Below are 57,671 nucleotides of genomic sequence, written 5' to 3'. Positions count from 1 at the left end.
TGGGCAAAGAACATGGCGACCAAACCATAATAGATGGCGTTGCCGCTCATATTGATGGTGGCACCCAACGGCAATACGAAAGAAGCCGTGGCTTTTGAGACTTTCAACTCCTGCTCACAAGTTTCCATATTCACCGGCAAGGTTGCCATGGAGGAAGCTGTGGACAGCGCCATGACCTGTGGCTTTTTCATTGCACTGATAAAGCGTGCCGCCGACACCTTGGAAAACAGTTGCACCACCAAGGGGAAGAAGATGAAACCATAAATCAAAATTGCCCCAACGAAGACGATGAACAGTTTAAATACCACCTCCAGGGCTTCAAAACCAAAGGTGCCGACTGAGTCAGCCATCAGACCGAATACGCCTATGGGGGCCACCAGCATCACACAGTTGATCATCCATACCATGGCCTCTGTGATGGCGTTGAGCGCGCCGAGGATCGGCTTGGCACCATCGCCCTTGACCTTGGTCAGTGCTATGCCGAAGAAGATACTGAACACCAGGATCTGCAGAATATTGCCGCCTGTCAGCGACTCAAACACATTGGTTGGTATCATGCCGATGAAGGTATCCATCACCCCGGGGAGATCGCCCTGCTCCTTGGTGACTTCCATCAGATCCGTCATACTGTGAGCGGTAAAATCAACACCCTTGCCCGGTTCAAACAGGTTTCCCAGCGCCAATGCCATCGCCACGGCAATGCCCGAAGTCACAATAAAGAAGCCGAATGTTCCGAGACCGATTTTCCCAGCCGATGGCGTATCCCCCAGGCTGGCGGCACCGGAGATGATGGCCACCAATACCAGAGGAATGACCAACATCTTGATTAGGTGGATAAAAATAGTCCCCAATGGGGCAAACATGCTGGCATCTTTGCCCAACCACCAGCCGACAGCCGCCCCCAAAAACATGGCAATCACGACTTGCACGCCGATGTTGCCAATCCAGTGTTTGTTATTCATTGTTATGTCCCCGCCGCACAAGGGCGTCATCTTGTCAAAATCAAAGCGGGCAAAGGTACCACATTCAAGCCAATCGCTTCCGTGAGTTTTCTCGACTCAGGCTCAACAATTAGTCAAAAATGGCAAAAGATGCAAAGAGAATTGGAAAAATTCAATTCTCTTTACCTAGAAATGAGGAAAGTTTAAAAAAACTTGGATTTTAGCAGCCAGAAGTAGAGATATTTCAAAACCTACAACTGAGTAGAAACTGCCAAGGCTGCAGCTGCGGCCAATGCCACCAGCACTATCCAGACCATTGCATTGCCGCTCCCCGGCTCTTGGTCGGCCAATTCCAGTTCCGGATGCCCCTGCAAATAGTCTTCCACCTTCCTCTTTGCCTCTTTTAGGCTCAAGTTCTCACGTTCACGCAGGTGTTTAATTGCAAGAATCTTTTGCTTGTCTTCCAGTAAACTGATCACTTCCAAATCCAAGGAGCTTTCTTTGGTAGGGTTCATAGTATCTTCCTGATTGAGGGTGGACATCATTGTCACGACTTTCCTAATACAGATAACTTTAGCCATAAAAAGGTGTTGAGCCAAGTAGTAACTTGTTCTCTTTTTTAGCTATTAATGTTTTCCTACGGGATAAAAGCCTGGCTCCTACAAGGCAAAAAACATCAAAGCGCATTGATTGCGCTGCAACCGCATGTTTGTGCCTCAATTGCGGCCAATATGGGAGATTTATTCCCATAACCGCTTCAGAAAAAAACCACTACAGCACGGGGATTTTCACAGTAACCCGCTATTTATTAACGGCAACACCCGATTATTAACAAAGTTTAATTCCCTCCTCATCTTGGCCTCATCTGCAGTTGTTTATTCTGCCGCCGTTGTTGAAATCCATGACCCTAAGGAGAACAGAATGCAAAGAAGCATATGGCTGGTTCCTCTCGTTGCCGGACTGAGCGCCTGTGGCGGTTCAGACTCCAATGAGCCGAACAATCCCGATCCCCAACCGCCGGTTTCCACTTTGGCCAAGACTATCCAAGGTACCCTGCAAAAGGTCGATACGGATAAGCTCTGGGTCAATGGTGTAGCAATCCCGGCGGCCCGGGCCAGTGTTGAAATCAATGAAACCAAGGCCAGTGTCGCCGAGCTGAAACCCGGTATGCAGCTCAACATCAAGACAGATGGCAGCAGTGCCACCAGCGTGGATTATGACCCTGTGCTGGTTTCCCCGGTGAGCGCTATTGATGGCGAGCAAGCTGTTGTGGCCGGCTACCGGGTGACTGGGCTGGACATAAGTAAAATCAAGGCCGGTGACATAGTTGAGATCAGTGGTTATAACCTGAGTGATAACCAGTTCAAGGCCACCTACTTTGCTATCGACAATGACAGGCAAGAGATGGAAGTTGAAGGCCGGGTAAGCAAGCTGGACACCCATCTGAAGCAGTTCTATATCGGTAGCATGCAGGTGGACTATGGTGCCAATGCCGTGCAGGTAGAAGGCACGCTGGCCAATGGTTCCTGGGTAGAAGTTGAAGGTCAATATCAGGGTGAAGTATTACTGGCTTCTGAAGTGGAAGTCGAACGCGCCCCGGATTTGGACAACGGCACTGAGGTGGAACTTGAAGGTCAGGTTACCTGGGTCAACGAGTTGCAAACCCGCTTTACCCTGAACCAAAAATGGCAAGTGACACTGGATGGCAAGACTCTCTTTGAAGATGGCACTGTTGCCGATCTCAAACCCGGTGCCTTGGTCGATGTGGAAGGCCTGTGGCAAGACGATACTCAAGAGCTGAAGGCCACCGAAATTGAATTTGAGAAACAGAGTCAGCCTCCTGTAATTGCAGGCCACGGCTTCGAGGTTGAAGGCAAGGCAGTGTATGAGGCCAGTGTATTCAGCATCAACGGCATAGTGCTGACACTGACGCCTCAGACCCGCTTTGAAGATGGTTTGAACCAAGCCAGCCTCAACGGCACCTGGGTACAGGTTGAAGGATCAGAGCAAAATGGCCAATTCCTGGTAATGGAAATCGAACCTGAGGTGCAGGAAGCGGACATAGAGCTCAAGGGCTTGGTCAATGATGACGGTCAAGGCGCCAGCCTCTGGGGTTATAAGGCCAGCGACGACAGCCTCAAGCCTCATATCGGCAAGAGGGTCGACCTGGAATGCCGCTTCAGTGGCGAACTGCTGAGCCAGTGCCGCCTGGATGATTGATAGCGCAAGACTTTGCTAACCCAAGGTTTTGGGCAAAAGAGTGCCGGCTTTCTGCCGGCACTCTTGTATCTATTTCTGTAGACGGCTTTATCGCAAAGGCCTGAAGCCTGCGTAACTCAACTTGCCTTGCTGGTTTAACGGGTCACCAAGAGGTTTTAGCTTGGCGTCGGAGCGGCTCTTACAGCCACAGCCGCCACAACCGCCTTTCGCTTCCGCTTCATGGCCATGATCATCACCATGACAAGCTGCGCCGGTTTCATTATGACCATGGCAACCACAGCCACCACAACCTCCTTTGGCTTGATGTTTGAGTGATGGACGTCCAGCCGCGGCATTGGTCAGCCGCAACTGAATATCGCTGGCCGCAACCAGCAAAGCGGCTATATCGCTGCTCTCTTTGCCTGGCCGACAAACGCTGATGCCGCCATCGAGCAGCTTACCCAACATTCGCTCGCCGATTTGATCCACCAACACAATGCGGCCACCTTTGTCCTTGATAAGTTGCAGCATCGCCTTTTTGGCGGCGCAGTTACCGCCTGCGGCTGCCGGATTATCCAGGGTAAAACAGTGGTTATGGTGGTTATCATAAAAGGCCAGTTCTTTGGCCTTGGTAAAATGCCTGGCCAAGCGGCCCCGGCTCAAGGGTATCACTATCATCTCTGTTCCTCAGTGTGGGGCAACTCCAGCATCTGTCCCTCTATCAGGGCCTTGGCCAGCTTATGGCGTGCCTGCTTAATCAAGTTACCAAAGGTCTGTCTGGATATCCCCATCTGCTCGGCGGCCTCTTGTTGCGCCAGACCGCGAAAGTCGGCTAGCGCCAGGGCCTCAAACTCATCGGCCGCCAAGGCGACCGCCTCCAGGGCTGAGGCTGGAATGCCGTTGGGTTTATAGAAGCGGCAGGGCGTGCCATGCTGCAGGCGGCGGCATTTTCTGGGTCTGGGCATGGGAGTATCCTTATTGGTTATTGGCATATGCCAATAACTCTATTCTGACTTTGAACCCGTATGGGATCTGTGATCCAGGCGAGAATTTAGCGCTTTTAAAGCAAAAAGGGATGCCGATGCATCCCTTTGAATAAGCTAACTTGAGCCTCTTCTCGAGTCTCTTTTTGAACCTCTGCGGCTCAGTGTAACCTCTGATACAGGGCGCTGTAGGCAGTTGACTCCTGCAGCAACTGCTCATGGCTGCCGCTGGCCACTAGCTTGCCTTCATCCAACAGGTGAATGGCATCCATCTGCGCCATACCGGTTAAGCGATGGCTTATCATCACCAGCGTCTTATCTTTGGCAAACTGCAGCAGCAACTTGAGGATCTCCTGCTCGGTACGCCGATCCAGCCCCTCTGTGGGCTCATCAAGCAGCAGCAGCGGCGCATCCCGCAGCAATGCACGAGCCACGCCGATCCGGCGCTGCTCGCCACCGGATAGCTGACGCCCGCCCTCACCTATCCAGGCTTTGAGCCCCTCACCCTCAAGCAGCCCCTCCAGCCCAACCTGGCGCAGCACCTCGGCTAGCGTGTCATCGGTAACTTTTTCCGGCAAGGCCAGCTGCAGGTTATCTCTGAGACTGGCGCTGAGCAGTTGCACCCGTTGACTGACCACTGTCATGGAAGCCCGCAAGGTCTTTTCATCCAAGGAGGCCACAGGCACGCCGCCCAGCAATATGTCACCCTGCTGCGGCTGCCACTGACGGGTTATCAAGGTCAGCAGGCTGGACTTACCCGAGCCGGTTTTCCCAAGGAGCGCCACCTTGCTGCCCGCCGAGACCTGCAACGACAAGCCCTGCAGCACTGGCTGGGTATCTGTGTAACCGAAATGCACATCTTTGATGCTAAGGGCGCCGCTCTCGGGCATGGCTGCCGAGACGGTAGGGAATTCAATGTCGGAGCGCTGCTCTGTCAGCTCAGATACCCGCTTGGCGGCCAAGAGCACAGAAGACAGATGTTGAAAGGCGCCGGCCAGCGGCATCATCATCTCGATACAGGCCAGAGTGGCAAACAAAACCATGGCCAGCAAAGGCCCGGGAGGCACGGCCGGCCCAACTCCTGCGGCGGCAAACCAGAGCAACAGCAACACCAACAAGCCGTGACAGAGGATCAACATGGCCTGGCTCAGGCCGGTGATCGCCGCCATTGCCTTCTGACTGGCAAACCAGCTCTGCTCGGCGCGGTCGAGTTCCGCCCGAAAGCTTTCAGCAGCGCCGCCTTTGGCATCGGAGAACAAACTCAGCTCCGCCTGGCCGGACAACCACTCCAGCAGCCGTACCCGGTAGCTGCGCCGCGCTTCAATCAACTCGCGCCCGGGCTGCCTGCCAAGCAGATAGAACACACTCGGCAACAACAACCAACTGAGCAAGAGGCCAGTACAAAGCAGGAGAGCCAAGTTGAGATCAAACCAACCGATAAAGGTGGTCAATGCCAGCAACATCAGCAAGAAGGCCGTCAGCGGCGTCAACAACCTCAGATACAGGTGATCCAGCGTGTCGATATCGGCCACCAAACGGTTGAGCAGATCGCCGCGGCGCATCCCGGATAGATTGCGTTCACTCAAAGGCAGCAAAGAGCGCCAGGCCCATAACCTGAGATCGGTCAGGATCCTGAAAGTGGCCTCATGGGTAGCCAGCCTTTCACCGTAGCGGCTTGCCGTGCGGGCAATGGAGAGGAAACGCACCCCGCCCGCCGGAGTAAAGTAGTTGAAGGTTTCCGCCGTCGCCAGAGCCAGACCGGCCACTGCCGTAGCAGATAAGAACCAGCCGGAGAGCGACAACAGGCCAATACCGGCCATTAGGGTCGTTACTGTCAGCAGCAGGCCGACAAACATCATCAAAGACTGGCGGCGGAACAGACGGATAAAGGGCAGTAACAGCTTCATCTCAGCGCTCCTCCCCTGACTCTGGATTTGACTCTGACTTTGACTCAGACGCGGGTTTTGAGTCTGACCCGGCTTCCGGCTCAGCGGCCGCAGCAATCGGCGGCGGCGATGCCTTTGACGTATCATCGAGGGAGACCGCCAGCGGCAGCTCATCCAACATCTGCGCCAGCAAGCCCGGCTGCGCTTTGAGCTCGGCAAAGATGCCCTGCTGCACCAGTTTTCCCTGATCCAGCACCAGGACTCTGTCCATCCGATCCAGTTGATCCAATCTGTGGGTCACCATCAGGCAGCTCTTACCGGCCATCGCCTGCCACAGCGCACTAAGCACCAGTTGTTCACTCTGGCTATCGAGGCTGGCGCTGGGCTCATCGAGCATAAACAGCTGCGCCTGACGCCCAAGGGCACGGGCCAAAGCCAACCGCTGCGCTTGCCCCACAGACAGGCCTCCGCTGTATTCATCCAATTGATGCGCCAGCCCATCCGGCAAGGCGCGAACATAGTCGGCCACCTTGGCCTGTTGCAGATAATCCCACAATTGCGCCTCGGTCAGCTCGGGCTGGCCGAGGCGCAGATTATCGGCGATGGTGCCGTGGAACAGCTGAGGATTCTGGCCAAGCCAAGCGATACGGCTACGCCAGGCGGCAGGATCCAGCTCGGCCAGTTCAATACCATTGAGCTTTAAGCTGCCCTCATAGGGCAGAAACCCCAGCAGAGCGTTGAGCAGGCTGGTTTTACCAGCGCCACTCGGGCCCACCAAGGCCAACTTCTCGCCCGCCGCTAAGCTAAAACTCAGCGGCCCGAGTAAAGGCACGCCGTCTATGCTCAACACCTTGAGATCCCTGGCCTGCAGTTCAATACTCTCACCGGAGAGGGGCTGTTCGCCACGCTTGAGTGGCTCAGGCAATTCCAGCAGTGCCATCAAGGATTCGGCGGCGCCCACCGCCTGGGCCTTGGCATGGTAGTGAGTGCCCATGTCGCGCAGCGGCTGATAAAACTCTGGTGCCAAAATCAGTACAAACATCCCGGTAAACAGGCTGATACCCATGCCGTAATGGCCAAAGTCCAGGTGCCCCAGATAACTGAAGCCGAAATACACCGCCAAAATGGCGATGGATACCGCGGCGAAAAACTCCAGCACGGCGGAGCTGAGAAACGCCATTCTGAGCACCGCCATGGTACGCTCACGAAAGTCTTCCGAAGCCTTGCCTATGGCGCGCTGCTCCGCTTCGGCGCGATAGAAAAGCTTGAGTGTCGGCAAAGCCTTGAGGCGATCCATAAAGTGGCCGCTCAATTGCTGCAGCGCACTGAAATGCTTGCGGTTGGCATCGGCGGCGCCCATGCCGACCAAGACCATAAACAGTGGAATAAGGGGAGCTGTGCCGAGCAATATCAGGCCACCGGCCCAGTTGATGGGGAAAACACATACCAAGATGATCAGCGGAATAAAAGCCGCCAGGCTCATCTGCGGCAGGTAACGGCCGTAGAAATCCTGCAAGTCTTCTATCTGTTCCAGCACTATACTGGCCCAGCTGCCGACAGGCTTGCCATTGACAAAGGCCGGCCCCAGGCGCTCAAGCTTATTGAGCACGGCGGCGCGCATCTGCTCTCTAAGGCGTCTGCCGGCCTCGAAGCTGACTCGCTCTCTGAGCCAAGCGATCACCGCTCGCAGCAACACCAGAGTGGCAAAGGCCAACATATGCGGAATAAACGCCTGCCTCTCTAGCTCGTCGATGATCAGCCCCTGCAACACAGTGGCCAGCACCCAGGCCTGGCCCACCAGCGCCAGGCCGTTGAGCACGCCCAACAACACAGAGAGTTTAAGGAAGGGGCCACAGGCAGATTGCTGCGCTTTGAGCCAGCGACCGAGTTGTTTCTCTAAGGATTTGTCCATGGGATCCTACTGCAAAATCAGCTAATGACTCTATTGCTGCCAAAGCCGCAAGGCAATAGCTTGACCTAAGGCGAATCGTTCGGTAGGCAAGCAGTATCGCAGGCATTGCCAAGGGAAGAAACCCGCCGCCAAGGAACTGTTACCGGACTCACAAAATTTGCGCCAGATCAAATAATCGTATCTTAAGCCGAACGGATTAAGCCCAGGTTAACGCCATCCCCACAATCTACTTAACGCTAGTTCTACTTAACGCTAGTGGTTCGCTTCGATGGCACAGCTACCGCCGTGAGCACACGGTGCATACTCACGGGGTAATACCAGCTCAATCGAGACAACCGACCAGAGATGGAGTGCCCTCAACGGCTGTGACCAAAACGCACCAGCACATGCCACAGCAACTTGAGCTGCTGCTTGAGCTCGGTTTCATTGCCATGCATGCGCCACTGCTGCGGATCTTTATGCAGTGCCAGTGCCGCCTCCCCTATCAGACGGGCATCGAGCAGGCCATCCGGTGCCACCAAGGCGGCGAGCTTGGGCATGGCGGCACCGCGAAAATCTGGCGGCACTTGGTCAACCGGCATTTGATAGCCCTGATGCCAACACAGCTGCAGTCGGTACTTGTCACACAAGCGCTGCATCAGAATCTCCATCTCTGTGCCTTTGAATGCCGGATCGGCCACCAAGTGAGTCAAGTCTTCACCTATCACCAGCTCACCATGGCATTGAGCCTCAATGTAATGATCCAGGTCACCGCTCATGGGGCGCTCAAACCTGGCTGCCACCCCCGAAGGCAAGGCATTAACTAGATAATCGACCAAGGCCGCCGGGCGCAACTGACTTACACCCAATGCCGAACTACGCTCAAAGCACTCGTTGAACAGTGCGGCAAAAATATCTTCAAAGCAGGCCGCAGTGCCTTTTTCCCTGGGCTCTCGGCAGGAGTCCAGATAGCTGAACGTGCAGCGGTGCAGCAACGCAGGTGATGACAACAGATAACAACTGCCGAAACGGGCCGAGGGGCCGTTTTGGTGCATGCCCAGATCCAGGGCGCCGTATTTTGGGCGCCCTCTGGCGCCACGATAACAGTCGCCAAACAGCTGGTTTTCCCAATGATCTCGCGGACCACCAACCTGAGGCGAGAGTTTGCCGTTGGATACCCGGGTTTCAAACTGGGTCTTGTAAATACCGTCGGCCAGCATACCGGCCAACACGGGCCAACCGCGGGAGTCGATTCTGTCCGGGTGGAAATGAAAGGCGATACGGCCATGTTGAGCCAGCATATTCAACCCGAGCGCAAGCCGTGCCGTGTCGATGGCGGACATCAACTGCACATTCTTGATCACGCTCAGGGCATACTCCCTGCGATGCAGGGCCTGTGCCTGTATATGCTCTATTGCCCCCATACACCTCACCGAGTCGAGGCCTGAATTTGGCTCTTGCTTTTCCAAGATAGGTTAAGCGGCTGCTTTGCAACAGTAAAAATTAAGACAAGCATAAAATAAAAGGGTTCAAGTTGGCTGCAATTAGCACTTTAGCCGCAAATGCTGTAAGCTTGCCGCCTTCGCCGCAACGCTGTGCACTGCGGCTCCCATATCTCAGCTCCGCGCTGTCAATTGAGAAGATTGCATGAGTTTTGCCTCCCTGGGCCTGTCGGCCCCGATTTTGAACGCTGTCGCCGAACAAGGTTACTCCACTCCATCCCCCATTCAAGCCCAGGCCATTCCCGCAGTATTGCAGGGCCGGGATGTGATGGCTGCCGCCCAGACAGGGACAGGCAAAACCGCCGGCTTCACCTTGCCTTTGCTGGAGCGTCTCAATGGTGGCATTCGTCCGCGGGGCAACCATATCCGCGCTTTGGTGCTGACACCCACCCGTGAGCTGGCCGCTCAGGTGGCCGAAAGCGTCAGTCTCTATGGCAAGCATCTGGATCTGCGTAGCTCAGTGGTCTTTGGCGGTGTTTCCATTAACCCACAGATGCAGACCTTGAGAAAAGGGGTCGATATCCTGGTGGCCACACCTGGACGCCTGTTGGATCTGTACCAACAAAATGCCGTCAAATTCGGCCAGTTGGAAGTGCTGGTGCTGGACGAGGCCGACCGCATGCTGGATATGGGCTTTATTCACGACATCAAAAAAATTCTGGCTTTGCTGCCGGCCAAGCGACAAAACCTGATGTTCAGTGCCACCTTCTCTGACGACATTCGCCGCCTGGCAAAGGGCTTGGTGCACGATCCCGCCGAGATCTCAGTGGCTCCGGCCAATAGCACCGCCGAGCGGGTGAGCCAGAAGTTGCACCCGGTAGACAAGTCAAAGAAATCGGCGCTGCTGACCTCGCTTATCAAAGAGTACAAGTGGCAACAGGTACTGGTGTTTACCCGCACCAAACACGGTGCCAACCGTCTGGCCAAGCACCTGGATAGCAAAGGGATTGGCGCGGCCGCCATCCACGGCAACAAGAGCCAGGGTGCCAGGACCAAGGCACTGGCCGATTTCAAGAGTGGCAAGGTTAAGGTGTTGGTTGCCACAGATATTGCCGCCCGCGGCCTGGATATAGATCAGTTGCCGCAAGTGGTTAACTTCGATCTGCCCAATGTGGCCGAAGACTATGTACACCGCATCGGCCGTACCGGCCGCGCCGGTGCCAGTGGTCAGGCAGTGTCTCTGGTAAGTGCGGAAGAATTCAAGCAGCTCAAAGACATAGAGCAGCTTATCGGCAAGACTATCGAGCGTGAAATCGTCAATGGCTTTGAACCTCAGGAAGCCTTGCCGGAATCGCGACTCAACCCGAACAAGATAGGCCCGAAAAAGCCCAAGAAGCCGAAAAAGCCCAAAGAGGGACATCAGGATGGCCAGCGTAGCGGCAACCTGGACAAAGGTAATGGCAACAAGCCGGCCAATGCTGAAAACCGCCATCGTCGTCCGGCCCAGGGCGCCAAGACCGAGGGTTCAAGTGCCAGACGTAAGCCCGCAAACGCCAAGCCTCAGGGCGGTCGGTCCCAGGAGAGTAAGCCGCAAGGCGCCGGTAAGGGCAATAGCGGCTCAGGTCAGCAGCGCAATAACCAGGGCCGAACATCACAGCAACGCGACTCACAAGCGCGCGGCTCCCGGCAAAGAAATGAGCGCTAAGCTCAATCAAGCCTGAGATTGAAAGCCCACCCGAGTGGGCTTTTTCAATGCTGCTAGATTAGTCTGCCTAAAAACCATCCCCGCCTGTTACAATACCCCTTTACCATTTTTGCTCCATTTGCGAGCCCATAGGACACAGCTTGAGTGATTTACCCTTTTCCAGCCTGCCGTTGAAACCCGCCCTGCTGGCCACCCTGAACGATCTTGGTTTCATCGCCATGACCCAGGTTCAAGCCGCCAGCCTGCCAGCCATTATTGAAGGCCGCGACGTGTTGGCTCAGGCGAAAACCGGCTCGGGCAAAACGGCGGCCTTCGGTCTTGGGCTGTTGAATCGACTCAATGTGAAACGTTTTCGGGTGCAGTCCCTGGTGCTCTGCCCTACCCGGGAGCTGGCCGATCAGGTGGCCAAGGAGCTGCGCCGTTTTGCCCGCGGCATTCACAACATCAAGATCCTGACCCTGTGTGGCGGTGTGCCTGTGGGGCCACAGATAGGCTCGCTGGAACATGGCGCGCACATCATAGTTGGCACCCCCGGGCGGGTACTGGACCACCTGCAGAAGGGGCGTCTGGATCTGGGCGAATTGCAGCAACTTGTGTTGGATGAAGCCGACCGTATGCTGGAGATGGGCTTTGCCGATGCGCTGGAGCAGATAAGCGCCTATATGCCGGACAAGCGCCAGAGTTTGCTGTTCAGCGCCACCTTCCCGGAGCCGATTGCCGAATTGGCCCGCGCCATGATGGATAAGCCGCTCAGCATCAAGTTGGAGCAGCAACATGATCAACTCAGCATAGCGCAGCAGTTTATCGAAGTGACAGACACCGCCTCCAGACTGCAAGCGGTGGAAGCATTGCTACTGGCCCACAGACCTGAGAGTGCAGTTATATTTTGCAATACCAAAAGAGAAACCCAGGAGCTGGCCGACAGCCTGGAGCGGCAGGGCTTCAGCGTGCGTGCACTCCATGGCGATCTGGATCAGCGCGAGCGCGATCAGGCTCTGGTGCAGTTTGCCCTCAAGAGCGTGGTGGTGTTGGTGGCCACAGATGTCGCCGCCCGGGGGCTGGATATCGAAGCCCTGGATCTGGTGATCAATTATCAACTGGCGTTCGATCCCGAAGTGCATGTGCACAGGGTCGGTCGTACCGGCCGCGCCGGTGCCTCGGGCCAGGCCGTCAGCCTGGTAGGCCCCAAGGATGGCATGCGAATGGCGCTGCTGGAGGATATCTTCGGCCCGCAAACCATGAGTGAACTGCCACAGCCCGGCAGTTTTTCCTCTGCGCCGATAAGAGCGGCCATGCGCTGCATCCGCATTGAAGGCGGCAAGAAGCATAAGCTGCGCCCAGGAGATATTCTCGGCGCCATCACAGCCGACAACCGCCTGACCGGCGCCGATGTGGGCAAGATACAAATTCAGGATATCTGGTCTTATGTGGCGGTACGCAGTGAGTGCGCCAGTACCGCGGTCAAATTACTGAGTGAGCGCAAGCTCAAAGGCAAGTCGTTCCGCGCCTGGGCGATGAAACCTTAAACCGAAACCATCAATACCGCCAGAGGCAGTGGTTTAAGGATGATAAAAAGCCTGCATCAATTGCCAACGTAGATCAGATAAGGATCGGTTGACCGATCCTCCTGATGAGAGACAATCGGAAACCTGTTTATAGGTTTCCGATTTTTTATGTCTATTCAAAACTATTTTGCCGACTTTCTTGAAGAGAGTCCTGTTGATGTCGCTCAGCTAACCACCTTCTCCGAGCATATTCCTGACGAGTGGATTGCTAAAGCGGCAACACTTTCCGATAAAGCGACGATTCGTCGACGTCGTTTACCGAGTGATATGGTTCTTTGGCTTATTGTTGGAATGGCGTTTTTCCGCAACGAACCGATTGCCGAAGTCGCACGGCGAATGAATGTCTGTGCCGAGGGGTTGGCTAATGAGGAGCTGTTAGCAAAAAGTGCTTTAACGCAAGCAAGGCAACGCCTTGGCAAAGCAGCTCCAGAATGGTTGTTTAGGCAATGCAGCCATAGGTGGGGGGGGGTAGAGCGTTATCCTGAGGATACTTGGCAAGGTTTGCAGGTCTTTGCTGTGGATGGCGCGCTTTTTCGAACCGCTGACACACCGGAACTAAGAGACCATTTTGGGTCAGGGAATACATCCAGTGACAGACAGACGCCTCATCCAGTATTAAGGGTGGTGACCATGATGAATGTTCGCTCTCATGTCATTGTCGATGCCGCTATAAGCCCTTATCGTCGAGGCGAAATTCCTCTTGCTATGCCCTTTATTGACTCCTTACCGGATAACTCCGTGACCTTATTGGATAAGGGTTTTTATGGAGCAGGCTTACTTCTTTCTCTCCAAAATAGTGGTGCTAACAGACATTGGTTGTTACCGGCGAAGAAAGGGGTGAAATACACCCTTCTGGACGATGAAGAGAGTGACGACATGCGAGTCGAAATGAAAGTCTCTCCACAAGCACGCAAGAAAAATCCTAACCTACCTGAAACATGGCAAGTGAGAGCCGTGACTTATCAGGTACAAGGTAAGCCAAAAACCGTATTTACGTCTCTTCCCAGAGAGCAGTACGATGCGGGAGCAGTCGCGGCGCTTTACCACGAGCGATGGGAAATTGAATTAGGGTATCGAGACATAAAAAGTTCGATGCAACACAATGCGTTAGTGCTGAGGAGTAAGACTGTCGAACTTGTCTATCAAGAGTTATGGGGGCTGCTGCTTGGTTATAACTTGGTGAGACGAGAAGCGAGTCAGGCGGCAGTAGAGCATGGTCGAATGCCCAATGAAATCAGCTTTAAGTACGCTTGTCAGTTCATCGCAAGTCAGCTCAAAGTCATGAGCAAAGCGGTGTCACCAGGTAATACGCCGAAGCGTCTAAACAGTCTGCGAGGAGACTTGTCCATCCTGTTTATAGACAAACGCCCTAAGCCAAATCGGCCTAGGGCGGTAAAAATATCAAAGACCCGATATCCTGTTAATCACAAGGCAACTCCGCTTTAGTGAACTACGTTGCAGCCTTGGCCGGGGTCTTATATATGAATCAATAACACAGCACACAAGTTGGCCTTCTCTGACTTATGTCTTGGTTATCTATTCCGTGCCAGCCAGACTCAAGGCAGCAGCTGTTCCTGCTTGAGCACCTGTTTCACCAGTTGTTGGCGTAACGGTAACTGGCCGGCCGAGGCCAGATCCAGGTTAATGGCGAAATAGACAGTGTTGTCGTCCAACTCCAACCAACCGACCCACCAACCTATGGCCGGCGTACGCCGCACACCATAGCCTGTCTTGGCGCGAATAATATAGTCAGTACTCGCTTCGGTCAGCATCATCTGTTTGACAATTCGCTGGCTGCGCTCGGACACAGGTAACTTGTTGTCATGCAGTTGCCTTAGAAAATCCACTTGTTGAAATGCTGTAATTCTCAGTTGGCCGTCGAGCCAGAAGCTGTCCGCTTGGCCACCGATATCCTGATTGCCATATTCCAGCTGCCGCACCATAGCCGCCATCACTTTGGGGCCTATCTCCCTGGCCAACTGCTGATACACAGGCACCACAGAGTACTTCATTGCGGTGCGAAAACTCTGGTCCCTGTTCCAGGCGGCAATTTCACGAACCTTTCCGTCCCAGCTAAAACGACTGGTTTCATCGCGCACCGCCCCGGTTTCCAACGCAATAAGGCTGGAGGGGATCTTGAAGGTGGAAGCCGGAATAAAGCCTTCGGCGGCGCGACTTAGATTGTTGGAGAGCCCCAAAGAACGCTTTTGATCCCAAAGCAGTAAACTGCCTTTAACACCTGCGGACTCGAACAGCTTGTCCCAGCGGCGTACCTCTTGCCAACCCTCGGCCGTGACCTCAGAGCCGACGTCACTGACCTTGGTCTGCTCAGCTGCCACAGCCTGCGTTTGTTGAGCCAATAAACACAGCAACATGGGCAGCAGCAAACGCTTACTCAGGCGCTTTCTGTGCAAACCTTTATTCATCTCATTCCCCTATTATTCCCGGCGGTCAAAGCAACAAGCATACAGCCCTGGGGTGAATAATGGTCTGGCAAAGCCCTGCTCAATTGTGGCAACAATCTGGCAAGGTAACAGATAGCTTTCCAGTTGCTGACGAGTGTTGCATACTTGAGGAAGGTGCAAACAAGTCCCATGTGTGCTCTGCGTCGGCTTACAGGCCTGGATGCAAGGCGTGGTTCGCAGCAAATGGCCTTAGTCCTTTGCAAGAAGCACAACACAGCAGGCAGACCTGTAAACCACGCCCTTCGGGGCTTTCACAGCAACCGGCTCTCTGCGTTATCTGACTTCGACAGGCCCCGGCATGCCTTCCGTCAGATGCCTTGAACGCCAATTGCTGTGCAAGCCAGAGTGCCACGAGGACTTATTCGCACCTTCCCTAACTTTACAACTCTATAAGCGAAAGGAACTGCCATGTTTAAGCCCAGCCTGGCCATAGCCCTGCTGTCGGGTACTCTGGTTTCTCTGTCGGCTCAGGCCGGTGTCGAAGAGGATCGCCTGCCTGCCGCCAACGAAAAAATGCCTCAAGTCGTCCAGCGCTATCATGCATTGACAGATGATCTGGTAACGAAATACCGCCAACATACCGATGAGCTCAAGGTTACCCAGATGGTGGCGCACCAGGGGCAACGCCTGTGGCAACAGGCGGTCAGAGATGTGCAGTCAGGTCACAGCGACGACCGCTCCCTTTACTGGAGCCGGTTGCAGATGCGAGCAGAGCTGGGCAAACAGTCGCCCAAGTTCAATATCGCCTCCTGGCAAAGAGAAATACTGACCAAGGCGGTGGAAAAGTCATCCCGAGGCTTCAGCGATATTGACTTTAAGGATGATGCCAGCATCAAGATACTGCTGACCGGATTCGACCCCTTCTTTCTCGATCGCAATATAGAGCAGAGCAACCCTTCAGGTCTGGTTGCCCTGGCATTGGATGGTTACCGCTTCTCGGTTAACGGCCGCCAGGCACAGATAGAGACAGTGATGATCCCGGTACGTTTCGCCGACTTTGATGAGGGCATCATAGAGTCGCTGTTAACCCCGGTTTATCGCGACAAGAGTGTCGACATGGTGGTCACTGTCAGCATGGGTCGCAGCGACTTCGATCTGGAGCGTTTTCCGGGCCGCAACCGCAGCGCCGAAGCCCCGGACAACCGCAATGTTTTCACCGGCGCCAATAAACAGCGACCTCTGCCACCCAAGCTGGAAAACGACACCCTCAATGGCCCTGAGTTTGTCGAGTTCTCCCTGCCGGTAGCCGCCATGCAGAGCGTAAACGGCCGCTGGAAAGCCAACGACAACCATACTGTCAGCACTCTTTCCCGGGGCGAGTTTCAGGCAAGCAGCCTGAGCGAACTGCAAAACAGTATTTCGGTGGAAGGCTCTGGCGGCGGTTACCTGTCCAACGAGATCTCCTACCGGGCTATCCTGTTGCAGAACCAACTCGGTAGCCGTATTCCCACCGGGCATATTCATACCCCGAGAATTGCCGGTTTCGAGCCCGCTACCGAAGAAGCGATAGTCGAGCAAGTCAAAGCCATGCTGACAGCGGCGGCCAAAAGTTTATAATCCCTGATTCAACAGAGGCGCAGTTGCGCCTCTGCTTATTTGCCACCAATTAATGCCAATTTGAGTTTCTCATGCTGAGTCAGTTGTTCAGATCCCTTAAAAACGCCGGCACCTCTGAATACAACCAAGCACCTGAGCCACAGCCTCAAGCTGCCGCTAGTGAGGCGCAGCAGGCCGTGCTCGATGCAATAGAGCTTTGCTATCTCAAGGCTGAGGCCGCCCTGGGCCGAGCGCTAAAGCGCCCTTCGGTCAGCTTTGCCCTGCGAGGCCGCAGCGCCGGTACCGCTCATCCAACCGAGAACCGCTTGCGCTTCAATCCAGTACTACTGGAGCAAAACCTGCACACCTTCACCCATGAGGTGGTTCCGCACGAAATCTGTCACCTGCTCTGTTTCCAACTACATGGCAAGACCCGACCTCATGGCAAGGAATGGCAGAGCCTGATGCGGCGGATTTATGGCCTGGCGCCGCGTACCACTCACTCGATGGATATCAGCTCGGTCAAACCCAGAACCCTGCCCTATCAATGTGGCTGCGGTGTAGTAGAGCTGAGCATTCGCCGTCATAACAAGGTCGTGCGGGGCCAGGCTAAATATCAATGCCGCCGCTGCGGCCAACTGCTTAGCCCTCAGCCATCCTGAGCCAAGTTGCCAAGCCTGGCGGCTTCTTTTACTATCTGCTGCAACAATTCCAAGTCTGGCACCTGAGGTATCGGCTGTCGGCACCCGAAGTTATGATTTTAGGGAATAGCGTGATTTCATTGCACCTGCGGCCACTTGTGGCCCTGCCGCTGCTTTTGGCAGCCTCTTCTGTGCTGGCATCGCCCAGCCATCCAAGCAGTTTTTCCGAAGCCAAGAAACGCGCCAAGGTGATTTACAGTCAAACGCTGCCGGCAGTCAGTTTCTACTGTGGCTGTGCCATCAAAATGGAAGGCAAGAAATGGCAGCCGGATTTGGCAAGTTGCGGTTATCAGATTCGCAAACAAGAGACCCGTGCCAACCGCATCGAATGGGAGCATATAGTACCTGCCTGGGAGTTTGGCCATCAGTTGCAGTGCTGGCAAAACGGCGGCCGTAAGAACTGCAGCAGCAAAGATAAGACCTTTAAGCGCATGGAGGCCGACCTGCACAATCTGGTGCCGGCCGTGGGAGAGGTCAATGGCGACAGATCCAACTTCAGGTTCAGTCAGTGGAACGCCAAGCCAAGCCAATATGGCCAGTGTCAGATGACAGTCGACTTCAAGGGCCGTAAGGCAGAACCGCCAGCGCAGGCAAGAGGAAGCATCGCCCGTACCTACCTTTATATGCAGCAGACCTATGGGCTCAAGATAGCCTCCAGCCAATTAAAGTTGTTCAAGGCGTGGGACAAAAGCTATCCAGTTGATACTATTGAGTGCCGGCGAGATCAGGTAATAGCCGCCTCTCAGGGCAATCACAACCCATTGGTGCAGAAAGCCTGCAACCAAAGCGGCCTCAGCGGCAGCGCAGAATAAGCCTAAGGAATACAGAGCATGAGAGTGCCGAGAATTTATCACACAGGCCCGATAACCCCAGGCCAAGTTCTGTCATTGGATGATGACGCCAGCGCCCATGTCGGCCGAGTGCTGCGCATGAGCAGCGGCGAGCAGATAAGCCTGTTCAATGGTGACGGCAAAGACTATCCGGCCACTATCGTCAGCGCCGGAAAGAAAGCCGTGGATGTACACGTGCTGTCTGCCATGGACAATCCCTCTGAGTCCCCCCTGGATCTGCACCTTGGGCAAGTGATCTCCCGCGGCGATCGCATGGACTTCACCTTACAAAAATCGGTAGAGTTGGGGGTTAACACCATCACGCCACTGTTTTCAGAGCGTTGCGGCGTTAAACTCAGCGGCGACAGGTTGGAAAAGAAACTGCAGCAGTGGCAAAAAATTGTTATCAGCGCCTGTGAGCAATCCGGCCGTAGCCGGGTCCCTGAAGTGAGACCGGTAATGGAGCTGGCAGCCTGGTGCGCCGAGCCCACGACGGCACTGAAGCTCAATCTGCATCCCAGAGCCGCTCACGGCATCAATGGCCTTGAACTGCCAAACAACAAGGTGCGGCTCTTGATAGGTCCGGAAGGCGGCCTGTCGGAGCAGGAAATTGCCATGACAGAAACCCAGGCATTTACCGAAGTTCTGCTCGGCCCCAGAGTACTGCGCACCGAAACCGCGGCGCTAACCGCCATTACCGCATTGCAGCTCAGATTCGGCGATCTGGGCTAACCATTTTCTGCCCTGTGGGCGCAACGAATAAAGGAAAGGCATCATGATCAAGCTCGGCATAGTGATGGACCCCATCAAGGATATCAACATCAAGAAAGACTCCAGCTTCGCCATGTTGTTGGCGGCGCAGTCCCGCGGCTATGAGCTCTTCTATATGGAGATGCAGGATCTGGCACTGCTGCAGGGTGAAGCCTGGGCCAAGATGCGGCCGCTCAAGGTTCAGGAAGATCCCACTGATTGGTACCAGTTGGGTGAAGCGACCGACACGCCGCTCAAGGAGCTGGATGTGATTCTGATGCGTAAGGACCCACCGTTCGATACCGAATATATCTACGCCACTTACATGCTGGAGCGCGCCGAAGAGGCCGGGGTATTAATAGTCAATAAGCCACAGAGCCTGCGTGATGCCAATGAAAAGCTGTTTACCGCCTGGTTCAGCCAGTTTACCCCCACGACACTCGTCAGCCGCGATCCGCAGCGGTTACGCGCTTTCCATGCCCAGCATGGCGATGTGATCCTCAAGCCATTGGACGGCATGGGCGGCACATCCATATTCAGGGTCAAGCAGGACGACCCCAACCTGGGGGTTATCATAGAAACCCTGACAGATTACGGCCAAAACTATGCCATGGCGCAGGTGTTTATTCCCGAGATCACCAAGGGTGACAAGCGTATTCTGGTCATCGACGGCGAGCCTGTACCCTACTGTTTGGCGCGTATCCCCAAGAAGGGTGAAACCCGCGGTAACCTGGCGGCCGGTGGCAGCGGTGTTGCCCAGCCTCTGTCTGAAAGTGACTGGGCCATTGCCAGAGCCCTGGGCCCTGAGCTTAAAAAGCGCGGCCTGATCTTCGTCGGTCTGGATGTGATTGGGGATAAGCTCACCGAAATCAATGTCACCAGCCCAACTTGCATCAAAGAGATTGAAGCGGCTTTCGATGTCAATATCACCGGCATGCTGATGAATGCCATTGAGCAAAGACTGCAACAAAAACAACAAGGATGAGACTCTGATGAAACTGAGCCAACTCACGGGCGCATTGCTGGGACTGTCATTGCTGCTGCCACTGACAGCCGATGCCAATCAGTTGCCCAATCCCGCCCCTTCCAGACCCCAAAATATCGTGATCATGGTCGGTGATGGCATGGGGCCGGCTTATACCAGCGCCTACCGGTATTTCAATGACAACCCGGATACCGAAGAGATAGAACAGACGGTATTCGATCGCCTGTTGGTCGGTATGGCCAGTACCTACCCCGCCAGAGTCAGTGGCTATGTCACCGACTCCGCCGCCGCGGCAACTGCGCTGGCAACCGGAGTAAAAAGCTATAACGGCGCCATCTCGGTCGACACCCAGAAGCAGCCGATCCCGACCATAATGGAAAAGGCCAAGCAGCGGGGCATGAGCACGGGAGTGGCAGTCACTTCCCAGATAAATCACGCCACGCCGGCGGCCTTTCTGTCTCACAGTGAAAGTCGCAAAAACTATGTCGAGCTGGCCAACAAGTATCTGGAGACGGATGCCGATGTGATGCTGGGGGGCGGCCAGAAATACTTCGATCAGGAGCTGCTGGCCAAGTTTGATGCCAAGGGCTATCAAATTTTGCAGGAGTTCAGCGCGCTTGAAAGCATCAAACAGCCCAAGGTAATGGGCCTGTTTGCAGAAGTGCAACTGCCTTGGGTGCTGGACGACAAGGATGGCCATCGCCTCAGCACCATGACAGGCAAGGCACTGGAGCTCTTGTCACAAAACCCCAACGGCTTTGTGTTGCTGGTTGAAGGCAGCCTGATCGACTGGGCTGGTCACAACAACGACATCGCCGCCGCCATGGCGGAGATGGATGAATTTGCCCATACCATGGAAGTGGTCGAACAGTTCGTGCGCCAAAACCCCAATACCCTGATGGTGGCCACCGCAGATCACAATACCGGTGGTCTCTCCATCGGCAGCAAGGGCAAATATGCCTGGAACCCAGAGGTGCTCAAGGGGCTGTCTGCCAGTATTGATACCCTGGCCGCCGCTGCGTTGACCGCAGAAGACTGGCAAGCGCCGCTGGCTCAAGGCCTGGGTTTTGAGCTGGAACCCGCGTTGCTTGAACAATTGACCAAGGCCAGAATGCAAGGCAAAGAGACGCTGGCCAGCGCTATCAAACAGGAAGTGGATCGCCGCTCCAACACCGGCTGGACCACCGGCGGCCATACGGGTACAGATGTGCAGGTGTTTGCCACAGGCCCGGGCGCCGAGCTATTTATCGGCAACCAGGACAACACGGATATCGCCTCCAAACTGATAAGCTTACTACCCAAAGGGCAAAGGGCTGCTCAGTAATGCTTAACCTTGCCAAAAGCGGCCTTGGCCGCTTTTTTTATGTTTGCCGGCCATAACTCTTGCCCGCTGCCGCCACTGATTGGCTATAATGCGCGGCAGATTTTATCCTTGGAAGTCCCCAATGTTGCTGACACCGCCATCGCAATTACTGCTGCGCAACAGTGCGCTATTTGAAGGCCAAAGCCTGCTGCTGCTCAACCATGAGAGCGACAGCTGCGCCAGAGAGCTTTTGAACCTGTGCCCGAGAGTCGATGCCCTGGCGCTGGATTTCAATCACTTCCAACAGCTTAAGTCGCAAGCCAAGGCCGAGCTTCATTGTTACTTTGGCCACCAGTTGCCCCATACTGACAGGTTCGAGACGGTTGTGGTCTACTACCCCAAGGCCAAGCCGCTGCTCGCTTATCTGCTGGAACTGGCGGCGCTGCACCTGCAACCGGGAGGTCAACTACTGGTCATAGGGGAAAACAAAGGCGGGATAAAGTCGTTTGCCAAACAGCAAAGCCGCTGGTTCAGCAATGCGGCCAAACTGGACAACGCCCGTCACTGCCTGCTGTTTGCCGCCGAGGCCATCGCCAGCCCAACTGCGCTGGATAATGAAGCCTTTGTCAGCCATTACAGCTTGCCCACTCCCCAAGGGGACATACAAATCTGCAATATGGCCGGGGTATTCAGTGAAAAACGCCTGGATCTGGGCACTGAGCTGTTGCTGTCTCATCTGCCCAAGCTCGAGGGACGGGTACTGGACTTTGGCTGCGGCGCCGGAGTGATTGCCGCCGCCCTGCTCAAGGTCCAGCCGGAGCTTAATCTGGATTGTGTCGACATCAACGCCATGGCACTGCTGTCCTGTGAGCTGACACTGAAGGCCAACGGCCTGAGCGCCAAAGTCTATCCATCCGATGGATTGAGCGCCACTCAGGGCGAGTTCGACGCCATCATCTCCAACCCGCCGTTTCACGATGGCTTGGCAGCCACCACCCATATTGCCGAAAGCTTTATCGCCGACAGCGCCAACAGGCTAAGGGACAGAGGAGTATGGCAGATAGTGGCCAATCGTCACCTGCCCTACAGCGACACAATCGCGGCCCATTTCGGTAACGTGAACGTGATTGCCGAAAACAACAAATACAAGCTTTACCGGAATATCAGTAACAAAAAGTAACGCCGGGCAATTTTGGTAACTTTTCGCTAAGAGATCAAAGATTTTTATAAGTATTCAGGGCTATTATCTTTTGAGCAACTGCTAATAATATGTTAACAACAGGCTTCGTTTTGGCGAGCTTATGTTGCTATACTCAACAGCAGTCGGGAAAATAATAATAGTACCATTCCGTACAGGAGTTGATTCAGTCGATACGCGCCTGTTGTCTCGCCATAGCATAGTTATGGCGTCAACAAACAGCTTGGTACTCGATGTTTAAACTTCGAAAAGGAAGGGTATAACTAACCTGGATAACTTTAATATGCTGGCGCCGGATCTCGTTGAACTCAGCAGCAATAAGCAATTTGCCGAGCTGAGGCTCATCCCCAAAACCCATGGCCCCGTGACCGAGGAAGCCATACGTCATCTGTTGGCCCTACCAGACTTCGCCAATCTCTGTCCGCTGGACAGTCAAATCGCCAAAGCCGTCAAGGACGTCAATAAGCTTTACGCCGAAGAAGATGGTCAGTTCGAGCAGTTCTTTCAGATAGCCGAGCGCCGTGACGGCCAGATATCACTCCAGCCCAGTAAAGATAAGATGCAAGCCGGTATGACTCTCACTGCCGCCTGGGGCGGTAAAGAGATCACCTTGCCGGACATTCTTCGCCGCCTGAAAGAAGAGAAGATCTGCATGGGACTGTCGAAAATCAAGATAGAAACCATGCTCAAACGCCTGAAGCAGAGTAAACCGGGCGAAACCATAGAAGGCACTATTGCCTGTGGCAAGGCGGCGGTGAACGGCAACCATGCCAGATTGGATCGCAAAGTGCCCCTGGCCCGTGAGCGCCTGCTGCACCCACAGGAGCGGGAGGATGGCACAGTGGACATGCGTAACCTGGGCGCAGTCATCATGGTTAATGCCGGCGATCTCTTGATGGAAAGGATCCCCGCCACTCAGGGCACCCCAGGATACAATGTTTTCGGCGAAGTATTGCCGGCCAAGCCGGGGAAAGATCTGGAGATGGTAGCCGGCAAAGGTACAGAGTTCAGCGCCAAAGACAGCAATAAGCTTATCGCCACGGTTGCCGGTCAGCCGGTGGAAGTCCGCAACGGCATGCAGGTAGATGATGTATTGCAGATAAAAGATGTGGACGTGGGCTACGGCAATGTCGACTTCAAGGGCAGTATCCTTATCAGTGGCGATGTCCACGAGGGGATGCAGGTCAAGAGCAGTGGCGATATCACTGTCATGGGTTTTGTCGACTCGGCATCCTTGATGGCCGAAGGAGATGTAACCGTCAGCAAGGGCATCATAGGCAGGCAGATCCGCGCCAATGAGTTGTCGACCCAAATCAGAGCCAAGGGGCAGATATCGGCCCAGTTTGTGCAATATTCCGATCTCCAATGCCAGGGCGATATCCTGGTGACCAAGCAGCTGCTGCACAGCAATAGCCGTACCGACAGTAAACTCACAGTCAGCGACGCCAACGGCCGCCGCGGAGATCTGGTGGGAGGAATTGCCAAGGCGGAAAAAGGCATCAAGGCCGTCGCCATAGGCGCTACAGCGGATACCAAGACAGATCTCTTCTGCGCCATGCGTTTGGGGGAGTACCGCCAAAACCTCAAAGATCTGGAAGAAAGTGTCCGGGTTTTGGTGGTAGCCGGTTTGGATATGGAAGCCAGACTGAGAAAACTGCCACCCAAGAGCGAATGGCAGGCAGATCCAGCCATGGTCGAGCAGGTCAAAATGATGCTGGAAGAGAAACACCGTGTCGATGATGAGCGAGTGCGGGAAGAAACCGAACTCGAGCTGCTGAAGGCGGAAACCGAAGGCTACTATCGCCATTACTTTGTCGAAGCCCTGAAGCATATCTACTCCAATGTGGAAATTCACATAGGCCCGGCGCAACAGCGCACCCAGAGGGAACATGGCCCCTGTGTGGTTCAAAACCAAAACGGAGAAGTCCATTTCGACTACAGCAGTCGCGGCTGATATTAAACCGGGCCTCGGTTCGGCGCGGGATAATTAATCGCAACGCCAGGCCGTTGTGATAAGGTGTTGGAGACAACTTATTCCTGGAGCCCCTATGACACAGCCAGCCTGGCCAGCCATTCTGAAACCGGCAGATTCGGACGAACTGGTGTATCTCGAGAATGAAAGAGACTGGCTGGAATATATCTGCCTGAATCAACACCTGAGTTGCCAGGGTGATCAACTGATAGATTCCGGCGGCTTATGTTATCCCATACTTCCGGCCATTCGCTGTGACGAACCTGTACTGGCCTCATTGCCACAAATAGGCCCGAGCCATGCACAGCTCGAACTCACAGATCTCAAGCTGTTGGTGCAAAAGCACGCCGCCGCGCTCGGCAGTTGCTGCGTTGCCAAGTTAGCCTTTATCACTTTTCCCCAAGGACTGGAGATGGTGCGTTATCTCGACAGTCTCTAAGGCGTTCTGGCAAAGGACTGGGGCCATTTACTGCGAACTGCGCCTTGTATCCAAACCTGTAAGCCGATGCAAAGCCCCCACGGACATGTTCGCACCTTCCCTGACAAAGCCCGGTGCCCATGGGTATAATCGGCGCGTTTTCTCTCACCGGAGTCATAGATTTGCAACTTCTGAAAATAGATTGCTTAGGGAAGCCCCTGAGGCTGGAAGGTTCCATGGCGGGTTGGCAGCAACTTTTTTGGGATAACCAATTAGTCTCACAACAAGCCGCCAGCGCCGATGACCAAGGCATTGGCAGCCATGAGTTCAGCCTCAGTCGCGCCGATGGCAGCAGCATCAAGGTACGCCTGGAAACCCAGCTCAACTGGCAACCCTTTGAGCTGAGCTATCGCTTGCTCATCGATGAGCAAGTCACGATTGAAGGCAGCCGCAATAGCAAAGATATTGAGCGGCAAACACCGGACATAGCGCCGGTAAAACAGCAGAAACTGAGTCTGGTGGGGCTGGTGTCTCTGGGCTTCAAACTGCTCAAGAGCGCCAAGGTGATCAAGGTCGTTCTGGCAGGAGCCAGTATTGCCGCCTACTCCTGGCTGTTTTCCCTGCAGTTTGCCCTGGCTCTGATAGCCTGCCTGGTGTTTCACGAGTACGGCCATATCCGGGCGATGAAATATTTTGGCATGAAGACCAAGGGTATCTACCTCATCCCCTTCATGGGCGGCCTGGCCTTGTCCGATGAGAAGATCAACACCCGCTGGCAAGACGTGGTGATCTCCATCATGGGGCCAACCTTTGGCCTGTTGATGTCCCTGGCGGCACTCGTGGCCTACTGGATCACAGGCAATCCCTTCTTTGCCGGTCTGGCGGCCTTTAACGCCTTGCTCAACCTGTTCAACCTGCTGCCTATTTTGCCGCTAGATGGCGGGCATATTCTCAAGAGCATCAGCTTTTCGATGAACAGCGCCATCGGCCTTATCGTCTGTATTCTGGGTGCTGCCATAGGGGTATTTATCAGCTACAGTCTGGGGCTGGCACTGCTGGGGTTCCTGTTGTTGATAGGCAGCGCCGAGATTCTGTTTGAGTGGAAACAGCGTCATCACAGTCATCTGCTGCCGCTGGACAGGTATGGGCAAGTGTTTTCCATTGTCTGGTATCTACTGACAGTGGCGGCCCTGGTGGCTGTTATCTGGCACCTGGCCGGCAGCGGTGATGACATGCTGGGACTGCCACTCAAGATATTGCAAAGCTGATTTAACACTCAGATTGCAAGGCTGCCACAGCCGCGCGTCCTGGGTGCTACATTCAGGCAAATTAGTGCTTGAAAATCTCTATTGGGATCAAAAATCACAAAGATAGATCACCAATGCCTTAAATTGTCGGAATGCCCTGGATCCTGATTAAGGTAAACTGAATTGCTTACCGCTTAATCCATGATACAGGGCGTTTATGAAAACACTTTCAGGCTCCAGTCTTTGGTTACTGATCTTTTGTCTGCCAATTTCCCTATCACTCTCGGCGCAGGAGGTTCAACCCCCTCCGGTAACCGTAGAAGCGGTGAAACAGGCATCCTTTAGAGATGTCGCCAACGAAGTCGGTAAAATTCGGGCTATCGACTCTGTGGCCCTCAGTTTCAACGCCAGCGCCAAACTCACGGCGATCCACTTCAAAAACGGAGACATGGTCAAACAGGGTGACTTGATTGCCGAACTCGACAGTGTCAAGGCGCAAGCCGATGTCGACAAGGCCCGCAGCACGCTGGCTCTGGCGAAAACCAAACTGGAGCGAGTCAGAGGCCTGCTGGCCAAAGAGCCGGATTCACTGTCAAAACAAGATGTGGATGAGCTGGAAGAAAATGTGCAACTGGCCGCCGCCGATTTCAAACAGAAACAGGCCACCCTCGCCGATTACAGCCTCATCGCCCCCTTCGATGGCCAATTAACTTCCTTTACCCCCTCTATCGGTGCCCAAATAACCGCAGAAACACCTCTGGTAACCCTGTACCGCTTGGATCCGGTTGAAGTGCATTTTGCCATCAGCCAAGTCGAGTTCGGCAAGGCGCAGCGAGGTCAGGAGGTGCATCTCACAGTGGAGGCCTACAAGGGACGCGAGTTCAAAGGACTGGTCAGCTATGTAGCGCCGGCTGTCGATGAGAGTTCGGGCAGGGTGGAGGTTCATGCGCAACTGAAGAACCCGGATCATGCCTTGGCTCCCGGAATGTTTGCCAACGTCAAACAGATATTCAGCAAGGGGATCAAGCACTTGTTGGTGCCACAAAATTCCGTCATTGCCAATAATGAAGAACGCTTTGTCTGGGTACTGCAAGGCGACAAAGTCAGCAAGCGCCCTGTGTCACTTGGGCGCAACACCAATGACGGTTATGTCATCATCAAGTCGGGGCTGCAAAACTCAGATACTGTGGTGCGAACAGGCATGCAGAATCTGCAAGAGGGAGGTGAAGTCAGAGTCCTGACCAATGCCTTATTGGCCACCGAAGAGGACCAACTCTGATGCGCCTGCCGGAAATCTGTATTCGCCACCCAATTTTCGCCTCGGTGATTAGCATAATGATAGTGCTGATCGGCCTGGTGTCTTTCGGCAAACTGCCGATTCAATACTTCCCTGACTACAACACTCACTCGGCTTCGGTCAGCGCATCCATCAATGGCGCCAGCGCCGAATTCATGTCCGAGAATGTCGCCGATAAGCTTATCGACGCCGCCTCCGGGCTGGATAAGGTCGATACCATGACCACCGACTGTCAGGAAGGCAGCTGCACTCTGTCCATCAACTTCAGCAAAGAGATAGATGACATCGAATACACCAATTTGATGAACAAGCTGCGCTCCAGCGTTGAAGCCATCAACGACTTTCCCCAAAGCATGATAGACAAGCCCAGAGTGACAGATGACGTGTCGGCGACCCATTCCGCCAGCAATATCATCAGCTTTGTCAACGAGGGCGGTATGACCAAGCAGCAGATGTATGATTACATCAGCCAGCAGCTTGTACCTCAATTCAAACATCTGTCCGGTGTGGGCGCTGTATGGGGCCCCTATGGCGGCTCACAGCGCGCCGCCAGGGTTTGGCTGAACCCGGATCAGATGAAGGCGCTCAATATCAAGGCCGCCGATGTGGTGGCCACCCTGAGCACCTATAACGCCACTTTTACCTCGGGCACCATAGTGGGCAAGTCCCGCGACTTCTCCATCAACCCGCTCAGCCAGGTTGAAAACATAGAAGATATTCGCGATCTGGTAATCCGGGTCGATAACGGCAAAATAATCCGGGTGAAGGATATCGCCAATGTCGTGATGGGCGAGGAGAGCCTGCGGCCCAGCCTTTTGAGCATTGGCGGACATCAGGCGATGTCGCTGCAAATTCTGCCGCTGGCCAACGCCAACCCTGTGACAGTGGCGCAAACCATACGTGCCGAAATCGACAGGATGCAACACCATTTGCCGGCCGGTCTCAAGATGCAGTTGGTCTATAACCAAGCCGACTTTATTCAAGCCTCTATCGAAGAGGGATTCTCTACCTTACTGGAAGCCATAGTGCTGGTGTCCCTGATTGTGGTGCTGTTTCTCGGCTCACTCAGAGCCGCTTCGATTCCGATTATCACCATTCCCGTCTGTGTCATAGGGGTATTTGCCGTTATGGCCTGGCTGGGGTTCACTATCAATGTACTGACCATATTGGCAATCATCCTCGCCATAGGTCTGGTGGTGGACGACGCCATAGTGGTGGTGGAAAACTGCTACCGCCATATAGAAAAAGGTGAAACGCCTTTTAACGCTGCAATCAAGGGCAGCCAGGAGATCATCTTTCTCATCATAGCCATGACATTGACACTGGCTGCCGTTTATCTGCCGATAGGTTTGATGTCCGGACTGACGGCCGATCTGTTCCGCCAGTTTTCCTTCACTCTGGCGGCGGCAGTGATCATCTCAGGGGTGGTGGCCTTGACCCTCTCGCCCATGATGAGTGCCTATTTGATTCAGCAAAGCCACAAACACCCGGCCTGGTTTCAGCGGGTCGAGTTGGGGCTGGAGCGTTTGATTGAGCGCTACAGCCAGGAACTGGATCTCTGGTTCAACCGTAAGCGTCTGTTGGCCGGAATCGCCTTGCTGCTGGTCGTTTCGGGTGGCGTACTCTATTGGTACATGCCCAAGGTACTGCTGCCCACAGAAGACAGCGGCTTTATTGACGCCAGCGCCAAGGGCCCCACCGGCGTTGGCCGCCAATATCATCTGAATCACAACGCCGAGCTCAACAGCGTTATGGATGACAACCCCAATGTAGCCGCCAATCTGGCTTATATCGAAGGCGGCCCGGTCAACCATGTGCTGCTGAAACCTTGGGGAGAACGCAGTGACACCGCCGCCGAAGTGATAGATCAACTGATAGCCAAGGCCAAACAGCAGGTGTCGGCCTACAACATGTCGTTCAGTGTTCGCTCCGCCGACGGCTTGAATATCCCCACCAATCTGCAACTGCAGTTGATGACGCTGGATAGAGACAAAGATGCCTTGGCCCACACCGCCGAGAAGGTGGTTAAACTGCTGGAGGACTATCCCGGGCTGACCAATATCAACAACTCGACCCTCAGAGACTTGCCACGCTTCGATCTCAGCATAGATCGCAATGCGGTGATCCTTTCCGGCGCCAGCTACAGCGATGTAACCAATGCGCTGTCGACCTTTTTAGGCTCGGTCAAAGCCGCCGATCTGCACTCGGACGACGGCTTCACCTACCCTATCCAGGTTCAGGTTAACCTGGAGATGCTGGGCGACTTCAATGTGCTCAGTAAGCTGTATGTCACCTCTGAATCGGGTGAGGCGCTGCCGCTGTCGCAATTTGTCACCATAAAGCAGGCAACCGCTGAGTCGAATATCAAGACCTTTATGGGTCGCGACGCCGCCCTAATCAGCGCCGATCTTATGCCGGGTTACTCCCCGGGAGAGATCAAACTCTGGCTGGATGAGCAACTGCCGTCGCTGCTGGCTCCATCACAGGGCTATGCCTACAACGGCATAATCAAAGAACTGATGGACTCCCAGGCAGGCACTCAGTCACTGTTTTTGCTGGCTTTGGTGTTTATCTATCTGATCCTGGCGGCGCAGTTTGAGAGCTTTGTCGATCCCTTGATCATTCTCCTCACTGTGCCCCTGTGTCTGGTGGGAGCCTTGCTGACTCTCAACCTCTTTGGCCAGAGTATGAATATCTATTCCCAGATAGGTTTGTTGACTCTGGTAGGTCTGGTAACCAAACACGGGATCTTGCTGGTCGAGTTCGCCAATAAGCAGCGCCAGGCCGGCAAAAGTGCCCTCGATGCCGCCATGGCCAGCGCCCGCTCAAGGCTGCGTCCTATTTTGATGACCTCGCTGGCGATGATCCTCAGCGCCATCCCATTGGCCATAGCCTCTGGCCCCGGCTCTCTTGGACGGATAAACATAGGCCTGGTACTGGTGGGTGGCTTGTTGATGGGCACCTTCTTCTCGCTGTTTGTGGTGCCTGTGGCCTACTTAGCCATGAGCCAGTTAAAACAAAAAGATGTGCTGGCCAAGCTCAGAGGCAAGATCTAAGTTTTCGCCAACGCTCTATCACTTCTTACTCACCCACTTTCCAACTCTCAAAAAAAGCGCCACCCCGGGGGTGGCGCTTTTTTGCCTGAGTTTTACTCGCTTGCCGGTAGCATCACGGCCTCAAAGACCCGGCTTTGCCGGATAAACTGCTTAAGCAGGTTATTCAGCTCGGCGGCTGTGACCTCATCATTGAAGCGAATGTTTTGCCCTATCTGCTGCGGCCCGCCCACTGTCATATAGCTTTGGCTGACCGCCTCCAGCCAACCGAGATTGGATTTAAGCTCCCGCTGCAGCCTGTCCTGACGTTGACGGCGCTTATTTTCCAGCGAATGGGGCGATACGCCCTCATCAGCCATTCGCTTGAGCACCAGATGCAGTTGCTGGATCAGTTCATCGACCCGCTCCGGATCGCTGCTGAAGCTGATACGGCCCGAGCTGAAATCTTCCCCCGGCTCCTGCCAGAACCAAGCGGTTACCCCATAAACGCCGCTGGCCTCCTCCCTGAGTTTGAGCCTCAGCTGCTCCTGAATAAGCTCCCCCATGAACGACAACTGATAAGCTTGCTTTGCTGACCAAGGCTGCGGATAGGAGGTTAGATAGACTTCTGTTTCGGCTCTGGGCTCACCTGAGACAGGCATCTGCAGACGTTCCTTTGGGGTCGCCGGCCGAATTTGGTATTGCTTGCGCGCCTCCCTTTTTACCTCAATCCCCGCCAGATACTGCTCGGCTAAGTGAATGAGGCGTGCCTCGTCGATATCGCCGACAAAGAACAGAATAAAGTCGGTATTACCCAGCATGTGACGGCGATAATCGGCCAGCAGCTCATCCTCGGTCAGGGTAGTCAGCAACTCGGGATCCGGGTTGTAAACCGTCGGCACTCCGGGATAGCGCTTGGCATCTATGGTGCGGGCAAACTGCTCCCCAGGGTCATTGGCATATTGTGCCCGGGTCGCCTGATACTCTTCGCGCCAGTGCTTCAAGGCATTCGATGCAAACTGTACCTGTTGCAACTTGAAGCGAAACAGCTGCAGCAGCGCCGCCAGATCATCCCTGTGGGCCCAGCCGGAAAAGCCTTGCGTCTGGCCGTCCAGCAAACTGGAAAGCACCAGAGGATAGTCGCTGTCATAGTTGATGATCGCCTGCTGCGGCACCTCGCCGGCGCCGAACTCATCTGCCAGGTTCACAGCCAGACGCAGCTTTTGCGCCTCCGAAGGCGCCAGACTGCCCATCCCCCCGACAGTCAAGGCCTTGAAATGCACTTCACCTGGGTTGAGATCAGATTGGCTGAATACCAGACGCAACCCGTTGCTGAGTCGATACTCCTTCAGGCGTCCATCGGCGGCTTCACCGATAAAGCGACTGCTGCCGGCCTCGGCCTTGAACTCGGGCATCTCAGCGGTCTGTTGCCCGGCTTCAAAGTCGCTGTGCTGCCTGCTCATACTCTGCTGCCATAATGCATTGGCTTCAGCACTCGTCAGTGCCGATATCTCCCCGGCCCCAAGAGTCTGCAGCAATAAGCGGGAACTTGGCGCCGTTAAACGCGCCAGCGCCTGATTGATATCCTCGGTCGTCAGCGAGCCAATCAGCTCCAGGTTGAGCCGGGCTCTGTCTTTATAGCTCAACCAGGGGTCGAGATTGGCAGCGGTAGTGACCAGGTCGCCGGCAATATCTATGCTGTAAACCGCCTTATCGGCGCGGCGCTGTTCCAATTTCAGTTGGCGTTTCAGCTGGGAAGCCACGGCCTTATCGCTGAAACCATGCTGCTTGAGGGTGGCCAGAAGATAAAACAGTGCACTGGCGGCGCTATGGTACTCACCCTTCTTGAGCTGCAAGGTGAAAATGCTCTGCCTGGTCTCGCGGCCAATGGCCTAGGAGAAGAAAGCGCCCGACAGCAGCCAGTCTTGATGTTGCTTCTCCCACTGCTGCAAACGCAGATTCAGCATACGCCCGGCTATCTGCTCGGCCAGCTCGCGGCGATAACCGGCCCGCGAATAATCCGGCTCAAGCGGCGAGAAAAAGCTCAGCTCCAGCGCCGGCTCTTCGGCGCCTACTTCATGCACCTTGGCGGCCCTCAGGCCATCTTGCAGCGATATGCCAAAGTCCACGGTTTCCAGTGGTGTAGTGGCCGTGGGCATGGCTCCCAGATATTGCTCGACCATGGCCTTGAACTTGGCGACATCTATATCACCGCTCGCCACCAGCGCCATATTATCCGGCCGATACCAGCGGCGATAAAAGTCGGCCACCCGCTTACCGGACACCTGGCGTATGGTTTCGGGATCGCCTATGGGATCGCGCGTCGCATAACGGGAACCAGCCATTTCGATGGCAGACTTTTTGTCCCCCAAACGCAGCATAGGCCCAAGCCTTGCCCGCCACTCCTCCAGCACTATGCCACGCTCGGCATCGAGATCGTCGCGGGCAATGCTCACCTCTGCCGCCCAGTCGGCAATAATTCTAAGCGCCAGCTCCAGAGTCTGCGGCCGGTTATCCGGCAGATTGAGCAGATAGACGGTATTTTCAAAGTCAGTGAAGGCATTGACATCTATGCCAAACTTCAGCCCGGCATCCTCCAGCGCGCTGATGACGCTGTTGCCCTTAAAGTGCTTGCTGCCGTTAAAGGCCATATGCTCGACCATATGGGCCACGCCCCTTTGGTCGTCATCTTCATGCATGGAACCGGCGTTGACTACCAGACGCAGATACACGCGTTTGGCCGGGGCATCGTTGGGGGCCAGATAATAGCGAAAGCCATTGTCCAGCCGGCCCTGAACCAAGTCAGGATCGCTGTTCAGAGGCAGCATCTCGCTGGTTTGACAGGCCGCCAGCAGGCAAGCCATCGCCGCCATCATCAGGCGGCCGAATCGTGTTTTAACAATCATCTCAGGATTTCCAGAACTCAACAAAAAAGCAGCTTCCGGTGAAGCTGCCCATCACCACCACTCAGGGTTTAGAAGCGATAACCCACTTCCAGCCAGAACTGACGCCCTGGGGTATAGAGGCCGTATTCGCCGTTCTGGTTGGCCTTGAGGCTATACTGGCGTACCTGGTTGAGCACATTGTTGATATCCAGCTGCAGATAGACCTCACCGCCCAGCGCCTGCGGCTCCCAGCGAATACGGCTATCCCACTGGGTGTGACTGCCGAAGTCATAGCTGCGGTACATCTCCAGCGCCGCCTGGCTGTTTACCGACTCATATCCCCGTACCGGCGCCTTGACATAAAGCTTGTTGCCCCAGGTGATATTCCAGGCCGGTAACTCCATATCCAACCCAAGACGCACCATCCACTCTTCCTGGGATGAGTTGACCTTCTGCTCCATCTGGCGACGGCTCATCATGGCGCCATCGAGCATCACCGCCTCATCCGGGTTCATCGCCTTATCCAGATCGTTGCGATCTGTCTCCAGCCAATCGGCCGCCAGCGACCACTCCCATTGACTGGCACCTAAGGTCAGCGGCGCTATGTTATTCAGTTGCAGGGTGTAGACATGAACCTTGTAGTCTTCGCCATTGCGATAGTCGTCCACCTTGACGCTGCCTACCTGGCTTCTATGGGTCACCAGCCGATCGCGATAGTCCCTCAGGGTATAGCGACCACTCAGGCTTAAATTGCCCAGATTCTGGTGCAGCGCCAGGGTCAACTCATCGGAGAAGGGGGTTTTCAGATCCTTGATGCTTTCGTATCTGCGGGTGTGATCCTGGCTGAGTTTAAGTATTTCATCCGCCAGCTTCATCGAAGCGAAAGAGCGGCCATAGTAACGGTTAAGCCCGATATCCACCCGGGTGCCCTCGACGACATCCCAGTTGAGTGCCAGCCGCGGCGCCAGGTTGAGATTATTCAGGTAGTCATCATGCTCAAGCCTCAACCCGGGGCGGAATTGCCAGGCGCCGAATTTAATGGTGTCCTGCAGATAAGCCGCCGAGTTGCGGTGTCGGGTGTCTATGCTGCCGGCCAATACGGTTTGTTCATCGAGCGGCATCTCCATGCCCGACATTATCAAGCGGATCTCCTGATTGACCTCCCTTGGGCGGTAAAAATCATAGTCAGTCTGCTGGAAACTCAAGCCAGTTTCCAGGCTGTGACTGACATCGCCCCAATAGAGGCGTTTGAAGCTGACATCGGCCAGCAGTTGCAGATTTCGCTGCTTGAGACGACTGTCGCCATAGCCCCCTTTCTGGTAATCCAGCCCGGTATCGGCATCACTGATCACCAGCACAGTATCACTCTGGGAGTGACGCTCATCCTCAAAGCTGTCGTAGGCCGCCTTGAGGGACAAACTTCCCAGGCTGAACTCCCGCTCCAGACTCAGGGTCGACCCCAGTGCCGAGTGGCTGTCTTCAAAGTCATTGTCTATGTTCTCGCCCATAAACAGGCCTTCACGGTAGGCCGAATAACGCCAGTCCCAGTCGATTCGGGTCAGGGGATCCGGCATCCAGGCCAGATTCAACAACAGGTTGTCCGATCTGCGGCTCTGATCCTGAGAATCAACCGTACCTTCTGCATCCATGATCCGGCTCTGGCGAATGCTGGAGCGGCGTTGACCAAAGGCCAGCACCATACCCAGCTCGTCGTTAATCCCCTGCTGCCACTGCCCCGAATAACTGTGTTTAACAAAATCGGGCTGATAGATGGCCTTGCCCCCGTCGGGCCTGGCCTGCTGCAAAAACTCGTTAATATTGGGATCAACCTTCTGGCTGGTCCAACTGCTGCGGCTGGTACGGTAACGCAGCTGGCCGCCGTTGACGCCGTTGTAGCTTAGGGTATCGGCCACTACGGCCCCGCCGGTAAAGCCCCCCAGGCTGGCCGGCACATTGTTGTCATAGACGGTGATCCCGGCCAGCATGGCGGCATCGAAAAAATAGGCCTGCTCTGAGCTCATCCCCGGCAAGACCCCGACACTGCCGTCAAACAGGCCTGAGCTGGGATCCAGATCGTTGTTGATATTGATGCCATCAATAAGAAACGCTGTCTGTTCAGACTCGGCGCCATAGATGGAGATCTTCGACGGTTTGATTTCACCGCCACTAAACCCTTCATCCAGACCCTCCAGGCGCACCGCAGGGTTGGATTTGACCAAGTCGCTCAAGTTGCCATCGGCCGAAGGGGTACGGCGGATCATCTGCTCATCCAGAGTGCTTTTGCCATCCAAACCGTTATCGGCTCTGTCTTTGACTGTCACAACCGCGCTGGTTTCGGGCGACTCATTCGAAGAGGGCGCTTGTTTATTTAGCGTTTCGGCGCCGGATGCGGCGCAAAAGAGTACGGCTGCCACAGCCAAAGCCACGACAGAAGGTGCGGGGTATTGCATATAAAACCTGATCAATGAGAATGATTCTCATAATTGTTACAGGCAAAATATTTCCCGACAAGATAGCCAAAATTCAGCCAAGGTAACAAGAATGTTTTATAAAAAGCGCCACAAGTTTAACTTTTGGTAACTTTTTGAGAAAGGAGCAAACAATCAGGCCCAGGCTAACCTTTAAAATCAATCAAAGGTGGGGTTGGGCAAAACCTATCACAGGTTAACCGCACCGTATTCCAAATGACTTTTTAACGAAAAAATCTTAAAAATTTACATTTGTGTCAGCACTGATGTGTTGTTTGGGCAAATAAAAGGCCAGAGGCGGCCACAGCAAAGCAGCCGTCTGTTGCCTATGTCAGTTAAACGGAACCGGATGGGATCTCACCGAAATCACCGTTTTGGTAGTCACGAATGGCCTGCAGGATCTCCGCCTGGGTATTCATCACAAAAGGCCCCATCTGCACCACGGCCTCACCAATGGGGTTACCGGCCAGAATGAGCAGGCCCGCGCCCTTGAAACCGGCTTGCAGCTCGAGAGGATAACGACTGTCGAGCAGCAACATATTACCGGCGGCCAGTTGTTTGCCATCCGGCAGTTGCAATTCACCACTGTGCAGATAGAGCGCCAGTCGCCCCAGATGACTGAGATCCAACTCGGCTTGGGCATCAGGCGCCAGCGTCAAATCGGCAATCGCCGCATCGCCGGCCAACCCGGTCAAGGGAGCACTGGCTTCAATACCGGCGAAACGCCAGTCACCGGCCAGCAGTCTCAGGCTGGCGCCGTCAGTTTCAAGCTGTTGGTGTTCATCGGCAGCGCTATCCTGATACCTGGGCGGCCGCATCTTGTCTTTGGCCGGCATATTGAGCCAGATCTGAAAGCCATGCAACCCCTCTTTGGCATCGGCCAGCGGCATTTCGGAGTGGACCACACCGCGGCCGGTACTCATCCACTGCACCTTGCCTTCTCGGATGGCGCGGACATTGCCCAGTTGATCCCTGTGCTCAAAGCCGCCCTTGCGGATATAGGTAAAAGTTTCCATACCGCGGTGGGGATGCGGCGGAAAACCGCCGAGATAATCGCGTTCATCGTCGGAGCGGATCTCATCCAGCATCAGATAGGGATCCAACGCCAGAGCCTGAAAATCGGCGACCCGGCTGATATTGACCCCATCGCCGTCAGAGGTGGGTTGCGCCGGCAGTATTTGCAATATTTTCATCATTGGGCTCCTTCACTTTGGAATAGCCCCAGCTTACTGCCGACAAATAACAACAAAAAGCGCATTTATCCGCTATGAGTCTTCGACTTTATAGAAAGGTCACACCCACCAATAGCGCACCACATGGAAGAAAACCGGCGCGGCAAAACAGACAGAATCCATGCGATCCAGCATGCCGCCGTGGCCCTCTATCATATGGCCCCAATCCTTGACGCCGCGGTCACGCTTGATGGCCGACATCACCAGTCCTCCGGCAAAGCCGAGCAGGTTCACCAGTAAAGCTATGATTGCCGCCTGCCAGGGGGTAAATGGGGTGATCCAGAACAGCGAGGTACCCACCAGCGTCGCCAGCAATACCCCACCGACCAGGCCTTCCAGGGTCTTGGAGGGTGACAGCTTGGGTGCCACCTTGCGTTTGCCAAACAGCTTGCCGCAGCAATACTGCAGCACATCGGAGAGTTGCACCACCAGAATGAGCCAAGCGATCAGCAGCAAGTTACGCCCTTCATAACCCTCAATCTTCAAGGTCATCAGCGCCGGCACTGACGAGACACAATAAACGGCTATCATCAGCCCCCACTGCACCTTGGCGGTACGCTCAAGGTAACGTGTAGTATCGCCGCCAAGTGCTGCCAGAATCGGCATCAGCAGGAACAGATACACGGGAATAAAGATACTGAACATGCCGTACCAATGGATGGCAATAAGCAGATACTGCACCGGCAAGGCAAAATAGAAGGCGGCGACCAGGGCAGGATAATCGCTGGCCCGGGTCGGTGTCAGGGTTAAAAACTCCCTGAGCGCATAGAAAGATACCAGGGCAAACAGCAATATCACCCCATAGAGCCCGAACAGGAAAGCGATACCTATGGCCAACACCATCATCCACCAGGCATCGATTCTGGCATTGAGATTGGCAATAACGGCGTTGTTGCCCTTACGCCAGGCCAGCAAACGACCTATCAGGGTCGCTACCACCAGCAGTAGGCCAATACCGGCAAACAACCACAGTGTCTGGTTCATACTTCCTCCCGTGACATTGCCAATAGTGCCAAACGCAAACGCTCGAGAAAGGCCACCTTGGTTTCCTGCGGCTGCAGCTTGATAGGCGTACCAAAACTCAAAGTGCAGAGCAGCGGCAACGGCAGATAACGCCCCTTGGGCATGGCGCGATTGAGGTTGGCAATCCACACGGGGATCAGCTCCAGATCCGGGCGCGAGTGTGCCAGATGATAGATTCCACTCTTGAACGGCAACAATGGCGCCTCGCTCAGATTACGGGTTCCTTCCGGGAAGAAGATCAGCGAGTCGCCCTCGGCCAGCGCCTTTTCCACCGGCGCCAAGGGATTGCCCTCACCATGGCTCTCTCTTGGAATAAGCACGGCATTGAATACCCGCTGAATAATAAAGCGCCTCAGCGCCGTCTTCTGCCAATACTCGGCGCCGGCAACCGGACGTGTCTTGCGTCTCAGCAAGGCAGGCAGTGATGCCCACAGCAACACAAAGTCACCGTGACTGCTGTGATTGGCAAAGTAGAGCCGCTGATTGTGATTGGCGCGGCAGCCAAGCCACAGGGCGCGGGCACCGGTGACCAACCTGGCCGCCGAGGTGATCCCAAAGGCGGTCAATCCCGCGAGCCAGCCGATTAGGGTATCCATAGATAAGGGTAAACTCCTCTTACAGGAAAAAGCGCCAGACGAGTAACAACACCAACGCGGCGGCCTGCCCGGCAAAGCAAAGGAACAGGCGCTTTAGCAGCGCCTGCGCCCCTTGGGCGCGCAGCAGCATGCTGCGACCGGCCTGCTCTTCTTTAAGCCAGCCGAGCTGCTGCATGCTGTGATCCAGACGTTCGCAGGAATGCTCCCCTGCCAGGGCGGCAAACAACTTGGCATCCAGCGCTACTCTGAGGCCAAAATACTGTCCGGCCAGTCCGAAAAGCACCATCAACAGGGCGCTGAGCAGTTCCGACCATCCCTGAAGCTTGCCGCCCCAGAGAAGCAGCAAAGGTGCCAACATCAAAACCGCACTGAACCAGCGCAGCGGCGCGGCATTGCCCAATAAAGTGGCCACCAATTTTGCCAGATCCCGCTGCTGCGACTCAGGCATGTTGCACCTCGGGTGGGCAAAAACCGGACTTGAGCCGCTCTAGGTAAGCCAGAGTCTCTGGCTTGAAAACCACCTTGGGCCTGACGGCGGCAATCATCTTTGCGGCATCCAGGGCACTGCCGGCCCGACCGCTCAGCAGCAACCAGGCCGCCAATACCAGGGCGCTACGGCCATAACCCAAGGCGCAACATACAAGTAGAGTACCTGAGGTGCGCAAACACTCGAGCCGCCTGACCGCTTCCAGGCAGTCCTGTTCATCCGGCAAACATAAATCCAGCATGGGCATAGGCTGATACCATTTGAGCTTGCCTTCGGTCATCCCCCGAGCGGGTGTCAGCAAGGCCTTGCCCGAATAGGGAAAGGGCAACTCGGCGCAGAGGTCCAATATGGCATCATATTGCTGCGCTTCACTCATGGTGGGCATGCGCCCGAGCCAAACCCCGGGCAGCACCTCTTGCGCCGCCACCTGGCCACCGGTCCAGAAACGGATATTGAGCCAGGCAAACAAACGATAAGGTAACAACAGCCAGCGACTGGCGAAGCTGGGATGGCCCAACTCACCCTTTTGAAAACCCGCGGCGGCAAACAGGAGATAATTGAGCGCCACCATGGCCAGCGCCAAGGCCAGCCAAAACAGCAGCATGCCAAGGAGACTCATGGGCCAGAGCAAGGCCGCGAGCAGCAGCAAGACGGCGCCCACGCCATAAGCCGTTGCCAGCTTGAGCCTGCGGGGTTCCCTCGCCAAACTCAAGCGGCTGAACGAATTTCGTGGCCACAGCCAGAGGCAGAACAGACCGGCCGCCAGCCCTGTGGGCAGGTCGATAAAATGATGTTGCCAGGTCGTCAGCACAGACAGGCCAATCAAGGCAAACCAGCCGTGGAGCAGGTAACGCCAGGCGCCCTTGGCCCGCTGACTGTATTCACTCCAGAGCACCACCAAGAGGGCGATGTGCAAAGAGGGCGCCTGATTGAAGGGCTTATCAAACCCCATCAGGAGATCGAACAAACCACCAAAAACGCCGTCGAGCGGCGGGCGCTCAAAACTGAATTTAAGGGGCCAGATGAGAAAACAGCCGATACACAGAAGCTGTACGCTCAGCAGCCTGAGCCCCAGTCTGTCTATCCCCTTGCGGCTGAGGGGGAGCAGAAACGCCAGGCCGTAGAGAAGATCTATCGACCAGTAAGGCACTATGGTCCAGGGCCAGAGCGGAATGGCATGCTCCCAGGAAAACACCAGACTGGGAACCTCACTTTGCTGCGAGGCATACCAATTGGCAAAACCATAGCTGGCAAAGAAAAACGGCGCCAACAAGGCCAGCCAAGGCAGGCCACGGCGAATGGTGCCGACCTCGCGTCGACGGGCGGGCAGCTCAGGCATCAGTCGGCCTTACGCGCCATGGACACGGTAAATATGCCCCACTCATCCACTCTTTGAGTCAACTTGTGAAAACCGTTGGCTTTGGTCAGTTGATCCATCTCCTGCTGACTGCGGCGACGCATCACCCAAGGTTGACCGTCTCTGTGGCTGGTCAGGGCCCGGCCGATGAATTCCAGCTGCGGATGCCAGGGCTGACCCGTGTAGATAAGCAGGCCTCCGGGCGCCAGCGCCGCGGCAATACCCGCCAGGGAGCGGGACACCATCTCATTGTCACCAAACAGCTCGTAGAGGCCGGAGACAACCGCCAGGGTAGGCTTGGGCTCGACCGCCGCCAGCGAATCAAAGTCGAAGGCATCGCCCTTTTCAAAGCGTACTATGTCACTGAGGCCAAGCTCATCAATGAGGGCGCGGCCGTCGCGGATATTGATATCACTGTAATCACGCAGCAGCACAGAATCGGGCTTGATATCGCTATTTGCCAGGCTCTCCAGCAGATAGCGGCCATGTCCGGCGGCCACATCCATCAAATGCAGCGGCTTTTCTTCCTTTCTCAGCGTCGACAGCGCCTGCGCCAGCAACTCTTCGATATGGCGTTTACGCTGGCGTATGCCGCGCCAGCCAATAGCATTGAGATATTGTTTGTCGACAAAGCGGCCAAACTCCCCCTTGCCGGAGGGTGTGTTGCGATAGACATAATCCAAGGTACTGCCCGAATCGAAGCCGCGCTCGAAACCCAGGGCAATGCCCTCTGAGTATTTCTCCCCCAGCTTCATCACTGCGCGGGTGGCTTGCCAGTATTTGGCCTGCCAGGAAGCCTCGGGCAGAGGGGCGGCGAGCGATTCGCTCTCGGCGCAGCTCGGGCCAAATTTATCTTGCTGCAACAAATTCACTTCCGCCTGCGGCGAGGCGATATTGGCCCGCAGGAAGCGTCTGATCCTGGCTATCGGGTCGGCCCGGTCCAGCTCTCCCAGGGTGTCATGGTAAAAACCGGGCAGCAGGTGCAATTCTTTACGCTGGGAACCCAAACGCTCAAAAAACTGCTGCTGCGGCTTGCGCCGAACCACATAGTCGGCGCCCGAGATCAGTACCTGAGTCGGTACAGTAATCGCCTGGGCATTGACCACCACCCTTTCAGCGGCATCATAAAGTCCCAACAACACATTGACCGAGATCGGCCTGGCGATCAGTGGATCTGTCTCAAAGCTGTATTGTCTGGCTGGGTCATGGGTCAACAGCTTGGCCTTAACATAGCTGTTGACGAAAAAGTTGCCCTTGAGGCTCCTCAGCAGCTTTAGCCCAGGGATAGCAAAAGGCACATAGAGTTTGACGCTGAAGGCCGGCGACGCCAGCACCAGCGCACGAATAGAAGGCGCATAGTCATGCACCCAGGTGCTGGCCAGCACGGCACCGACACTTTGGGCCACCACACACAGCTGCTCTTGGCTGAAACCATGTTTGCCCTCTATGTGTTCCACAAAGGTCTGAATGTCGCGGACACTGGTACCAAAGGAGGGGCTGTCGCCTCTGGCGCCCGGTGATTGCCCATGACCACGGGCATCCCAGGCGAAAAAAGCCTGCTCAGGCAGCGCCAGTTCATCCACCAGGTGCGCCATTCGGCCACCGTGTTCATGGCCACGGTGAAACAGCAACACGGCCCCGGGATCCTCTTGTTCATTGGTTTCCAGCGCCGGCCAGAAACGATAAAACAGCTGGAATCCATCATGGGTAGTAAAAAAGTGTTCCTCGGGTACCCTTGCGGCATTATCCATATATTTCATTCCTTTGATAAACAACTTAACTTGCGCTCTCGCCCTGCTTCAAACCGGATTTTACCCGGTTGAATATGGTCAGGCAGAGTAACAGGAGAACCAATGACAGGATCAAATTGAGCCAGAATGGCGTCAACCAACCCAAGGCGACGGCCAGCCCCAGAATACCGAAGACAAACGCGCGATCGCTCTTGCCCATGGGGCCATCATAGCGGCGCTCTGCCCCCACCATCAGGCCTAGCACCCCGGCGTATTCACAGGCAACGGCCAGTAAGGTCAGGGCGATCACCAGTGCAGGTTCCACACCACCTAGCAAGGCAAAAGGCAGATAGAGTATCGCATCCGAAACAATATCGGCGAGCTCATTGAGATAGGCGCCGAGACGGGATTGCTGCCCAAACTCGCGGGCCAACATGCCATCTATGGCATTGAGCGCCATTCTTTTCAGCATCCAAATCGGGATGAGGGCAAAGAGCCAAGGATGAGGCCAGATAAGCAACAGGGTTCCCAGCAGTATAGAACCCAGCGCCGCCAATACCGTGACTTGATTGGCGCTGACGCCGCGCCGATACAGACGGGTAACCAGTGGCCTCAGTAGGCCCTGAAAGCGGGATTTCAACTGATAAACAGACAAACTCATTGGCTACAACATCCTAATCGAGAAAGGAAAGTTCTCACAGTCATCCTTGAGTATCGAGCAAATGACCAGAGTGCACTATGCCTGATTTTTAGTGTGCTTCAAAGTGCTTGAGGGAAAAAGCCGCGGCTGAATCACGCCTCAATTACAGTGCTGTCGGCAATGGGGAAAGAGCGCCGAAGCGCCCTTTCCTCTCAGTTACCAGTTGGCATCCAGAGTGAGCTTGGGCACCGCCAGCTCAGCACATTGGCTCGAAAGACGATAGAACACTGCTTCAGCGGCCGGGTAACCATAGGCAGCTACCTGGTTGGCGGCCTGGGCCTGATAGCGCACCCCCCAGAGATCGAACCAGGGACGCATATCCAGTTGCAGCAACTTCGACAGGCTGAGCAGCATGAAGTCGTTGCCATCCAGGTTCGGGGCATCGATATAACTGCTCATGCCCAATGCATCCCTCATCTCGCCCCAGCGAGCGGCGTCGGCAATCGCATGGCTGAACAGACGCTCATGCAGATAGAGCAAGGTGAAAATCTGCCAGCCGTTGTCCAAACCTGCATGCTCTTCGGCCAATGCCGCCAGCTGCAGATAGAAATCCAGTCTGGGCCCGGCGTTGTCATAGGTGCCGGTCTGACTCCAGAGCTTGTCGTAGACAGAGGTCACAGGATCGCTACTGCTTTGCGCCTGTTTCAGCCACTCGAAAGTGGTTTGAGGCGACTGGCGATCGCAGCTGGCGATCCGCTCACCACTATCTTTAAAGCGTTGCCAGCCCTTGTACAGAGGGAAAATATTATTGGAGACTTCACCGGAGCGGCCACCATAGATTTTCAGCCGGTTACGCTGCAGATTGTGGCCTATCTCGTGACTCTCGCCCCAGCCGAAGGGGCTCAATACCCAGGCTTGATCATAGGGGTTACCAGAGCAGCCGCCACCGCAGTGTGCCGCCTCATCGACATTGATGTGCTGCACCTTGGGTTTGGCATGGATCTGTTCATTTTGGCAATCCCACCCCAGCAGGGCGCAGCGGGCGGCCACGCTGGGTGCCAGCGCCAGCCCTTCGCCACTGAAGCCGGCCAGATCATAGGTCCCCTTGATCATATAGCGCCAAACATCATTCAGGGCCTGCTCCACATCGCCGCGGTAAGGCTCGGCATAGATGAACTGTTTCATCATATGCTTGCGGGAGTTAATTTCGACAAAGTCGGTGCGCAGCCCGGCCCAACTCAGCGGGCTGGTTTCAAGCGCCGTCAAATAGCCACTCGCTTGGTTGAAATCCTTGAGGTAGGGATAGGCCAGTACATTTTGCGCTTCAACACTCACCACGCCCTCACCGGCCGGCAGTTGCAGCATCAAAGTCCCGCCATAAGGGCTGCTCAGGGTCAGAGGTTGCCCGGGTTTCAGGGTCAACTCGACCGAGCGCAAAAATTTGGGGCGCTGGTATCCCTGGTTATTGAATTCCCGGGTTGAGCCGGTTCTCTGGGTATTGATAAAGGCCTTTACCGTCAGCGGCAGTGTGTCTTTACGCTCGAGACGCACACTCTGGCCGGGCAACAAGTAAAAACCGCTGCCGCGATAACCACTCTCTTTGCCCTGTGCCATTTCCAGGCTGACGTTCTCAAGAGTCAGCGTTTGCGGCAAAGGAGCGCTGAAATTGCCCAAATCCGGCTGCGCTGGATTATTCCCCCTCAAATACAGCGCCAAGTGGTCGGCCAGGTAGGCCGCCAGAAAACGCCCTTGCGGCGTGGTGTCCTTATCCATGGGATAAGCTATGTCGGCACGGTAAAGATCGCCCAGCAACACAAAGAGTTTCAGCAGCCTGCGCCCCTCGTTGCCGAACAACACCTGACCACGACTATCCAGTTGATTGAGTGAGTTTTTAAGCGCTCTGGCACCGGCAAGGAACTCAGACTCAAAGCCGTTGACCTTGTCACAGCTCACTTTACCCACATAGGTTTCACAGCCGGACCAGTCAAAGTTGAAGTCATCATCAATAAGGTGCTGTGTCAGGCGCTGCTCACCGCCAAGCAGCGGGAAAGCGGCCGCCATGGCCGTGGCCGAGGACCAATCGGCAGCGGCGTTGGCCCAGAAGTTACCGCCATAGGGCAAACTGACCCCCATGGTTCCGGCAATGGCGTCGGCCACCGCATTGGTCGCTTCATACCAGTTGTGCTGATAATAGAGTGCCTTGCCCGATGCCAGCGCCCGGGAATAGACGCCGGCTATCTGCCCGGCATCGGTATCGGCCGCGCGCCAGCCACTGATTAACAACTGGGCATCGGCGATACAGGCTTCCAAAGTAGCGACCTGATTACAACTCTTGATGGTCCAATTGGGAAACCGCCCTTGCAACCAACTGCGACTGGCACTCTCCTGGCCACCAAGAAAGCTCAAGGACACGGTCAATGGTTGCTGCAGTTCTGCCGCTTGCGCTCTGTTCAGCAACCAAGCCAGCAGATTGTCATTGGCTGGCTCCATGGCGGTGAGTTCATCGGCATGGAAACGGGCAAACAGATGGGTACCAAAGGCCGCAAAGCGCCCGGTATGCTGCTCACCGGCGACGGCCAATACCTGACCCGTGTTGGCACGCAGCAGAGGTGTGGCCATTTCCGGCTCGATGATATTGAACAATTGAGTTCGGTTGCCTGGTGCATAGGCCAGCGCCGTATAGGCAAATACCCTTTGCCGCAGGGCTTGCTCATTCGAGCGCAGCTGCGTTATCTGCGCGGCAATCGCCTCAAGCAGAGTATCCGGGTCCAGCCCGCTTGCATCACCGCTTGCCAGCGCCCGCTCCAGAGGGCTTTGGCCGTCCACGCCAAAAACTGCCAACTTGAGGCTGACGCTGCCACCGCGGCCATCACTGACCTGCAATAGCCCTTGATCGCTGCCCTTGGCATCTTTGTCTGCTTTGTAGCTCAGCATATCGCCATCGAGACTGAACTGCCCCAGCTTGCCCTGCTCGGCAATGCTGGCCTGCAAGGGATCGCCATCGGGATCTGACACATAACCTTGCCAATTGACCGCAATACTCTGCAGCGAGCTGTCATAAGCCAGCTGAATATCGTCACCCTTGGGCGCTTGATTGACGCCGGCAGGCGGCTGCAGATTATCATCGCTTGACCCGGCGCCACTTTCATCATCGCCACCGCCGCAAGCGCCAAGCAGTAAACTACCCAGTAATATCGAGTGCAGCAACAGGGGCTTTTTTCTTGCCATCACAGATGTTTCCCATTTGTTATTTTGGGTTAATTCTAAAGTCTGATACGGAAAGATAAAACCTTTATAATCAAGTTTTTAAATAATACACAATACGTAAATTTTATGACTCCAAGGCAGTTTTTTGACACTCGTTCAAGCACTGCTGCGCCAGCAAAGGATTAACCATAATTAATTCAGCATTCCGCCCAAGTTATGCTGCAATAGGCCCAAGTTAAACCCACTTTGAGGCTCTTGGTTCACCACTATGGAACTTTTGCTCGACCCACACATATGGATCGGACTCTTTACTCTTATCATCCTCGAGATAGTTCTCGGCATAGACAACCTGGTATTCATTGCCATTCTGGTTAAAAAACTCCCTCAACATCAAAGAGACAAAGCCCGGGTCATAGGCCTGTCGTTGGCCCTGTTGATGCGCCTTGGCCTGCTGGCCGTGGTGTCCTGGCTGGTCACCCTCAACCAACCTCTGTTCAGCCTTGCCGACTTCAGTTTTTCCGGACGGGATCTGATCCTGATATCCGGTGGTCTGTTCCTGCTGTTCAAGGCCACCAGTGAACTGCATGAACGGCTGGAGTCCAAAGAGCCGGAAATAGGCCAGAAAGTCGCCTACGCAAGTTTTGGCATAGTCGTGACCCAAATACTGGTGCTGGATGCGGTATTCTCCATAGACTCCATTATTACCGCGGTCGGCATGGTGGATGAACTCTGGGTGATGATGACAGCCGTAGTGGTGGCCATGACAGTGATGTTACTGGCCTCCAAACCGCTGACCCGCTTTGTCAACGCGCACCCAACCGTGGTGGTGCTCTGTCTCAGTTTCCTGCTGATGATAGGTTTCAGCCTGGTAGCCGAAGGCTTTGGTTTCCATATTCCCAAAGGTTATCTATATGCCGCCATAGGTTTCTCCATCATGATCGAGTTCTTCAACCAGTTGGGGCAACGCAGGTTCGAACAACGTGAGGCCCGTAAACCCTTGAGGGACAGGACGGCCAACGCCATCTTCAAGCTGATGGGCGGCAAGAAACAGTTTGAGGAAATTGAAGAAGATGAAGAGGTGCCCGAAACTGAGCGCGCCTTGAGCAAGTGCTTTGCCGAAGATGAACGCAACATGGTCGGCGAGGTGCTGACTCTGGCCGAGCGCAGCATCAAGAGCATTATGACGCCGCGAGCCGAAATAAGCTGGATTAACCTCAGCCACAGCCCCGAGCAGATAAAACAGCAACTGCATGGCGACAGTTTCAGCCAGTATCCCCTGTGTGACGGCGACATAGACAAGGTCGTGGCACTGGTCAGTGCCAAGGAGTTGCTGGCAGCCATAGAACAACAACAGCCGCTGCAGAGTCTGCGCCCCGGCCACAAGCCGGTGATAGTGCCGAAAAGCATCAGCGTGTTCCGTTTGTTGGAAGAACTGAAACGCGCCAAGGCCGACATGGCACTGGTGACAGACGAATTCGGTGCCCTACTGGGACTGGTCACCGGCCACGACATTCTCGAAGCCATAGTCGGCGAACTGCCCCAGGAAGACGAGGTCGAAGAGATCCGCATCGATGGCGATGGTTGGCGCGCTCGCGGCAGTATTAACCTGCATCAGTTGGAGAAGCTACTGTGCTGCGATGAACTCGAGAGCCATAATCACGAGTACGTCACCCTGGCGGGCATGCTGCTGGCACGCTTTGGCCGGATCCCGGAAGCAGGTAGCGTACTGACTCTGATGCCCTGGCGCTTTGAGATTACGGCGATGAATCAGCACCAGATAGCCGAAGTCAGAATAAGCCGTCTTGATCAGCAAACTGACAACAGCCCAGCCAGCGACGGCCCCTATCAAACCCTGGCAGAAAACTGATCAACAAGCGCCGATAGCAGCCAGCATTACTTGGCTATCGGCGCAGCTTTTGCTTTACCCGGATTTCATTTCAACCATCATCCTACTGAAGTTTCAGCTTCTTTCTCTTGATTAATGTCTTTCTTTACTCACTTCTTTTTCGAAGCACTTTCAAGGCAACTCACAATGAACTCCTCACCTTGGATTTCAACCAGGGTTAGCTTCAGGCTCGGCCATGATTTAGCTTTTTTAACTACTCCACCTCTATCAGACAATTCCCAAATCCGGGTAGTTAGTAGCGAATAATTAGACAAACCCCGGCAGCGAACGCGATAATCTCTCCAAAATATGACTTTTATCAGACATTTTCGGTTCAAAGAGCACTAAGAGTATGAAGAAACGCTTCTGCCCCCCCTTGATCGCAATCTTTATGGTTCTGGCGAGCCCGACCTTGTTGGCGGCCAATGCAGAGCAATTCTCCCGCTTGCTTAAAGGGGCCGAAAGCCAACTCTATTCCCTGCCGCAACGGGCACAGGCGCAGCTGTACGAGATGGAAGGCGATCAGCTCAAGGACCTGCCCAAGCCCTTAGTGACCCGTTTTTATCTGACCAAGGCGACAGTGTCTCTGCTGCTGCATGAGGTCCCCGCCGCCGAGCAAGCCGCCAAAGAGGGCCTTAAGCTGGCGGATGCCGGAACCAGCGAACATACCCTGCTGGAGCTGAGACTGGTACAGGTAATGCTGCAAACCGGCAAGGTCAAACAGGCCATCAGCGAACTGCAAAAAATAATAGATCGCAACCAGAACTCTGCCGATAAGGCGGTTCAGGCCGAAGCCCTGCTACTGAAGAGCAAAGCATTTGAACAGCAAGGCAAGCTGGATGCATCCTACGCCAGCCTGATGCTGTCATTGGACGCTGCCGATCAGAGCCAGGACAAGGAGTTGCTTGAACGGATCTCCTTTGGTATGGGCCACCTCCTGGTGCGCCTCAACGGCTTTGAGCGCTCTGAAAAACTGCTCAAGAAGGCGTTTAATTTCTTCAAGGACAGAAGGATGTCCTACAACCAGATGCTGGTGCAATTGGATCTGGCGCAGTTGGCTGAACGTCAAGGCAAGGCTGAAGTCGCCATTGACAGGTATCAAGCGGCACTGGAGCTGGCCAGAGTGCTGGGTTACGGCCTGTATCGCTTTCGCATCAATGTGGAATTGGCGCTGAAGTACCGGGAGCTGGAAGATGTGTCATCCATGTCCAGGCACCTGCAACTAGCCGACAACCTGCAATATCGTGAGACTTCAACCCTCTACACCAGTCGCTTTCAACTGCTCAAGGCTCAGGACTTGCTCAATAAGCATCAGTATGCCGAGATGGCTGTCTATGTCGACCCTCTGCTTATCGGCTTAGCCAAGGAAAAAACCTTGTTGCGCTCTCAGATAGAGCTGTTAAAGGTCAGCGCCGAAGGCTTTGCCGGGTTGGGCAATTTCAAGCGCGCCTACGAGGTGCTGGAGCAGTATCAGCAGCGCTTCGCCGCATACAGCTCCAAAGAGTTGGTCAGTAACCTGGATCGCCAACAGTTGCTGTTTAACTTAGAGCGCCTCGAGTTTGAGAACCAGGATCTCAACTGGAACAACGTACTGCAAAAGCTGGAGCTGGAAACCAACCGCACTACCCTGAATCAGCTCAATATCATCAGCAGCATAATCCTGTTGCTGCTGTTGCTGGCCACCGCTGTTATTCTCTGGCTCAATCGCTCACGCTTGAAGTGGGGCCTGCTGGCCAAGACTGACAGCCTCACCGGCCTCTATAACCGTCGCTATCTGGCCGGCTGGTTGCTGTACCATCAAGCTACAGAGGAGCAAAACCAGGAAGCGCAGCCCAAGTGGCGCATGTGGCTTGACCGCCTGAAAGAAGTGTTACTGCCGACCAAGGCCCAGAGCAGCCATGGCCCGTTGGCACTGATTACTCTCGACATTGACCATTTTAAAAAGGTCAATGACACCCATGGTCACAATAACGGCGACCGGGTGCTGATTGAACTGGCCAAGGTCATGAAAACCTCGCTGCGGGAAGATGATCTGCTGGCTCGGGTTGGCGGTGAAGAGTTTATGTTATTGCTGCCCAATACCGGCTTGAATGACGCTGTGGCTGTCGCCGAAACCCTGAGGCAGAGTGTGGCCGAACACATATTCACCCTGGAAAGTGGTGAGCCGCTTAGGCTCACCGTCAGTCAGGGGGTGGCTTTGGATGCCGACGGCAGCCAGAGCTTCAGCCAACTCACTGATACTGCAGATAAACTCCTGTATCAGGCTAAGCAGCTGGGGCGTAACCGGGTCGAAAGCAGGCTGGTGCCGGGCTCAGAAGCCGCCGCAGTTTGAATTTAGGCGTTTGTCTGTGAGCAGCCATTCCAGCTGCCATCGCGGCGCGCCTGATACTCGCTGACCATAGCCTCGACAGCCGCCTCATCGAAGGGGCGCAAGCCGCTGAGTACCAAGGTCTTGCGCCCGGTGCCCACCTGCTTGTCATCGCTGATAAGCGCGAAATCCAGCGTCACATCACCGCGCTTGCCATCGACTTTGAGACTGCTGTTAACCAGTTCCAGTTTAACCTGCTCAAACTCCAGGGTATCCAGCTCAAAGCCCATGCTTTCATAGATAACCAATGGCCGCGCCGGATTGATGGTTACCTGATGCTCACGCATCAAAGGCACCAAAACATGGATAAAGTTGAGGCCGGAAAAAGCCACATAACTGCGGATAAAGGACTCCAACTGCCTTTCACAGTGGCGCATTTCACCATCGCGATGGACATTCAGGTAGCGTTTGCCGCGCTCATCTTCTATCGCCAGCTCGGCATCCTGGTCACTGGGAAAATGCAGACATACGCCGTCTCCTACCATGCCTTCAAACTTGAACTGCATCCGGCGGCTGAGGCCATAATCGTTCAACACCAGGGCAAAAAGGAGATCGCCGGGAACACAAAAACGTTTGGCATCCTCATCATGGATGGGATTGAAATCCCCTGCTACACCCTTGGCAAAATCACTGGCCTGTTTGCGGCCTATGGTTATTTGGTTATTTTCTCTTTTAAAATAATCAACTAGAAACATCTTGTTCGAACACTCACAAAGCCAAGGCTAACCGGAATAAAAAGGCCGATCAGTTTAACCGCCTTTTGACAAATAACTCACCCGATCTGTTGGCCCAAGTCTCCGACCAAGGTTGAAAGTTCAAAAATTCAGCAATCGCACTTCAGCGGATTTATCCGGGAATGACGTCAGGCTCTCCCCTTGCGACTAAAACATAGTCTTAATACTTTAATAAAAAGATCAAAAACTTACATTGTAAGCATCCGTTTTCAGACAAAACCATAACAATAACAAGCAAGTTTACAGATGCTGACATTTGTTAATTTTTATCACATTAATAAATGCAAATCGTTTGCATTTATTAAATCAATTGCTAGAATTCGCCCGATTTCAACAACAGTAACATCACAACGGGAAGCAAGATGATCAAGAAAACTCTCATTGCCAGTGCGCTACTGACAGCCCTGTGCGGCCCGCAGGCATTCGCCTCGGACGAGACTCAGGAGCTGCGCAAAATCATCGAACAGCAGCAAAAGGTCCTCAAGGATCTGGAGCGCCGTCTGGCAGAAACCGAAAAGCGCCAGCAACAAACTGCCGAGCGTGTCGAGCAAACTGCTGAGCGGGACGAACAGACCGCCGAGGTGGTAGATTCCACCCCGCAAAAAACCGCCACCACTATCGGCGGCTATGGTGAACTGCACTACAACAACATAGACAACAAGCTGGGCGAGGATAAGAAAGAGTTCGACTTCCACCGTTTCGTGCTCTTCTTCGGCCATGAGTTTACCGAAAACACCCGTTTCTTCTCCGAGCTGGAAGTGGAGCACTCCATCTCAGGCGATGGTCAAAATGGCGAAGTCGAGCTGGAGCAGGCCTACATAGAGCACGACTTCAACGAAGCACTGACTGCGAAGGCGGGTCTGTTCCTGATGCCGGTTGGCATCATCAATGAAACCCACGAGCCACCGGCATTTTATGGTGTCGAGCGCAACCCGGTTGAGAAAGACATACTCCCGGCTACCTGGTGGGAGGCGGGTTTGGCAATGAATATCCAGGCTGCTCCCGGACTGGCCTTCGATGCGGCCGTAACCTCGGGCCTGAATGTCCCTACCACAGGAAAAAATGCCTATAAGCCAAGAAGCGGTCGCCAAAAGGTTTCCGAGGCCAAGGCTGACGATCTGGCCTATACCGGCCGGGTGAAATACACAGCCGTTCCCGGTCTGGAGCTGGCAGCCACGGTGCAGTACCAATCGGATCTGACTCAAGGCGAAGCCACTGTAGACACAGCTTCAGCTCTGATGTGGTCGGCGCACGCCATCTACCACATAGAAAACTTCAGCATCAGAGCCCTCTATGCCGAGTGGGACATAGATGGATTTGAAGCCGAAGCCCTGGGCCGCGACAAGCAAAATGGCTGGTATATAGAGCCATCCTACCGCTTTAACGAGCAGTTCGGTATCTTCGCCCGCTACAACGAATGGGACAACAATGCCGGTGACAATCAAGACACCAAAGAAACTCAAACCAATGTGGGTATCAACTACTGGTTGCACGAGAATGTGGTGTTCAAGGCCGACTACGAAAAACGTGGCGGCAAGTCTGACTCAGACGGTTTCAATCTGGGTGTAGGTTATCAGTTCTGATGATCTTTGGGTGCCCTCTGGGGCGCCCTCATTGAGGCACTTATGAAGACCCTTATTGCACTACTCTCACTGTTTTTGCTGCCATTCACTCAAACCCAGGCGGCGCAAAGCGTTTATCAAAGTCCTGCAGACTTTGTCACCCAGGCCTTGGGAGCCCAAGGTAAAGGTCAAGACCAAGCGAAAGCCAAAGTTTTTTGGTTCAGCGCCGAGCAACGCCAGGTCATAGAAGAGATACTGGCCCACGATTTTCGGCCGCTGCGTACCCGCTATTGGCAGCAGGGAGACGACACTGTCTGGATCCTGGAGGAGATAGGCAAAGAAGCGCCAATCACTGTGGGCATTCAGGTGCGCCATGGGCAGATTTATCGCACCAAGGTGCTTATCTACCGCGAGAGCCGCGGCGATGAGGTCAGGCACGACTTCTTTACCGACCAATTTAAATCGGCGACACTCACAAAAGATAAACAGCTGGACAAACATATAGATGGCATTACCGGAGCAACGCTTTCCGTCAGGGCCCTGACCAAACTGGCCCGCATCGCCCTCTATCTTGACCGGCAACTCAGCCTGCAACACGGTCTGCAACAACACAGCGAGCCCAGATGACACGTAAACATCCGGACTTTCGAGTCCGTCTCCTGCGTACCCTCCGCCCCTGGCACAGACGTATTGGCATCATCAGCAGTGTGCTTGTGTTGCTGCTGACACTGACCGGCCTGGCCTTGAATCACGGCCGTGAGCTGAACCTATCCCAAGGCGTGCACTGGCAATGGCTGCAAGACTATTACGGCATTGGCGCCCCGGAAGATGTCAAAGTCTGGCAGGCCCAGCCGCTGGCGGGCAGCAGTAAGGGTCAGGCCTGGATAGCCGGCACGCCGCTAGCCGAGCAAACAGATGAAATACTGGCCATGGCCCCCTTTGAAGACAAGTGGCTGCTGCTGACCCGAAACAGTTTGACGATTTTGAGCCAGGATCTTGCTGTGCTGGAAACCCAAACCGAGCTGACAGGTTTGCCGCCGCAGATAAACGCCATGGCGGTCGAGCCCGGCAGTGTCTGGCTGAAAACACCCCGGGGCCAGTATCGCAGCGACAGCGAGCTATTGGATTGGCAAGCGGCCACCAGCCTGGTCGCCCTCCCCTGGATAAAACCACTCGAAGGGGCAAAAATACAAACGCAGCAGTTGATCGGAGATATTCGCGCCAGTCGCCTGTCCTGGCACAGGGTTCTTCAGGATCTGCACAGCGGCCGAATCTTCGGCGCTGCCGGCAGTTATCTGATGGATCTGGCGGCGATCGCCTTATTATTGCTGACCGTGACTGGCCTGATCATTTATTTAAAACAGAAGCGCTGAAATCAAGCCAGCGATGATGCCTGCCCGGGCTCGTTTGAGCTCCCGACCAAACTATCGGGCGCGAGCAACTGTAGACTGGCAAACTCACGGTACAACGGGCTGGTTTGCATCAACTCGCTATGGCTGCCACTGGCCAATAATCGCCCCCGCTCCAGCACCAGAATACGGTCGGCATTGAGTACTGTCGCCAACCTGTGGGCTATGATGAGCGTGGTTCGTCCCGCCATCAATTCATCCAAAGCCTGCTTGACCTTGACTTCACTGACCGCATCCAGGGCACTTGTGGCTTCATCGAGCAGCAGTAAAGGCCTGCGGGCCAAGATGGCGCGGGCAATGGCAATTCGCTGCTTTTGACCACCGGAAAGGCGCACGCCACGCTCACCTAAATAGGTATCGTACCCCTGGGCAAACTCACTGATAAATTCATGAGCTCTGGCGCCCTTGCAGGCGGCAACCACTTCTTCCAGGCTGGCCTCAGGGCGGCCATAACGCACATTTTCCAGCACACTGGTGGCAAAGATCACCGACTCCTGGGGCACCAGGGCAAACTGTGCCCTCAGGCTCGCCAATGATACAGAAGCGATATCGACGCCATCGAGCAGAATGCGGCCGCAACTCGGCTGATAGAAACGCTGCAGCAGCTGAAACAGCGTACTCTTGCCGGCGCCGCTGGGCCCAACCAGAGCCACCCGTTCACCGGGTTGAATATGGATATTGAGATCCTCAAGCACTGCTGCGCCCTCATCATAGGCAAAACTCAGCTGCTCTATCCTGAGTTCTCCCTTGAGCGGACTGGGCAGCGCCAGCGGCTTGGCCGGCTCGGCAATATTTGCCTTGGACTCGGCCAGCTCCATCAAGCGTTCACTGGCACCGGCAGCCCGCTGAATATCCCCTATCACTTCGCTTATGGTGGCCACGGCGCCGGCCACCATCATGGCGTAAAACATGAATGCCGACAGCTCACCGGCGCTGACCACACCGGCCATTACGTCTCTGGCCCCCACCCAGGTCACAGCCACTATGGCACCGATAGTCAGCAACATGACAGAGGAGATCAACGCCGAGCGATAGCGGATGCGGCCACTGGCAGCACGCATCACCGCCGCCAGGTAGCCGTCAAAATTGTCGCGATCGCGATCCTCATGACCATAGGATTGTACCGTGTGGATCTCATGCAAGGTTTCATCCACATAGGCGCCGAGATCGGCGACACTGTCCTGACTGGTGCGCGCAAGCTTGCGTACCCGCCGCCCGAGCAAACCCACAGGCACCAACACCAGCGGCACGGCCAGCAGCACCAAGGCCGTGAGCTTGATGCTGGTAAAAGCCATCATCACCAAGCCACCTATAGTGGTCACTGAAGAGCGCAGTGCCATCGATAGGCTAGAACCGATAACTGTCTGCAACAGAGTACTGTCGGCGGTAAAGCGGGAGATGATTTCCCCGGTGCGCAAGCGGGCGAAAAACACCGGGCTTTGTTCCAGTAACCTGTGATACACCAAGCGGCGAATATCGTTGCTGACTTTCTCACCGAGCCAGGTCATCAGATAAAAGCGGCAGAACACGGCCACGGCACTGACCAGGGTAATCCCCAGAATAAACAACACAATTTCGTTGAGGCGGCCCGAGTTGTCGGCCATAAAGCCCTCATCCACTATCAAGCGAACCCCTTGCCCCAGAGCCAGCCAGGCCAGTGACCCCAGCAGCAGAAACAGCAACGCCAGGGTGACTCGTAGACGATAAGGCTTAAGAAAGCTCAGGATCCAGGGCAGGATCCGAGCCGAAGAGGTTTGAGGAGCAGACAAGAGAAAATCCAGACAGTGACTATTAATCAGGATTGTGGCGCCAAAGCGCCGATGAGTCCAGCTCAGGCAGGCACAGCCTTGGGCGTTCCATGGTGGCCATCACGCATCCAGTTGACATCCAACAACTCGGCACCGCTGAGACTGAACGCCTGGCCAAAGCCTTTGACATAGAGACCGCGCTCGGGCACCAGCTTAAACAGGTTGAAATCGGTCAATGCCGCCAGGTTATCTATCATCTCACCGAAGCGTCCGGACAGCACCTGTACCCCTTTGGCAAAGCCCTGGCTGTCTCTTGCTATCAGTTCGGCGGCGGCATCAAAGGTCAGGCGGCGGCGGGCAAACACGCTGCGCGCCTCGGCTTCGTCTTCCACCAGCATCACAGATACCCGCGGTGACTGTTTGAGGTTAATACCGTGACGCGCCAGATCGCTTACCAGAATATAGAAGCCATCATCGGCCAGCGCGAACGGCGCATAACTGGCGTTGGGGATCCCGTTGGCATCCTGGGTCGCCAACTGCAAGGTGGTACGCCCCTGTTTGAAGTCTTCGATTTCCGGCAGCAGTTTTTCCTGCAGGCGTTGGTTTTCACTGGTCATATTTCCCCCTTTTTGGCAGCCACTTCACCACGGTGACGCCAGTCGGCAAACAGTGCCAACTGTGGCGGCAGCAGCTTGCGTTGTTGATCCCGGCCCAGATAGACCTTAAAAACGATGGCGCCATCAGGGCCAAAGAAGTTAATCGAATGGCTTTCAGTGCCCCGAAATGGACGACTTATCAAGGCGATGGCGCTGAAATTCTCCAATTTCAGATGGCCATGCAGGCCATCTCCCTTGCTGTAGAGGTTAAAGTAGCCATGAGCCGTCTTTCCCTTGGGAAAATCGCCTTTGAATTCAAATATCTGCCCGGCAACTGTGACTATGGTGGTCAATTTGCCCCAATCAGGCAGTGCCTGCAGCAGGGCTTCCAGCCATTCCGGCGGCAAGAATTGCTGCTGCTCGGCCGGTAATGCCTGCACCACCTCAAGTTCAGAAATCCCCAGATTGGCGGCGGCATCGGCCGGCAACCACTCAGGGTGTTCCAGCATGGCGGCGGCTATCTGCAGGCGGCCAGCGGCCGCCCTTGTTGTATCGCTTGTCTGCATCTGTTACTCCATCAGAAACGGTAACGGGCCGAGAGCTTGAAGTTGCGCCCTTGATCCATCAGGGTTTGCCAGGCTTGGATATATTCTTCATCGCCAATGTTTTCAATGGCAAAGTCGACCCGCAGCCCTTCGAAGGTCCCCATGGCAGGCTCCCAAGCCAGATACACATCCCATAGGGTGTAGTCCTGGTAGCGGTTAACCGGGTTATCTTCGGGCACCCTGTCTTGACTGGCGTTATAGCTGACCCGGGTTCCCAGCTTCATATCGCCCGCCATGATCCCCTGCGACAAGTCGAGCACCAGCTTGTTGGCCGGAATATTGGCCAGATAGCCCCCATCATGTCTGTCTTTGCCTTCAGTCTGGCCGTAGCTGAGCGATAGGCGGGTCTGATTGATGCGATATTTTCCTGTCAGCTCGAAGCCGGTCAGTCTGGCCTTGTCGACGTTATCCCAGCGGGTGTTCTGCTCGAGCCCGGGGATGCCGTGCAGTGGATTGGTCACCCGCTGCTCGATAAAGTCGTCGACATCGTTTCTGAATACACTCAGGCTCAGCGCCAGTTCATCGTTGCCCGCCAGCTCGGCAAAGCGCATATCGGCCTTCAGTTCCTTGTTCTTGGCCTTTTCAGCCTTGAGGTTTTCATTGACCTCAAAGGTATTGCACAGGCCGTTGGGCAAGAAATTGGGGATGGGAGGAATACAGTAGTGAGTGCCACTGGAGTACATCTCCTCCACTGATGGCGCGCGGAAGGCTTCATCGTAACGGGCGCTGAGTGTCAGCCATGGCGCTGTCTTCCACACCAGTGCCAACGAGGGAGACAAGGCATCGTCATCAC

General features: G+C 55.0%; 45 protein-coding genes (2 of these 45 only partly in view). 21 read left to right on the top strand and 24 right to left on the bottom strand.

What is annotated here, in order from left to right; genetic code table 11:
• Positions 1-962, bottom strand: partial view of a dicarboxylate/amino acid:cation symporter gene (locus ACSHSR_RS03925; protein ID WP_025010350.1) — the 5' portion only. The gene continues 268 nt to the left of window position 1, outside the view; the window shows 962 of its 1,230 coding nt (coding positions 1-962); its start codon is at positions 960-962; its stop codon lies beyond the left edge, outside the window.
• 230 nt (positions 963-1,192) lie between these two features.
• A complete protein-coding gene (locus ACSHSR_RS03920) occupies positions 1,193-1,486 on the bottom strand; it encodes a hypothetical protein (protein ID WP_062793526.1) in 294 nt (97 codons plus the stop codon).
• A 376-nt stretch (positions 1,487-1,862) separates the two neighbouring features.
• Between ACSHSR_RS03920 and ACSHSR_RS03915 the strand changes: the two genes are divergently transcribed.
• Positions 1,863-3,161 carry a DUF5666 domain-containing protein gene (locus tag ACSHSR_RS03915; protein ID WP_144224895.1) on the top strand — a complete coding sequence of 433 codons (1,299 nt, stop codon included), beginning with the start codon at positions 1,863-1,865 and terminating at the stop codon, positions 3,159-3,161.
• Between the two features lie 87 nt (positions 3,162-3,248).
• Here ACSHSR_RS03915 and ACSHSR_RS03910 read toward each other — a convergent pair whose 3' ends face one another.
• The 5 genes from ACSHSR_RS03910 to ACSHSR_RS03890 form a co-directional block, all read right to left on the bottom strand.
• Positions 3,249-3,818, bottom strand: coding sequence for a NifB/NifX family molybdenum-iron cluster-binding protein (locus ACSHSR_RS03910; protein ID WP_479631276.1), 570 nt, complete (start codon positions 3,816-3,818; stop codon positions 3,249-3,251).
• Positions 3,815-4,105: a DUF134 domain-containing protein gene (locus ACSHSR_RS03905; RefSeq protein WP_025888568.1), complete on the bottom strand. Its 291-nt coding sequence runs from the start codon at positions 4,103-4,105 to the stop codon at positions 3,815-3,817. Before ACSHSR_RS03905 ends, ACSHSR_RS03910 begins: the two co-directional genes overlap by 4 nt.
• A 179-nt stretch (positions 4,106-4,284) precedes the next feature.
• Entirely contained in the window at positions 4,285-6,030 is a 1,746-nt protein-coding gene (gene cydC, locus ACSHSR_RS03900; protein ID WP_479631275.1) for a heme ABC transporter ATP-binding protein/permease CydC, read from the bottom strand.
• Position 6,031: 1 nt separating this feature from the next.
• The gene (gene cydD / locus ACSHSR_RS03895; RefSeq protein ID WP_208185063.1) at positions 6,032-7,921 is read right to left on the bottom strand and encodes a heme ABC transporter permease/ATP-binding protein CydD; all 1,890 of its coding nucleotides are present in this window, start codon (positions 7,919-7,921) and stop codon (positions 6,032-6,034) included.
• Positions 7,922-8,277: 356 nt separating this feature from the next.
• Positions 8,278-9,324 carry a DUF3626 domain-containing protein gene (locus ACSHSR_RS03890; protein WP_144191303.1) on the bottom strand — a complete coding sequence of 349 codons (1,047 nt, stop codon included), beginning with the start codon at positions 9,322-9,324 and terminating at the stop codon, positions 8,278-8,280.
• A 223-nt stretch (positions 9,325-9,547) separates the two neighbouring features.
• Here ACSHSR_RS03890 and ACSHSR_RS03885 point away from each other — a divergent pair, with 223 nt between their 5' ends.
• The 3 genes from ACSHSR_RS03885 (at position 9,548) to ACSHSR_RS03875 (ending at position 14,058) form a co-directional block, all read left to right on the top strand.
• The gene (locus ACSHSR_RS03885; protein WP_144218518.1) at positions 9,548-11,047 is read left to right on the top strand and encodes a DEAD/DEAH box helicase; all 1,500 of its coding nucleotides are present in this window, start codon (positions 9,548-9,550) and stop codon (positions 11,045-11,047) included.
• A gap of 140 nt (positions 11,048-11,187) precedes the next feature.
• Entirely contained in the window at positions 11,188-12,573 is a 1,386-nt protein-coding gene (gene dbpA, locus ACSHSR_RS03880; protein ID WP_479631274.1) for an ATP-dependent RNA helicase DbpA, read from the top strand.
• A 147-nt stretch (positions 12,574-12,720) separates the two neighbouring features.
• Positions 12,721-14,058, top strand: a complete 1,338-nt coding sequence (locus ACSHSR_RS03875; RefSeq protein WP_479631273.1) for an IS4 family transposase — start codon at positions 12,721-12,723, stop codon at positions 14,056-14,058.
• A gap of 110 nt (positions 14,059-14,168) precedes the next feature.
• Here ACSHSR_RS03875 and blaOXA read toward each other — a convergent pair whose 3' ends face one another.
• On the bottom strand, positions 14,169-15,038 hold the full coding sequence (gene blaOXA / locus ACSHSR_RS03870; RefSeq protein ID WP_028779467.1) for an OXA-55 family carbapenem-hydrolyzing class D beta-lactamase: 870 nt from the start codon (positions 15,036-15,038) through the stop codon (positions 14,169-14,171).
• A gap of 447 nt (positions 15,039-15,485) precedes the next feature.
• On the opposite strand from blaOXA, the gene ACSHSR_RS03865 reads away from it, so the two are divergent.
• The 12 genes from ACSHSR_RS03865 (at position 15,486) to ACSHSR_RS03810 (ending at position 30,370) form a co-directional block, all read left to right on the top strand.
• Entirely contained in the window at positions 15,486-16,634 is a 1,149-nt protein-coding gene (locus tag ACSHSR_RS03865; protein WP_144191486.1) for a pyroglutamyl-peptidase I, read from the top strand.
• A gap of 71 nt (positions 16,635-16,705) precedes the next feature.
• Positions 16,706-17,275 carry a SprT family zinc-dependent metalloprotease gene (locus tag ACSHSR_RS03860; protein ID WP_044735159.1) on the top strand — a complete coding sequence of 190 codons (570 nt, stop codon included), beginning with the start codon at positions 16,706-16,708 and terminating at the stop codon, positions 17,273-17,275.
• A 95-nt stretch (positions 17,276-17,370) separates the two neighbouring features.
• Positions 17,371-18,126, top strand: a complete 756-nt coding sequence (locus tag ACSHSR_RS03855; RefSeq protein ID WP_397609132.1) for an endonuclease — start codon at positions 17,371-17,373, stop codon at positions 18,124-18,126.
• A gap of 18 nt (positions 18,127-18,144) precedes the next feature.
• A complete protein-coding gene (gene rsmE, locus ACSHSR_RS03850) occupies positions 18,145-18,876 on the top strand; it encodes a 16S rRNA (uracil(1498)-N(3))-methyltransferase (protein WP_044735161.1) in 732 nt (243 codons plus the stop codon).
• 43 nt (positions 18,877-18,919) lie between these two features.
• Positions 18,920-19,879, top strand: coding sequence for a glutathione synthase (gshB, locus tag ACSHSR_RS03845; RefSeq protein WP_025889743.1), 960 nt, complete (start codon positions 18,920-18,922; stop codon positions 19,877-19,879).
• Positions 19,880-19,886: 7 nt separating this feature from the next.
• Complete coding sequence (locus ACSHSR_RS03840; RefSeq protein WP_096140987.1) at positions 19,887-21,203, top strand: alkaline phosphatase; 1,317 nt, start codon at positions 19,887-19,889, stop codon at positions 21,201-21,203.
• Between the two features lie 124 nt (positions 21,204-21,327).
• Positions 21,328-22,362: a methyltransferase gene (locus ACSHSR_RS03835; protein ID WP_418068614.1), complete on the top strand. Its 1,035-nt coding sequence runs from the start codon at positions 21,328-21,330 to the stop codon at positions 22,360-22,362.
• A 301-nt stretch (positions 22,363-22,663) separates the two neighbouring features.
• Positions 22,664-24,334 (top strand): DUF342 domain-containing protein, encoded by a 1,671-nt coding sequence (locus tag ACSHSR_RS03830; RefSeq protein ID WP_071238439.1) that lies wholly within the window; start codon positions 22,664-22,666, stop codon positions 24,332-24,334.
• A 94-nt stretch (positions 24,335-24,428) separates the two neighbouring features.
• Complete coding sequence (locus ACSHSR_RS03825) at positions 24,429-24,791, top strand: DUF4144 family protein (RefSeq protein WP_054743541.1); 363 nt, start codon at positions 24,429-24,431, stop codon at positions 24,789-24,791.
• Positions 24,792-24,910: 119 nt separating this feature from the next.
• Positions 24,911-26,038: a site-2 protease family protein gene (locus ACSHSR_RS03820; RefSeq protein WP_479631272.1), complete on the top strand. Its 1,128-nt coding sequence runs from the start codon at positions 24,911-24,913 to the stop codon at positions 26,036-26,038.
• Between the two features lie 196 nt (positions 26,039-26,234).
• On the top strand, positions 26,235-27,296 hold the full coding sequence (locus ACSHSR_RS03815) for an efflux RND transporter periplasmic adaptor subunit (RefSeq protein ID WP_144191491.1): 1,062 nt from the start codon (positions 26,235-26,237) through the stop codon (positions 27,294-27,296).
• Positions 27,296-30,370: an efflux RND transporter permease subunit gene (locus ACSHSR_RS03810; protein ID WP_479631271.1), complete on the top strand. Its 3,075-nt coding sequence runs from the start codon at positions 27,296-27,298 to the stop codon at positions 30,368-30,370. The genes ACSHSR_RS03815 and ACSHSR_RS03810 overlap by 1 nt, the downstream gene beginning before the upstream one ends.
• 92 nt (positions 30,371-30,462) lie before the next feature.
• On the opposite strand, the gene ACSHSR_RS03805 is transcribed toward ACSHSR_RS03810, so the two are convergent.
• The 11 genes from ACSHSR_RS03805 to ACSHSR_RS03755 all read right to left on the bottom strand — a co-directional run bounded on the left by ACSHSR_RS03805 (position 30,463) and on the right by ACSHSR_RS03755 (position 45,992).
• Positions 30,463-32,202: a M16 family metallopeptidase gene (locus tag ACSHSR_RS03805; RefSeq protein ID WP_479631270.1), complete on the bottom strand. Its 1,740-nt coding sequence runs from the start codon at positions 32,200-32,202 to the stop codon at positions 30,463-30,465.
• A 36-nt stretch (positions 32,203-32,238) separates the two neighbouring features.
• A complete protein-coding gene (locus tag ACSHSR_RS03800) occupies positions 32,239-33,252 on the bottom strand; it encodes a M16 family metallopeptidase (RefSeq protein ID WP_479631269.1) in 1,014 nt (337 codons plus the stop codon).
• A gap of 68 nt (positions 33,253-33,320) precedes the next feature.
• Complete coding sequence (locus tag ACSHSR_RS03795; RefSeq protein ID WP_479631268.1) at positions 33,321-35,681, bottom strand: TonB-dependent receptor plug domain-containing protein; 2,361 nt, start codon at positions 35,679-35,681, stop codon at positions 33,321-33,323.
• A 353-nt stretch (positions 35,682-36,034) separates the two neighbouring features.
• Positions 36,035-36,892, bottom strand: a complete 858-nt coding sequence (locus tag ACSHSR_RS03790) for a pirin family protein (RefSeq protein WP_028779480.1) — start codon at positions 36,890-36,892, stop codon at positions 36,035-36,037.
• 99 nt (positions 36,893-36,991) lie between these two features.
• On the bottom strand, positions 36,992-37,915 hold the full coding sequence (locus tag ACSHSR_RS03785; protein ID WP_025008904.1) for a phosphatidate cytidylyltransferase: 924 nt from the start codon (positions 37,913-37,915) through the stop codon (positions 36,992-36,994).
• Complete coding sequence (locus ACSHSR_RS03780; RefSeq protein ID WP_025889733.1) at positions 37,912-38,550, bottom strand: lysophospholipid acyltransferase family protein; 639 nt, start codon at positions 38,548-38,550, stop codon at positions 37,912-37,914. The genes ACSHSR_RS03785 and ACSHSR_RS03780 overlap by 4 nt, the downstream gene beginning before the upstream one ends.
• 19 nt (positions 38,551-38,569) lie before the next feature.
• A complete protein-coding gene (locus ACSHSR_RS03775; protein ID WP_208168528.1) occupies positions 38,570-38,998 on the bottom strand; it encodes a hypothetical protein in 429 nt (142 codons plus the stop codon).
• Positions 38,991-40,376, bottom strand: coding sequence for a phosphatase PAP2/dual specificity phosphatase family protein (locus ACSHSR_RS03770; RefSeq protein WP_479631267.1), 1,386 nt, complete (start codon positions 40,374-40,376; stop codon positions 38,991-38,993). The genes ACSHSR_RS03775 and ACSHSR_RS03770 overlap by 8 nt, the downstream gene beginning before the upstream one ends.
• Positions 40,376-42,145, bottom strand: a complete 1,770-nt coding sequence (locus ACSHSR_RS03765) for a bifunctional alpha/beta hydrolase/class I SAM-dependent methyltransferase (protein ID WP_479631266.1) — start codon at positions 42,143-42,145, stop codon at positions 40,376-40,378. Before ACSHSR_RS03765 ends, ACSHSR_RS03770 begins: the two co-directional genes overlap by 1 nt.
• Positions 42,146-42,170: 25 nt before the next feature.
• Complete coding sequence (locus ACSHSR_RS03760; protein ID WP_479631265.1) at positions 42,171-42,785, bottom strand: CDP-alcohol phosphatidyltransferase family protein; 615 nt, start codon at positions 42,783-42,785, stop codon at positions 42,171-42,173.
• A 195-nt stretch (positions 42,786-42,980) separates the two neighbouring features.
• Positions 42,981-45,992, bottom strand: coding sequence for an ImpA family metalloprotease (locus ACSHSR_RS03755; RefSeq protein WP_479631264.1), 3,012 nt, complete (start codon positions 45,990-45,992; stop codon positions 42,981-42,983).
• A 247-nt stretch (positions 45,993-46,239) separates the two neighbouring features.
• Here ACSHSR_RS03755 and ACSHSR_RS03750 point away from each other — a divergent pair, with 247 nt between their 5' ends.
• Together ACSHSR_RS03750 and ACSHSR_RS03745 are read left to right on the top strand one after the other, a co-directional pair.
• On the top strand, positions 46,240-47,838 hold the full coding sequence (locus ACSHSR_RS03750; protein ID WP_208164236.1) for a TerC family protein: 1,599 nt from the start codon (positions 46,240-46,242) through the stop codon (positions 47,836-47,838).
• A 370-nt stretch (positions 47,839-48,208) separates the two neighbouring features.
• On the top strand, positions 48,209-50,188 hold the full coding sequence (locus ACSHSR_RS03745) for a diguanylate cyclase (RefSeq protein WP_479631263.1): 1,980 nt from the start codon (positions 48,209-48,211) through the stop codon (positions 50,186-50,188).
• 2 nt (positions 50,189-50,190) lie between these two features.
• Here the strand turns inward: ACSHSR_RS03745 and ACSHSR_RS03740 are convergent, their stop codons facing one another.
• Positions 50,191-50,919, bottom strand: a complete 729-nt coding sequence (locus tag ACSHSR_RS03740) for a DUF3581 domain-containing protein (RefSeq protein WP_117199942.1) — start codon at positions 50,917-50,919, stop codon at positions 50,191-50,193.
• 401 nt (positions 50,920-51,320) lie between these two features.
• On the opposite strand from ACSHSR_RS03740, the gene ACSHSR_RS03735 reads away from it, so the two are divergent.
• Genes ACSHSR_RS03735 through ACSHSR_RS03725 form a run of 3 tightly spaced genes read left to right on the top strand, consistent with a single transcriptional unit; the run spans position 51,321 to position 53,893 of the window.
• Complete coding sequence (locus ACSHSR_RS03735; RefSeq protein ID WP_479631262.1) at positions 51,321-52,541, top strand: porin; 1,221 nt, start codon at positions 51,321-51,323, stop codon at positions 52,539-52,541.
• A 42-nt stretch (positions 52,542-52,583) separates the two neighbouring features.
• On the top strand, positions 52,584-53,147 hold the full coding sequence (locus ACSHSR_RS03730) for an FMN-binding protein (RefSeq protein WP_156029050.1): 564 nt from the start codon (positions 52,584-52,586) through the stop codon (positions 53,145-53,147).
• On the top strand, positions 53,144-53,893 hold the full coding sequence (locus ACSHSR_RS03725; RefSeq protein ID WP_479631261.1) for a PepSY-associated TM helix domain-containing protein: 750 nt from the start codon (positions 53,144-53,146) through the stop codon (positions 53,891-53,893). The genes ACSHSR_RS03730 and ACSHSR_RS03725 overlap by 4 nt, the downstream gene beginning before the upstream one ends.
• A gap of 2 nt (positions 53,894-53,895) precedes the next feature.
• On the opposite strand, the gene ACSHSR_RS03720 is transcribed toward ACSHSR_RS03725, so the two are convergent.
• The 4 genes from ACSHSR_RS03720 to ACSHSR_RS03705 form a co-directional block, all read right to left on the bottom strand.
• On the bottom strand, positions 53,896-55,728 hold the full coding sequence (locus ACSHSR_RS03720) for an ABC transporter transmembrane domain-containing protein (protein WP_479631506.1): 1,833 nt from the start codon (positions 55,726-55,728) through the stop codon (positions 53,896-53,898).
• Between the two features lie 32 nt (positions 55,729-55,760).
• Entirely contained in the window at positions 55,761-56,294 is a 534-nt protein-coding gene (gene hutZ / locus ACSHSR_RS03715) for a heme utilization protein HutZ (RefSeq protein ID WP_025008892.1), read from the bottom strand.
• Entirely contained in the window at positions 56,291-56,782 is a 492-nt protein-coding gene (hutX, locus tag ACSHSR_RS03710) for a heme utilization cystosolic carrier protein HutX (protein ID WP_243888551.1), read from the bottom strand. Before hutX ends, hutZ begins: the two co-directional genes overlap by 4 nt.
• A gap of 68 nt (positions 56,783-56,850) precedes the next feature.
• Positions 56,851-57,671 carry the 3' portion of a TonB-dependent hemoglobin/transferrin/lactoferrin family receptor gene (locus ACSHSR_RS03705; RefSeq protein WP_479631505.1) on the bottom strand. Its footprint extends 1,231 nt past the window's final position, so the window shows 821 of its 2,052 coding nt (coding positions 1,232-2,052); the start codon falls outside the window, past its right edge — the gene reads right to left on this strand; the stop codon is at positions 56,851-56,853.

The organism is Shewanella sp. VK101 (assembly GCF_056497865.1).
The sequence above is the reverse complement of the archived record's forward strand: the minus strand, read 5'-3'. Positions and strand labels throughout refer to the sequence as shown.

Bases quoted from the DNA above. Each gene is read 5' to 3' on its own strand.
- ACSHSR_RS03830 (WP_071238439.1), top strand. From the start codon at position 22,664: ATGCTGGCGCCGGATCTCGTTGAACTCAGCAGCAATAAGCAATTTGCC.
- ACSHSR_RS03825 (WP_054743541.1), top strand. From the start codon at position 24,429: ATGACACAGCCAGCCTGGCCAGCCATTCTGAAACCGGCAGATTCGGAC.
- ACSHSR_RS03860 (WP_044735159.1), top strand. From the start codon at position 16,706: ATGCTGAGTCAGTTGTTCAGATCCCTTAAAAACGCCGGCACCTCTGAA.
- ACSHSR_RS03745 (WP_479631263.1), top strand. From the start codon at position 48,209: ATGAAGAAACGCTTCTGCCCCCCCTTGATCGCAATCTTTATGGTTCTG.
- ACSHSR_RS03920 (WP_062793526.1), bottom strand. From the start codon at position 1,486: ATGATGTCCACCCTCAATCAGGAAGATACTATGAACCCTACCAAAGAA.
- ACSHSR_RS03915 (WP_144224895.1), top strand. From the start codon at position 1,863: ATGCAAAGAAGCATATGGCTGGTTCCTCTCGTTGCCGGACTGAGCGCC.
- ACSHSR_RS03820 (WP_479631272.1), top strand. From the start codon at position 24,911: ATGGGTATAATCGGCGCGTTTTCTCTCACCGGAGTCATAGATTTGCAA.
- ACSHSR_RS03760 (WP_479631265.1), bottom strand. From the start codon at position 42,785: ATGAGTTTGTCTGTTTATCAGTTGAAATCCCGCTTTCAGGGCCTACTG.
- ACSHSR_RS03770 (WP_479631267.1), bottom strand. From the start codon at position 40,376: ATGCCTGAGCTGCCCGCCCGTCGACGCGAGGTCGGCACCATTCGCCGT.
- ACSHSR_RS03775 (WP_208168528.1), bottom strand. From the start codon at position 38,998: ATGCCTGAGTCGCAGCAGCGGGATCTGGCAAAATTGGTGGCCACTTTA.
- ACSHSR_RS03890 (WP_144191303.1), bottom strand. From the start codon at position 9,324: ATGGGGGCAATAGAGCATATACAGGCACAGGCCCTGCATCGCAGGGAG.
- ACSHSR_RS03795 (WP_479631268.1), bottom strand. From the start codon at position 35,681: ATGCAATACCCCGCACCTTCTGTCGTGGCTTTGGCTGTGGCAGCCGTA.
- gshB (WP_025889743.1), top strand. From the start codon at position 18,920: ATGATCAAGCTCGGCATAGTGATGGACCCCATCAAGGATATCAACATC.
- ACSHSR_RS03790 (WP_028779480.1), bottom strand. From the start codon at position 36,892: ATGAAAATATTGCAAATACTGCCGGCGCAACCCACCTCTGACGGCGAT.
- ACSHSR_RS03810 (WP_479631271.1), top strand. From the start codon at position 27,296: ATGCGCCTGCCGGAAATCTGTATTCGCCACCCAATTTTCGCCTCGGTG.
- ACSHSR_RS03885 (WP_144218518.1), top strand. From the start codon at position 9,548: ATGAGTTTTGCCTCCCTGGGCCTGTCGGCCCCGATTTTGAACGCTGTC.
- ACSHSR_RS03740 (WP_117199942.1), bottom strand. From the start codon at position 50,919: ATGTTTCTAGTTGATTATTTTAAAAGAGAAAATAACCAAATAACCATA.
- ACSHSR_RS03725 (WP_479631261.1), top strand. From the start codon at position 53,144: ATGACACGTAAACATCCGGACTTTCGAGTCCGTCTCCTGCGTACCCTC.
- ACSHSR_RS03815 (WP_144191491.1), top strand. From the start codon at position 26,235: ATGAAAACACTTTCAGGCTCCAGTCTTTGGTTACTGATCTTTTGTCTG.
- ACSHSR_RS03755 (WP_479631264.1), bottom strand. From the start codon at position 45,992: ATGGCAAGAAAAAAGCCCCTGTTGCTGCACTCGATATTACTGGGTAGT.
- ACSHSR_RS03780 (WP_025889733.1), bottom strand. From the start codon at position 38,550: ATGGATACCCTAATCGGCTGGCTCGCGGGATTGACCGCCTTTGGGATC.
- ACSHSR_RS03750 (WP_208164236.1), top strand. From the start codon at position 46,240: ATGGAACTTTTGCTCGACCCACACATATGGATCGGACTCTTTACTCTT.
- ACSHSR_RS03730 (WP_156029050.1), top strand. From the start codon at position 52,584: ATGAAGACCCTTATTGCACTACTCTCACTGTTTTTGCTGCCATTCACT.
- hutZ (WP_025008892.1), bottom strand. From the start codon at position 56,294: ATGACCAGTGAAAACCAACGCCTGCAGGAAAAACTGCTGCCGGAAATC.
- ACSHSR_RS03905 (WP_025888568.1), bottom strand. From the start codon at position 4,105: ATGCCCAGACCCAGAAAATGCCGCCGCCTGCAGCATGGCACGCCCTGC.
- cydC (WP_479631275.1), bottom strand. From the start codon at position 6,030: ATGAAGCTGTTACTGCCCTTTATCCGTCTGTTCCGCCGCCAGTCTTTG.
- ACSHSR_RS03800 (WP_479631269.1), bottom strand. From the start codon at position 33,252: ATGATTGTTAAAACACGATTCGGCCGCCTGATGATGGCGGCGATGGCT.
- ACSHSR_RS03840 (WP_096140987.1), top strand. From the start codon at position 19,887: ATGAAACTGAGCCAACTCACGGGCGCATTGCTGGGACTGTCATTGCTG.
- ACSHSR_RS03785 (WP_025008904.1), bottom strand. From the start codon at position 37,915: ATGAACCAGACACTGTGGTTGTTTGCCGGTATTGGCCTACTGCTGGTG.
- hutX (WP_243888551.1), bottom strand. From the start codon at position 56,782: ATGCTGGAACACCCTGAGTGGTTGCCGGCCGATGCCGCCGCCAATCTG.
- rsmE (WP_044735161.1), top strand. From the start codon at position 18,145: ATGAGAGTGCCGAGAATTTATCACACAGGCCCGATAACCCCAGGCCAA.
- ACSHSR_RS03910 (WP_479631276.1), bottom strand. From the start codon at position 3,818: ATGATAGTGATACCCTTGAGCCGGGGCCGCTTGGCCAGGCATTTTACC.
- ACSHSR_RS03765 (WP_479631266.1), bottom strand. From the start codon at position 42,145: ATGGATAATGCCGCAAGGGTACCCGAGGAACACTTTTTTACTACCCAT.
- cydD (WP_208185063.1), bottom strand. From the start codon at position 7,921: ATGGACAAATCCTTAGAGAAACAACTCGGTCGCTGGCTCAAAGCGCAG.
- ACSHSR_RS03865 (WP_144191486.1), top strand. From the start codon at position 15,486: ATGTTTAAGCCCAGCCTGGCCATAGCCCTGCTGTCGGGTACTCTGGTT.
- blaOXA (WP_028779467.1), bottom strand. From the start codon at position 15,038: ATGAATAAAGGTTTGCACAGAAAGCGCCTGAGTAAGCGTTTGCTGCTG.
- ACSHSR_RS03875 (WP_479631273.1), top strand. From the start codon at position 12,721: ATGTCTATTCAAAACTATTTTGCCGACTTTCTTGAAGAGAGTCCTGTT.
- ACSHSR_RS03735 (WP_479631262.1), top strand. From the start codon at position 51,321: ATGATCAAGAAAACTCTCATTGCCAGTGCGCTACTGACAGCCCTGTGC.